The 56,394-nt window shown below is 63.6% G+C and carries 52 protein-coding genes, 2 tRNA genes and 3 pseudogenes (1 of these 57 running past the window's edge); 23 read left to right on the top strand and 34 right to left on the bottom strand.

All coding sequences use genetic code 11. The annotated features are described in order from the left end of the window. The 8 genes from ACH79_RS10020 to ACH79_RS10055 form a co-directional block, all read right to left on the bottom strand. Positions 1-1,503: the 5' portion of an alkaline phosphatase gene (locus tag ACH79_RS10020; protein WP_202639212.1), read on the bottom strand. 255 nt of this gene lie to the left of the window's left edge; only the first 1,503 of its 1,758 coding nucleotides appear in the window; it begins with the start codon at positions 1,501-1,503; its stop codon lies beyond the left edge, outside the window. Positions 1,504-1,630: 127 nt separating this feature from the next. Continuing rightward, on the bottom strand, positions 1,631-2,968 hold the full coding sequence (argG, locus tag ACH79_RS10025) for an argininosuccinate synthase (protein WP_161850880.1): 1,338 nt from the start codon (positions 2,966-2,968) through the stop codon (positions 1,631-1,633). Positions 2,969-3,176: 208 nt separating this feature from the next. Then, the gene (locus ACH79_RS10030; RefSeq protein WP_161850881.1) at positions 3,177-3,938 is read right to left on the bottom strand and encodes a phosphatase PAP2 family protein; all 762 of its coding nucleotides are present in this window, start codon (positions 3,936-3,938) and stop codon (positions 3,177-3,179) included. 78 nt (positions 3,939-4,016) lie between these two features. Continuing rightward, positions 4,017-4,508: a hypothetical protein gene (locus ACH79_RS10035; protein WP_161850882.1), complete on the bottom strand. Its 492-nt coding sequence runs from the start codon at positions 4,506-4,508 to the stop codon at positions 4,017-4,019. A 2-nt stretch (positions 4,509-4,510) separates the two neighbouring features. Further along, complete coding sequence (locus tag ACH79_RS10040) at positions 4,511-5,002, bottom strand: hypothetical protein (protein WP_161850883.1); 492 nt, start codon at positions 5,000-5,002, stop codon at positions 4,511-4,513. Between the two features lie 8 nt (positions 5,003-5,010). Beyond that, positions 5,011-6,210 (bottom strand): 23S rRNA (adenine(2503)-C(2))-methyltransferase RlmN, encoded by a 1,200-nt coding sequence (gene rlmN / locus ACH79_RS10045; protein ID WP_161850884.1) that lies wholly within the window; start codon positions 6,208-6,210, stop codon positions 5,011-5,013. Positions 6,211-6,406: 196 nt separating this feature from the next. After that, on the bottom strand, positions 6,407-7,051 hold the full coding sequence (locus ACH79_RS10050) for an invasion associated locus B family protein (RefSeq protein WP_161850885.1): 645 nt from the start codon (positions 7,049-7,051) through the stop codon (positions 6,407-6,409). 179 nt (positions 7,052-7,230) lie between these two features. Beyond that, positions 7,231-8,070: an SDR family oxidoreductase gene (locus tag ACH79_RS10055; RefSeq protein WP_161850886.1), complete on the bottom strand. Its 840-nt coding sequence runs from the start codon at positions 8,068-8,070 to the stop codon at positions 7,231-7,233. A gap of 111 nt (positions 8,071-8,181) precedes the next feature. On the opposite strand from ACH79_RS10055, the gene ACH79_RS10060 reads away from it, so the two are divergent. The 3 genes from ACH79_RS10060 to ACH79_RS10070 all read left to right on the top strand — a co-directional run bounded on the left by ACH79_RS10060 (position 8,182) and on the right by ACH79_RS10070 (position 11,800). After that, the gene (locus ACH79_RS10060) at positions 8,182-9,156 is read left to right on the top strand and encodes an NADPH:quinone oxidoreductase family protein (protein ID WP_161850887.1); all 975 of its coding nucleotides are present in this window, start codon (positions 8,182-8,184) and stop codon (positions 9,154-9,156) included. A 324-nt stretch (positions 9,157-9,480) separates the two neighbouring features. After that, positions 9,481-10,575: a sel1 repeat family protein gene (locus ACH79_RS10065; protein WP_161850888.1), complete on the top strand. Its 1,095-nt coding sequence runs from the start codon at positions 9,481-9,483 to the stop codon at positions 10,573-10,575. 46 nt (positions 10,576-10,621) lie between these two features. Continuing rightward, complete coding sequence (locus ACH79_RS10070; RefSeq protein WP_161850889.1) at positions 10,622-11,800, top strand: TAXI family TRAP transporter solute-binding subunit; 1,179 nt, start codon at positions 10,622-10,624, stop codon at positions 11,798-11,800. Between the two features lie 21 nt (positions 11,801-11,821). Here the strand turns inward: ACH79_RS10070 and ACH79_RS10075 are convergent, their stop codons facing one another. After that, entirely contained in the window at positions 11,822-12,208 is a 387-nt protein-coding gene (locus ACH79_RS10075; protein ID WP_161856299.1) for a YkvA family protein, read from the bottom strand. A 107-nt stretch (positions 12,209-12,315) separates the two neighbouring features. Then, a complete protein-coding gene (locus ACH79_RS10080) occupies positions 12,316-12,621 on the bottom strand; it encodes a 4a-hydroxytetrahydrobiopterin dehydratase (protein ID WP_161850890.1) in 306 nt (101 codons plus the stop codon). Between the two features lie 233 nt (positions 12,622-12,854). Here ACH79_RS10080 and ACH79_RS10085 point away from each other — a divergent pair, with 233 nt between their 5' ends. Both ACH79_RS10085 and ACH79_RS10090 read left to right on the top strand, forming a co-directional pair. After that, a complete protein-coding gene (locus ACH79_RS10085) occupies positions 12,855-14,249 on the top strand; it encodes a TAXI family TRAP transporter solute-binding subunit (RefSeq protein ID WP_246738658.1) in 1,395 nt (464 codons plus the stop codon). A 91-nt stretch (positions 14,250-14,340) separates the two neighbouring features. After that, on the top strand, positions 14,341-15,900 hold the full coding sequence (locus ACH79_RS10090; protein WP_161850892.1) for an alkaline phosphatase: 1,560 nt from the start codon (positions 14,341-14,343) through the stop codon (positions 15,898-15,900). A 13-nt stretch (positions 15,901-15,913) separates the two neighbouring features. On the opposite strand, the gene ACH79_RS10095 is transcribed toward ACH79_RS10090, so the two are convergent. Continuing rightward, a complete protein-coding gene (locus ACH79_RS10095; RefSeq protein WP_161850893.1) occupies positions 15,914-16,294 on the bottom strand; it encodes a response regulator in 381 nt (126 codons plus the stop codon). A 199-nt stretch (positions 16,295-16,493) separates the two neighbouring features. Here ACH79_RS10095 and ACH79_RS10100 point away from each other — a divergent pair, with 199 nt between their 5' ends. From ACH79_RS10100 to ACH79_RS10110, 3 genes are all read left to right on the top strand, one after another. Further along, on the top strand, positions 16,494-17,249 hold the full coding sequence (locus ACH79_RS10100) for a Crp/Fnr family transcriptional regulator (protein WP_161850894.1): 756 nt from the start codon (positions 16,494-16,496) through the stop codon (positions 17,247-17,249). 247 nt (positions 17,250-17,496) lie between these two features. After that, entirely contained in the window at positions 17,497-19,323 is a 1,827-nt protein-coding gene (gene typA / locus ACH79_RS10105) for a translational GTPase TypA (protein ID WP_161850895.1), read from the top strand. A gap of 153 nt (positions 19,324-19,476) precedes the next feature. Next, positions 19,477-20,733 carry an NAD(P)/FAD-dependent oxidoreductase gene (locus tag ACH79_RS10110; protein ID WP_161850896.1) on the top strand — a complete coding sequence of 419 codons (1,257 nt, stop codon included), beginning with the start codon at positions 19,477-19,479 and terminating at the stop codon, positions 20,731-20,733. A 108-nt stretch (positions 20,734-20,841) separates the two neighbouring features. Here the strand turns inward: ACH79_RS10110 and ACH79_RS10115 are convergent, their stop codons facing one another. The 4 genes and pseudogenes from ACH79_RS10115 to ACH79_RS10130 all read right to left on the bottom strand — a co-directional run bounded on the left by ACH79_RS10115 (position 20,842) and on the right by ACH79_RS10130 (position 23,643). Next, positions 20,842-21,249, bottom strand: a complete 408-nt coding sequence (locus ACH79_RS10115; protein ID WP_161850897.1) for a thiol-disulfide oxidoreductase DCC family protein — start codon at positions 21,247-21,249, stop codon at positions 20,842-20,844. Further along, positions 21,246-22,565: an SDR family oxidoreductase gene (locus tag ACH79_RS10120; protein WP_161850898.1), complete on the bottom strand. Its 1,320-nt coding sequence runs from the start codon at positions 22,563-22,565 to the stop codon at positions 21,246-21,248. The genes ACH79_RS10115 and ACH79_RS10120 overlap by 4 nt, the downstream gene beginning before the upstream one ends. A 6-nt stretch (positions 22,566-22,571) precedes the next feature. After that, a pseudogene (locus tag ACH79_RS10125) lies at positions 22,572-22,739 on the bottom strand (DUF2269 family protein); the annotation flags it as partial. Positions 22,740-22,743: 4 nt separating this feature from the next. Beyond that, positions 22,744-23,643: a S9 family peptidase gene (locus tag ACH79_RS10130; protein WP_161850900.1), complete on the bottom strand. Its 900-nt coding sequence runs from the start codon at positions 23,641-23,643 to the stop codon at positions 22,744-22,746. Positions 23,644-23,931: 288 nt separating this feature from the next. Here ACH79_RS10130 and ACH79_RS10135 point away from each other — a divergent pair, with 288 nt between their 5' ends. The 3 genes from ACH79_RS10135 (at position 23,932) to ACH79_RS10145 (ending at position 26,696) form a co-directional block, all read left to right on the top strand. Beyond that, complete coding sequence (locus tag ACH79_RS10135; RefSeq protein ID WP_057834892.1) at positions 23,932-24,441, top strand: GNAT family N-acetyltransferase; 510 nt, start codon at positions 23,932-23,934, stop codon at positions 24,439-24,441. Between the two features lie 98 nt (positions 24,442-24,539). Continuing rightward, positions 24,540-25,070 carry an inorganic diphosphatase gene (gene ppa / locus ACH79_RS10140; protein WP_161850901.1) on the top strand — a complete coding sequence of 177 codons (531 nt, stop codon included), beginning with the start codon at positions 24,540-24,542 and terminating at the stop codon, positions 25,068-25,070. A 144-nt stretch (positions 25,071-25,214) separates the two neighbouring features. Continuing rightward, positions 25,215-26,696, top strand: coding sequence for a M20 family peptidase (locus tag ACH79_RS10145; protein WP_161850902.1), 1,482 nt, complete (start codon positions 25,215-25,217; stop codon positions 26,694-26,696). 149 nt (positions 26,697-26,845) lie between these two features. Here ACH79_RS10145 and folD read toward each other — a convergent pair whose 3' ends face one another. From folD to ACH79_RS10155, 3 genes and pseudogenes are all read right to left on the bottom strand, one after another. Continuing rightward, a complete protein-coding gene (gene folD, locus ACH79_RS10150) occupies positions 26,846-27,730 on the bottom strand; it encodes a bifunctional methylenetetrahydrofolate dehydrogenase/methenyltetrahydrofolate cyclohydrolase FolD (protein ID WP_246738659.1) in 885 nt (294 codons plus the stop codon). Positions 27,731-27,811: 81 nt separating this feature from the next. After that, positions 27,812-28,060, bottom strand: a pseudogene (locus ACH79_RS43795) (DUF167 family protein); the annotation flags it as partial. 7 nt (positions 28,061-28,067) lie between these two features. Beyond that, entirely contained in the window at positions 28,068-28,358 is a 291-nt protein-coding gene (locus tag ACH79_RS10155) for a YggT family protein (protein WP_161850904.1), read from the bottom strand. A 183-nt stretch (positions 28,359-28,541) separates the two neighbouring features. Here ACH79_RS10155 and ACH79_RS10160 point away from each other — a divergent pair. Further along, positions 28,542-28,617 (top strand) — tRNA-Ala (locus ACH79_RS10160). 137 nt (positions 28,618-28,754) lie between these two features. Here the strand turns inward: ACH79_RS10160 and ACH79_RS10165 are convergent. The 4 genes from ACH79_RS10165 to ACH79_RS10180 form a co-directional block, all read right to left on the bottom strand. Beyond that, positions 28,755-29,567: an enoyl-CoA hydratase gene (locus ACH79_RS10165; protein WP_161850905.1), complete on the bottom strand. Its 813-nt coding sequence runs from the start codon at positions 29,565-29,567 to the stop codon at positions 28,755-28,757. A gap of 122 nt (positions 29,568-29,689) precedes the next feature. Then, the gene (locus ACH79_RS10170) at positions 29,690-30,490 is read right to left on the bottom strand and encodes a glutamine amidotransferase (RefSeq protein WP_161850906.1); all 801 of its coding nucleotides are present in this window, start codon (positions 30,488-30,490) and stop codon (positions 29,690-29,692) included. Between the two features lie 164 nt (positions 30,491-30,654). Continuing rightward, positions 30,655-31,434, bottom strand: a complete 780-nt coding sequence (locus tag ACH79_RS10175) for an SDR family oxidoreductase (protein WP_161850907.1) — start codon at positions 31,432-31,434, stop codon at positions 30,655-30,657. 233 nt (positions 31,435-31,667) lie between these two features. Then, positions 31,668-32,174 (bottom strand): TerB family tellurite resistance protein, encoded by a 507-nt coding sequence (locus tag ACH79_RS10180; RefSeq protein WP_161850908.1) that lies wholly within the window; start codon positions 32,172-32,174, stop codon positions 31,668-31,670. A gap of 380 nt (positions 32,175-32,554) precedes the next feature. Here ACH79_RS10180 and ACH79_RS10185 point away from each other — a divergent pair, with 380 nt between their 5' ends. Next, a complete protein-coding gene (locus ACH79_RS10185; RefSeq protein WP_161850909.1) occupies positions 32,555-33,031 on the top strand; it encodes a biphenyl 2,3-dioxygenase in 477 nt (158 codons plus the stop codon). A 143-nt stretch (positions 33,032-33,174) separates the two neighbouring features. Here ACH79_RS10185 and ACH79_RS10190 read toward each other — a convergent pair whose 3' ends face one another. The 4 genes and pseudogenes from ACH79_RS10190 to ACH79_RS10205 form a co-directional block, all read right to left on the bottom strand. Then, complete coding sequence (locus ACH79_RS10190) at positions 33,175-33,552, bottom strand: cupin domain-containing protein (protein ID WP_161850910.1); 378 nt, start codon at positions 33,550-33,552, stop codon at positions 33,175-33,177. A 98-nt stretch (positions 33,553-33,650) separates the two neighbouring features. Next, positions 33,651-35,060, bottom strand: a complete 1,410-nt coding sequence (locus tag ACH79_RS10195) for an adenylate/guanylate cyclase domain-containing protein (protein WP_161850911.1) — start codon at positions 35,058-35,060, stop codon at positions 33,651-33,653. 104 nt (positions 35,061-35,164) lie between these two features. Continuing rightward, entirely contained in the window at positions 35,165-36,550 is a 1,386-nt protein-coding gene (locus ACH79_RS10200; RefSeq protein ID WP_161850912.1) for a cytochrome P450, read from the bottom strand. Positions 36,551-36,690: 140 nt separating this feature from the next. Next, positions 36,691-38,075: pseudogene (locus ACH79_RS10205) on the bottom strand (hydrolase). Between the two features lie 151 nt (positions 38,076-38,226). Between ACH79_RS10205 and ACH79_RS10210 the strand changes: the two are divergent. From ACH79_RS10210 to ACH79_RS10235, 6 genes are all read left to right on the top strand, one after another. Continuing rightward, positions 38,227-39,906: an MFS transporter gene (locus ACH79_RS10210; RefSeq protein ID WP_161850913.1), complete on the top strand. Its 1,680-nt coding sequence runs from the start codon at positions 38,227-38,229 to the stop codon at positions 39,904-39,906. Positions 39,907-40,240: 334 nt separating this feature from the next. Continuing rightward, complete coding sequence (locus tag ACH79_RS10215; RefSeq protein WP_161850914.1) at positions 40,241-41,359, top strand: TRAP transporter substrate-binding protein; 1,119 nt, start codon at positions 40,241-40,243, stop codon at positions 41,357-41,359. Between the two features lie 113 nt (positions 41,360-41,472). Next, positions 41,473-42,075, top strand: a complete 603-nt coding sequence (locus ACH79_RS10220; RefSeq protein ID WP_161850915.1) for a TRAP transporter small permease subunit — start codon at positions 41,473-41,475, stop codon at positions 42,073-42,075. Beyond that, a complete protein-coding gene (locus ACH79_RS10225; protein WP_161850916.1) occupies positions 42,072-43,421 on the top strand; it encodes a TRAP transporter large permease subunit in 1,350 nt (449 codons plus the stop codon). The genes ACH79_RS10220 and ACH79_RS10225 overlap by 4 nt, the downstream gene beginning before the upstream one ends. Before the next feature lie 31 nt (positions 43,422-43,452). Continuing rightward, a complete protein-coding gene (locus ACH79_RS10230) occupies positions 43,453-44,826 on the top strand; it encodes an amidase (RefSeq protein ID WP_161850917.1) in 1,374 nt (457 codons plus the stop codon). Next, positions 44,823-44,996 carry a hypothetical protein gene (locus ACH79_RS10235; RefSeq protein ID WP_161850918.1) on the top strand — a complete coding sequence of 58 codons (174 nt, stop codon included), beginning with the start codon at positions 44,823-44,825 and terminating at the stop codon, positions 44,994-44,996. The genes ACH79_RS10230 and ACH79_RS10235 overlap by 4 nt, the downstream gene beginning before the upstream one ends. An 18-nt stretch (positions 44,997-45,014) precedes the next feature. Here ACH79_RS10235 and ACH79_RS10240 read toward each other — a convergent pair whose 3' ends face one another. Beyond that, complete coding sequence (locus tag ACH79_RS10240) at positions 45,015-45,242, bottom strand: hypothetical protein (RefSeq protein ID WP_161850919.1); 228 nt, start codon at positions 45,240-45,242, stop codon at positions 45,015-45,017. Between the two features lie 243 nt (positions 45,243-45,485). Then, the gene (locus tag ACH79_RS10245; RefSeq protein ID WP_161850920.1) at positions 45,486-45,764 is read right to left on the bottom strand and encodes a hypothetical protein; all 279 of its coding nucleotides are present in this window, start codon (positions 45,762-45,764) and stop codon (positions 45,486-45,488) included. A gap of 210 nt (positions 45,765-45,974) precedes the next feature. On the opposite strand from ACH79_RS10245, the gene ACH79_RS10250 reads away from it, so the two are divergent. Continuing rightward, on the top strand, positions 45,975-47,006 hold the full coding sequence (locus tag ACH79_RS10250; RefSeq protein WP_161850921.1) for a polysaccharide deacetylase family protein: 1,032 nt from the start codon (positions 45,975-45,977) through the stop codon (positions 47,004-47,006). A gap of 149 nt (positions 47,007-47,155) precedes the next feature. Here ACH79_RS10250 and ACH79_RS10255 read toward each other — a convergent pair whose 3' ends face one another. The 5 genes from ACH79_RS10255 to ACH79_RS10275 form a co-directional block, all read right to left on the bottom strand. After that, positions 47,156-47,623 carry a hypothetical protein gene (locus ACH79_RS10255; RefSeq protein ID WP_161850922.1) on the bottom strand — a complete coding sequence of 156 codons (468 nt, stop codon included), beginning with the start codon at positions 47,621-47,623 and terminating at the stop codon, positions 47,156-47,158. Positions 47,624-47,751: 128 nt separating this feature from the next. Further along, positions 47,752-47,827, bottom strand: a tRNA-Thr gene (locus tag ACH79_RS10260). A 96-nt stretch (positions 47,828-47,923) separates the two neighbouring features. After that, entirely contained in the window at positions 47,924-49,711 is a 1,788-nt protein-coding gene (locus ACH79_RS10265; RefSeq protein WP_161850923.1) for a heme biosynthesis protein HemY, read from the bottom strand. Between the two features lie 8 nt (positions 49,712-49,719). Further along, on the bottom strand, positions 49,720-50,952 hold the full coding sequence (locus tag ACH79_RS10270; RefSeq protein ID WP_161850924.1) for a COG4223 family protein: 1,233 nt from the start codon (positions 50,950-50,952) through the stop codon (positions 49,720-49,722). A 124-nt stretch (positions 50,953-51,076) separates the two neighbouring features. Beyond that, positions 51,077-51,832 carry a uroporphyrinogen-III synthase gene (locus ACH79_RS10275; RefSeq protein WP_161850925.1) on the bottom strand — a complete coding sequence of 252 codons (756 nt, stop codon included), beginning with the start codon at positions 51,830-51,832 and terminating at the stop codon, positions 51,077-51,079. A gap of 143 nt (positions 51,833-51,975) precedes the next feature. On the opposite strand from ACH79_RS10275, the gene tsaD reads away from it, so the two are divergent. The 3 genes from tsaD to ACH79_RS10290 all read left to right on the top strand — a co-directional run bounded on the left by tsaD (position 51,976) and on the right by ACH79_RS10290 (position 54,780). Beyond that, a complete protein-coding gene (gene tsaD, locus ACH79_RS10280; RefSeq protein ID WP_161856300.1) occupies positions 51,976-53,049 on the top strand; it encodes a tRNA (adenosine(37)-N6)-threonylcarbamoyltransferase complex transferase subunit TsaD in 1,074 nt (357 codons plus the stop codon). Positions 53,050-53,240: 191 nt separating this feature from the next. Continuing rightward, positions 53,241-54,221 (top strand): NAD(P)H-dependent glycerol-3-phosphate dehydrogenase, encoded by a 981-nt coding sequence (locus ACH79_RS10285; protein ID WP_161850926.1) that lies wholly within the window; start codon positions 53,241-53,243, stop codon positions 54,219-54,221. A 145-nt stretch (positions 54,222-54,366) separates the two neighbouring features. Next, positions 54,367-54,780 (top strand): EVE domain-containing protein, encoded by a 414-nt coding sequence (locus ACH79_RS10290; RefSeq protein ID WP_161856301.1) that lies wholly within the window; start codon positions 54,367-54,369, stop codon positions 54,778-54,780. A 115-nt stretch (positions 54,781-54,895) separates the two neighbouring features. Here the strand turns inward: ACH79_RS10290 and ACH79_RS10295 are convergent, their stop codons facing one another. Next, positions 54,896-56,065, bottom strand: coding sequence for a DNA topoisomerase IB (locus tag ACH79_RS10295; RefSeq protein ID WP_161850927.1), 1,170 nt, complete (start codon positions 56,063-56,065; stop codon positions 54,896-54,898). Positions 56,066-56,394 lie beyond the last annotated feature (329 nt).

The following is a 56,394-nucleotide window of genomic DNA, read 5'->3' on the forward strand; positions in this document are numbered from 1 at the left end:
GTCGAGCTTGGGACGGAAGGTCTCGTAGTGATCGGGAAGGCTGGCTGAGAAGATGGCAAGCCGCCGGCTGACGTCGACGCGCGAGGGATAGCCTTCCGCATCGGGCGGCGGATAGTTGGGGAAGCCGGCCTTGTCGTAGACGCCGACGCGTTCGCGGAACGGCATGTTTGGTGTCGAAGTCATGTCGTCATTGATGGTGCCGACAAGGCTGTTGGGATGGTTGTGGTCAGCCACAACCAGGATCAGGGTGTCGTCGCTGCGCTTGCTCGCCCAATCGCGGGTGAGGCGCACGGCGTTATCGAGCATGATGGTGTCATAGACCGCGCGCTCCATGTCGAGCAGATGCGCGTATTTGTCGATCATTCCGGACTCCACCATCAGGAAGAAGCCGGCCTCGTTCCTCGACAGCACGTTCAAGGCAGCTTGAACCTGTTCGGTCAGGTCGGGCTGCTCGGGGAATTTCTTGACGCCGCCACCCTTGAGGAACTTGCGGTCAAGCGCGCCGTCCATATTCCCGGCGGCGAACAGGCCGAGCAACTGGCGCGTCTCGGGCTTTGCCGCGAGCGCGTTCAGCTCGCCCGCGGTGGTCGCGTAGGGATACCCAGCCTCTTTGAAGCGGGCGATGTAATCGACATCATCCTTGCGCTTTCCGGACGCAGCCTTTGGCAGGAAATTGGCGCTGCCGCCACCGAGCAACACGTCGGGCCTGGCCGCGAAATATTGCTCGACGATCTGATCGTACTCGGCGCGGCGACGGGTATGCGCCACCATCGCCGCGGGGGTTGCATCCTGGATCTCGGTGTTGCTGACGATGCCGACGGCCATGTTGAGCCGGCGCTTGACGAGGCTTGCAATGGTTTCGACCTTGGGATCGTCGAGCGGGTCCTTGGTCCGATCCGCATAGACGCCCATCGCGTTGACGGCGCTCTTGTGACCGGTGGCATAGGCGCTGGCCGAGTTAGCGGAATCGGTGATGATCGAATCGGAACCGGCCGTCGCCACCAGCGCCATATGCGGCATGTCGTCGATCTCGAGCTTGCCGAGGCTCTTTCCTTCAGCGATGCCCTTGGAAAGCAACCGCGCCGCAATGCGATGCGAGGGCGACATTCCGTCGCCGATGAACAGAATCACGTTCTTCGCCTTGCGCGGCCCGGTATCGTAGACCGTCCACACGACGCTGCGGGTGCGGGTACCGTCGCTGACCTCGACCGTCACGCTGCCGGGCTTGGACAATGCGACATCGCGCAGGATCAACGACGACTGGTCCTTGCCGTCTTCGCGCTCGACAAAGGTTCCGCCCTGGCCGAACACGGCCGGATAGTCCGTCCCATTGACCGTCACTTTCAGTTTCGCCGGGTCGACGCGATCGGGAAACTCGACCTTGAGATCGAAACGGGCGCCGGCGAGGATTTCGGCGCGGTCGATCGGATAGATCGTTTGAGCCGATGCCGGCGATGCCGACAACAGCGCGGCAATGGCGGCTGCGGCGATTGGCTTGATCATGATTGACGCCCCGCGATCGTTGGTGGTGCCGCGGACGGCCGAATTCAACGCCGTACGCGCTGCGCGGCGAGCCTAGCCGCGCAAAATGACATCTCGGTAACACAGGGAGCCGAGACTCCCGCGCGGCTCACCCCTTGTCGCTCTCGAGCTTGAAGATCTCGGAGCCTTCCGCAGGCGACAGCAAACCGGTGTCGCCATAGACCTTCAGCTTGGCCCTGGTATCGGCGATGTCGAGGTTGCGCATGGTGAGCTGGCCGATGCGGTCGGCCGGCGTGAACGCGGCATCCTCGACCTTCTCCATGCTCAGCCGCTCCGGCTGGTAGGTCAGATTCGGGCTCTCGGTGTTCAGGATCGAGTAGTCGTTGCCGCGGCGCAGTTCGAGCGTCACCTCGCCGGTGACGGCGCGCGCCACCCAGCGCTGGGCGGTTTCGCGCAGCATCAGGGCCTGCGAATCGAACCACCGGCCCTGGTAGAGCAAGCGGCCGAGCCGCATGCCGCTGATCCGGTATTGCTCGATCGTGTCTTCGTTGTGGATGCCGGTGACCAGGCGCTCGTAGGCGATGTGCAGCAGCGCCATGCCGGGCGCTTCGTAGATGCCGCGGCTCTTCGCCTCGATGATCCGGTTCTCGATCTGGTCGCTCATGCCAAGGCCATGCCGGCCGCCGATGGCGTTGGCTTCGAGGAACAGCGCGACGGGATCGGTGAATGTCTGGCCGTTCAGCGCGACGGGCTGGCCCTCCTCAAAACGCACGGTGACCTGTTCGGCCTTGACGGCGCAGTCGTCGCGCCAGAACGGCACGCCCATGATCGGATTGACGATCTTGATGCCGCTGTCGAGGTTCTCGAGGTCCTTTGCCTCATGGGTGGCGCCGAGCAGATTGCTGTCGGTCGAGTACGCCTTTTCGGCGCTCATCTTGTAGGCGAATCCATTGGCGGTCATGAAATCAGACATTTCCGCGCGGCCGCCCAATTCGTCGATGAATTGCTGGTCGAGCCAGGGCTTGTAGATCCGCAAATTCGGATTGGTCAGCAGGCCGTAGCGATAAAACCGCTCGATATCGTTGCCCTTGAAGGTGGAGCCGTCACCCCAGATGTTGACGCCGTCCTCCTTCATGGCCGAGACCAGCATCGTGCCGGTGACGGCGCGGCCGAGCGGCGTGGTGTTGAAGTAAGTGATGCCGCCGGTCGAGACGTGGAAGGCGCCGGCCTGGATGGCCGCAATCCCTTCATGGACCAGTTGCGTGCGGCAATCGACGAGGCGAGCCTTCTCGCCGCCGAACTCCAGCGCTTTGCGCGGAATCTCGTCATAGTCGGCCTCGTCGGGCTGGCCGAGATTCGCAGTATAGGCAAAGACGCGCGCGCCTTTTTGCTTCATCCAGAGCAGCGCCGCGCTGGTATCGAGACCGCCGGAGAAAGCGATGCCGACTTTTTCCCCCTTGGGCAGGCTTTTCAGGATCGTACTCATGAAGCTTCCAATCGGTCGAAATGGCGGATGTCGTTATAGCGTTTTCAAGCGAAGTGGATACCGGTTCGCGTGAAGAAAACGCGTCAAAACAAGAATCTAGAGCTTCCGTTCTGATCCAATCAGAACCGCTAAGCTCTAGCGGCTTTGAGGGGCGATTATCAAATTTCGCGCTGACGGGCACGCCTTTAATGGCGCTCGCGGCTGGAGATTACCCCGCCTCGCGCCCGCGCCAGCGCTGCCACAAGCGATAGCCGGGCCAGCCCCAGCGCGCCAAGGCGGCCTCGATCTGCGCGTCCGTCAGCCTCGTCGATGGCCAGCGGTAAATAAAGGCATAGGCCAGCCAGATCACGAAAAAGCTGACGAGGCCCGCGGCGGCGACATCAGTAAAGAAATGCCCGCCGAACGCCATCCGCAGCAGGGAGGTCGCGACCCCGAACAGGGTCGCCGCCACATACGCCAACGGCCGCCACTGCGGCGGCGTCAGCGCCGCCGGTGCATAGGCCCAGAAGGCGGTAGCGCCCTCGCCGGAGAAGAACGAGCAGTTTTTCCCGCACTCGCCGCGCGGATCCCACCATGGCACGAATTTCCAGGGCCCGTTGAACTCGGTCACCACCACCGGCCGCGGCCTTCCCCAATAACTCTTGAAGGTGAGGTTGGTCAGCACGACCGCGGACAGCAGGATCGTGGACAGCAGGAACACCGCCGCGCGTCCCGGAACCAGCATCGGTCGATCCGGTCGCATTATCTTGGCGACGATGGCAATCAGCGCCGGCAACGCCAGCGCCCAGGCGATCCACATCGCGCCGTCGCGCGCGAACGCGGCGAGCCCGTTCTGCTTCAGCGGAAACGAGGTGCTCCCGGCATCGTAAAACAACGCCGCCAACTGCAGATCGAGTTCGGGAAAGATTCCAAACAGCAGTCCGATGACGAGCGACAGGCCCAACGCGATAACAAGTCCGGTACGGTTCATGGCGCGGGGTTTAGCCGAGGCGATTGGGGATGAAAAGGCACAAGCGCGCTTCCCGCCTGTGGAAGAGGGGGAGAAACATCAGGAGAATGGCCGTGACTGCGACGGCAGCGGCGGCGGGGGCCGCAAGGTAGGCGGCGGCTCGCGCCAGGCGCCGGCGGATCGCCCCGCGATCATCCAGTAAACCAGGCCGGCAACGATACCCGCCCCGGTCATGATTTCGAGGTGGCGGTGCACGATGCCGTCGAAGCTCAGCGATTCCGGATCGAATGGCGTAAGGCCAAGATAGCAGGCCGCACCGACGATGGCGCCGCCGACGGCGTAAGCGAGCAGGCTGCGGATATAGAAAGCTTCGGTAATCAGGACGATGACCAACGCCGGCAGCAGCGCAAAGCCGGACAGAAAAATGAAGCCGAAGCCGAGCACGACGTTGATCGCACCCTGGTCGATCGGTACACCGCCGAGATCGCTGAATTCCGGATACAACACCGCGCCGACCACGATCATACCGGCCACGAAGCAGGCGGCGAGGAAGCCGAACAGGATGACGAAGAGGCGGCCGATCAGCGCCATGGCTACACCGGCGTCAACTGAACTGTCGCTGCTCGGGCCCTCCACTCGCCCGAACGACGGCCGGCGATCCACCAGAAGACGAATCCCGCCGCGAGGCCTGCCATCATTACGACCGCCAGTTCGCTTATGCTCGGCGCATTGCAGATCGAACGTGCGCTAATCAACTTGTCGACACGGGTGCATGCGACGTCCAGCGAAGCCGATCCCAGGCCCGCCATCATCATGTAGAACCATCGACTTCGAATTCTTAGACTTTCTGTAAAGATCAAGACGATCAATGCAGGAACAAGGCTGAACACAAAGAACGTGACCGTCGCAAACAAAGTTAAGAGGAGGTAGCCAACGATTGGGCCGCCCCAATAGTCCCACCTTGAGTAGTAGTACAAATTTTCGACGTCAGTCAGAACCATACCGGCAAGTAAAATATTTGCTGCAACAAAGTTGCCTGCAATGAGCGCGGCAAGAATTACGAGCATCCTTCTGAACGCTGTCATGCGACGCATCAATCCGTCATCGCCATGGCGCGCAGCGCCTGGCGCTCGCGCGCGGACAGTTTTTCGGTCTCCGATTTCAACTGGCCGCAGGCGGCGAGGATGTCGCGACCGCGCGGGGTGCGCACCGGCGAGGAATAGCCGGCGTTGAAGATGTATTCGGAGAACTTTTCGATCTGCTCCCAGTCCGAGCACTCGTAACGCGTACCCGGCCACGGATTGAACGGGATCAGATTGATCTTGGCCGGGATGCCCTTGAGCAGCTTGACGAGCAGCTTGGCGTCGTCGAGGGAATCGTTGACGCCCTTGAGCATCACGTATTCGAAGGTGATGCGGCGCGCGTTCGACGAGCCCGGATAGTCGCGGCAGGCCTGCAGCAGTTCGGCAATCGGATATTTGCGGTTCAGTGGCACCAGCTCGTTGCGCAGCTCGTCGCGCACGGCATGCAGCGAGATCGCCAGCATGACGCCGATCTCCTCGCCGGTCCGGATGATGTTCGGCACCACGCCCGAGGTCGACAGCGTGATGCGGCGACGGGAAATGCCGATGCCTTCATTGTCGGCCGTGATCAGGAGCGCATCGCGCACCGCGTCGAAATTGTAGAGCGGCTCGCCCATGCCCATCATGACGATGTTGGTGACAAGGCGGCTGCCGGTCGGCGTCTCGCGATCGGCCCAGTCATTGAGACGATCGCGCGCCACCATGATCTGGCCGACGATTTCGCCCGCGGTGAGATTGCGCACCAGCCGCTGTGTGCCGGTGTGGCAGAACGAGCAGTTCAACGTGCAGCCGACCTGCGAGGAGACGCAGAGCGTGCCGCGATCGGTTTCGGGAATGTAGACGCACTCGACTTCATGCGCTTTCTGCAACGCATCGCCGCTCGGCAGGCGCAACAGCCATTTGCGGGTGCCATCATTGGAAATCTGCTCGGCCACGACTTCGGGACGATCGACGGTAAAATGCTGCTCGAGTTGCGCGCGCATATCCTTGGAGACGCTGGTCATCTCGGCAAAGGATTTGGCGCCGCGAAAATACATCCAGTGCCAGAGCTGCTGGGTGCGCATCTTGCGCTGGGCGGGGGCGACGCCGATCGCGCCGAGCCGATCGGCGATCTCGGCGCGCGACAGGCCGATCAGCGAGGGTTTCGCTGGCGGCACATAGGTTTCGAGCGGAACCTTCTCCAGCGGCGCCACGGAAGATGAAAGCGACATTTATTCACACGAGACGGTTGAAGTGAATGAGGCGGGCAAAGCGACCTTTCCGCCGTAGCTCACCGAGCGAAGGCGGAAGCGTGCCCACCACAAATATCAATGGTGGGCACGGCGCTGCGCGCCTTTGCCCACCCTACGCACCCAAATAGGCCTTCCAGGGCCCGCAAACAACGCAAATTTAGGCAAAAAAAGCGGTCTAGCGCTTGCAATCCTGCGCCAGCCGGTCGAGCGCCTGGGACAGCCCCTTCAGCGAGAAGGTGTCGGTGGTCTCGGTGCCCTTGGCAGAGACGCCCTTGACCGTGACTTCGGCGGACTTGCGCATGGCGCTGACCATCTGCTCTTCCTCCGCGGCGTTCTTGATCCAGAGCCCGTCGCCCTGGGTGTACATCGCGTAGGCAGCGCCGCCGACCTCGAGTGACGATTCCGAACCCGGCTTCAGCGCATAGCCCATCATGATCGAAACTTCGTTGACGACCTTTTCGGCGGGCCGCGTCGAGACGAAGGCGTAGGCGGGATCGCGCGGACGATTCGGCGGATTGGTTTTGGACGACGACGGTTTCGCCAGCGCGAAGCAAACCTTCCTGCCGTTCGGAGTCGCCGTGTAGGCGCCCCAGGTGCCGTACTGGCCGATCAGGGTCGGCTCCGCGCCGCCTGCGGCAGCGGCTGCGGCCGGTTCCTGCTTTGCAGGTTGTTTGGCCGCCGGTGCAGGCGCGGGCTTCGCCGCATCCTTAGCCGAATCCTTGGCGCCCTTCGAAGCAGTGCCCTGTGCCTGTGCGAGGGATGTCGCCCCGCCCAACACCGCAATCGCAACCAGAAATGTCAGTATTCGCAACACGGACAACTGGTTCCCTTATCATTGTGACTGGATGATGGCCCGAGGGCGCGTCGCGCCGCCGGGGATGGATAGCCGGGAAATGCTTTTTTGGGAAGGCGGTTACATTGTTGTCACCGCTGTGGCGACCCTTCGTCTCAGGTCGCCTTCAGCGAATCAGAGCACGGGCTTCGGTTTCAGCGCCTGACTTAACTCCTGGGGCCACGCTCGCGCTGTTTTTGCCACTGCGCATCGGTCCACTGCAGCAGATCCTCGGCGCCGGAACTGCGCAGATGCGAGCCGCCGTCCTGCACTACCATCTCACCATTGATGTAGCCGGCCTGATCCGAAATCAAAAAGCTCGCCAGGTTTGCAAGTTCGCCATGCTCGCCGGCCCGGCCGAGCGGATTGCGTTGCGCCCAGTTTTCATCGCGGCCCTCGGGACGAAGCTGACCCGAGGCGCCCGGCGTCGGAAACGCGCCGGGCGCGATCGCAACCGTGCGTACCCCCTTTGGCCCCCACTCCACCGCAAGGCTCCTGGTCATCGCGAGCACGGCGGATTTCGCCATCGCCGACGGCACCGTGAAGGCGCGGCCGGTGATGGTCGAGGTCGAGAGAATGCTCAGCACCACGCCTTTGCGTTTGCCGTCGATCCACCGCTTGCCCGCGGCGAGCGTGCAATACATCGCGCCGTGCAGTGTCGGCGCAAGGATCGCGTCCGCCGCGCGGAACGACAAATGTTCGGTCTGGGCAATGAAGGTCGCGGCAGCATTGTTGACCAGAACGTCGATCGGCGCCGCGCGCCAGATCTGGTCCATCATCGCATCGACCGCGGCGCCGTCGCGGATATCGCATTGTGCAACCGTAATCCTGCCGCCGAGCTCATCGCGCATCTGCGTTGCCGTCGCCTCCAGCAATTCGAGCCGGCGGCCGCAAATGATCAGTTCCGCGCCGAGCTCGACGAAGCGGCGCCCCATCGCAGCCCCGAGGCCGGAGCCGCCGCCGGTGACCAATATCCGCTTCCCCGCCAGCAAGCCCTTTTCAAACATCGTTTGAATCCTCTTCATCCGCCGTGAGCCATGCATCCGAATCGGATTGTAGCCCGGCTTCAAATCCGGCATGAAGCTGCAAGCCTTCCGGTCCGACAATCAGGTGCGTCCATGAAAGCCATTCTCTGCTCGCAATATTGCCAACCCGACGATCTCGTGCTGGCCGACGTGCCGGACCCGGTGGCCGAGCCGGGACAAGCCGTGATCGCGATCAAGGCGGCTGCGCTGAATTTCTTCGACATCCTGATGATCCAGGGCAAGTACCAGATCAAGCCGCCGTTCCCGTTTTCGCCGGCCGCCGAAGTTGCCGGGGTGATCGAAAGCGTCGGCGCCGGCGTCACCGATCTGAAGGTCGGCGACCGCGTGGTGGCCTCGTGCGGCCATAACGGCGCACGCGAAAAGATTGCACTTCCGGCAAGCTCGATCGTGAAGATTCCCGACAATCTGGATTTCGATCGCGCCGCCGGGATCATCATCATCTACGGCACCGCGCTGCATGCGCTGGAAGATCGTGCCAGCCCGAAGCCCGGTGAGACGCTGGCCGTGCTGGGCGCTGCCGGCGGCACCGGGCTTGCGGCTTGCGAACTCGGCAAGCTGATGGGATTGAAGGTGATCGCCTGCGCGTCGTCGGACGAGAAGCTCGAATTTGCCAAGGCGCATGGCGCCGAGCTGACCCTGAACTACAGCAAGGAAGACCTGAAGGAGGGCTTGCGCCGCCTCACGGGAGGCAAGGGCGTCGACATCATCTTCGATCCGGTCGGCGGCACTTATGCCGAAGCCGCCTTGCGCTCGATCGCCTGGGAGGGCCGCTTCCTGGTGATCGGCTTTGCCGCGGGCGACATTCCGAAGATGCCGCTCAACCTCGCGCTACTCAAAGGTTGCGACATCCGCGGCGTGTTCTGGGGCGCGTGGACCAGGGTCAATCCGGAAAAGAACCGCGCCAACCTGGAAAAGCTGGTGAAGTGGACAGCGGAAGGCAAGATCTCCTCGCATGTCGACCGCACCTTCCCGCTGGCGCAGACCGCCGAAGCGCTCAAGGTGCTGGCCGGCCGCAAGGCGATGGGCAAGGTGATCCTGCATCCGTGAGAGGGAACCGGGCCTCTATTGAATTGCCGCCAGCTGGAAAAAGTGAAAACGGCCCGTGACTTGCTCGGGCCGTTTTTGTTCCACGCTTTTATATCACTGATATAATTCGTCGGTAACAATGCGTGTTTTTGAACCGCGTTATGCCGCTTGTCCGCCTTAATCATACCAAAAAATTTCCTAATCCCCCCCGGCGATTGTCGTTTTTTGAACCCAATCCGTGTGCGAGTTTAGCCGCCGGATGAGGGGGCTCCTGTACGTCAACAAGAGCAAGAAGCAAGTGCAGGGGACGCCCGTAAGTTGCGTTCGGTAGTGGGGAGCATCACCATGGCGGAGAATACCAGGCCTGTTCAGGCGAGAGATCCGTTCGACAGGTTTGACGAAGCCATCAGCGATCCTAGGCTGTATGAGGCCGATCAACCTCGATACGAACAGCTCCGCTACGAACCTCGATACGACGAGCCTCAATACGAACAGTCTCAATACGACCAGCCGCAATATGCGCAGCCTTTTGCGCCGGCGTTTGATCGGACAGATGTACTGCCGGAAGATCTGCCGCCACACGAGGCGGTGCCGCTTTTCCTCTCCAACTACGAGGAGGAGTCGCATCAGCAGCTTTCCGAATATTCGTTCGGCAGCGGAAGGTTCGGCAGCGGCGGGCTGAAGAAGGCCCGCGCCGGGCGCATCGTGACCGGCGTCGCAGTGGTGTCGGCGATCGCGGCGGTTCTGGCGCTGTTCTCCATCGACTCGACGCGTGCCGTTATCTTCAACGCCTCGCTCGGTGGCGGCGGTGGCGGCAGTGCGCCGCCTCCCGCCCAGCTCGCCGCAGCGGTACCGGAGCCGGCACCGCAGCCGCAGCGTGTTGCCGCGCCGCCGCTGGCCGCAGAACCAGCCGGCGCGGAGATGGCAGCCGCTCGCCGCACGCCTGCCAACGCGATGGCATCGGCCTCGCCGACGCGCGACGAAATTGCCGCCGCCTATCAGAGCGCGCTCAAGGGCAAGGTCGCGGTGCCCGAGCCGGTGGCGCGCGAAGCCTCCCGCGAAGTGGTTGCTGCGATTAATCCGGTGGCGCCGGCTGCTGCGGCCGCGCCGGCGGTTCGTGAGCCGGCACCCGTCACGCAAGCGGCGCCTCCTCCGGCACGACGCATCGATCCAGACGAACTCGCGGCGCTACTGAAGCGGGCGAAGGGCCTGCTTGCGATCGGCGATATTACTTCCGCCCGACTATTGCTTGAGCGCGCGGCGGACGCGCAGGAGCCCGAGGCGGCATTGATGCTGGCCGGAACGTATGATCCGCAAGTGCTGGGCAGCCAGGATTTGCGGAGCGTCACGCCCGATCCGGCAGCGGCCCGGCTCTGGTACCAGAAGGCCGCCCAGCTCGGGTCGGCAGATGCGAAGCGGCGGCTCGGCCAGTTGCAGTAGGCAATTACTCAAGAGAATTACTCACGACCAGCGCATAGAGGAACCCATGCGACACTTACTGGGAATGGCATTGCTTGCCATGACGGTGGCATGCAGCAATACGGCGGCCAAGGCCGCTGACACGGAGTACGACCCGGCCAAGGTAAGCGAAAGTCTGAAGGCCATTTTCCAGTTCGGTTCGGTGGCCACCAAGCAGGCCCTGAACGCCAATACAGTTACACTGATCTCGGGAACGATCGGCGGCACCTATGTGCAATTCGGCGCCGATCTCGCTTCCGTGCTCGACGATGGAAACAAGTTGCGCGTACTCCCCATCGTCGGGCGCGGTTCTGTGCAGAGCGTGGCCGACATTCTGTTCCTGCAGGGTGTCGACCTCGGCATCGTGCGCGCCGACACGCTCGACTATCTCGAGAAGAAGGGCTTTGCGAAGGACATCAAGAAGCAGTTCACCTATGTGACCAAGCTCTACAATGAAGAGATGTACGTCCTCGCGTCGAAGTCGATAACGAGCATCAGCCAGCTCAACGGCAAGAAGGTCAGCGTCGATCTTCCCAACGGCGGCACCTTCGTGACCGCAGCGGTCGTGTTCGAGCGGCTCGGCATCAAGCCGAACTTCCTCTACCTCGAGCAGCGCATCGCGATGGAGAAAATGCGGGCGGGCGAGATCGACGCGGTAATTGCCGTCGGCGGCAAGCCGTACAAGTCCGTCAGCAACTTCAACGACAACCGCTTCCACCTCGTACCGGTCGACTATACGCGGCCGCTGCAAACCGACTATCTGCCCGCGGTGCTGACTTCGAAAGATTATCCCAACCTGATCGCGGAAGGGGCGAAGGTCGATACCATTGCCGTGCCTGCGGTGCTCGCGGCCTACAATTGGGCGCCCAACACCGAGCGTTACCGCAAGCTGGCCCAGTTCGTGGACGCCTTCTTCACCAAGTTCCCGACGTTCCAGAACCCGCCATTCCATCCGAAGTGGAAGGAAGTGTCGCTGGCGGCGCCGTTGCCGGATTGGCAGCGCCTTCCGGTTGCCGAGCAATGGCTCAAGACCCGCAATATCGAGGCCGTGTCGCGCGCCAGGTTCGATGAATTCCTGAAACAGAGCCCGACCACCGCAGCAGGCGTAAAGTCGGACGCGGACAAGGAAGCCCTGTTCAGGCAGTTCCAGGCCTGGGAAGCCGAGCGAAGCGCGCGAGCGCAGGCCCCCTCACCGGCACAGCGCTAGCTACGGCTAGCCAACTGCCGCCTATTCCGTCACATCGGCGGTGTCGATCCCGCGCTTGAGCGCCGCGCGGGCGGCATCGCGGTGCTCCTGTGTGATGTGGCTCGCGACCATGCGGATGGCGGTGGCGAGAATGGCGGCATCGTCGGTAAAGCCCAGTAATGGCAGCACGTCCGGCATGAAATCGAACGGCACGATGAAATAGGCGACGGCGCCGAGCAGCGCCGCCTGCACATGACGCGGCGTCTCTTTATCGAACGCACAGTAATAGGCCGCGAGCAGGTCTTCGGCGAAGGGAAGCTGCGCCACCACCTGCTTGAACTTGATCCAGAAGCGCCGGCGCACGCTCTCCTGATCCCGCGCCAGCCGGTCGGCGGGTTCGAAACCCATGCTGTGATCGGACGATGCCATCGCGGCGCTCCCCTCAAGGGTCCGGCGCGGCAGATCGCCGCCGCTACCGAACATAACGAAGAATTGGGGATGTCCGCGCCGCCCCGCAAGATCGCGGGCCGTCCAGCTCAGGTGACGCCCAATTGCCGCGCGATCGCGTTCATGGCCTTCGCCAGATCGATGTCGCGCCGGGTCACGCCACCGGCGTCATGGGTCGCGAGCACGACTTCCACCGTCTTGTAGACGTTCTTCCATTCCGGATGATGGTCGTTCTTCTCGGCCACCAGGGCCGCGCGGGACATGAATCCGAAAGCTTCGTTGAAGTCCCTGAAGGTGAAGGTCCGCTGGATCGCCTCGCGTCCTGATGTCTCGGACCAGCCGGAGAGTTCCGCCAGGGCTGATTTGCGCGCCTCCGCCGATAGTCGTTCCGCCATGATCGCCTCCCGTTTCAGACAGCCTCCACCCTAACACCGAAGGCCACATCGGGGATCCCCTGCCCCGAAATGGACCAATGCCGGCTTGGGGACGGCCGATAACCATGACGCAGATGTAACAATGGTTAGGCGCGGAAGTTTGCTAGGATGTCGGAGTAACCGTGCCGACGGCATAAAATTGTACCTCGAACGATTACCAGGGATTGATGACCGACAGCCCCCATTCCGAGGCAATGCCGGCCCCGCCCTCGCCCCGCTCCGCGAAACGACGGCTGACATTCGTCACGCTGGCCGGCGTACTGGCCATCGTCGGCGCGCTGGCGGCCGGCTACTACTTTGCCATGCGGCCGGTGACGCTGCGGATCGCCGTCGGTCCTGCCGCCAGCGACGACCTCAAGGTGGTTCAGAACCTGGCGCAGGCCTTCAACAACCAGCGCAACACGCTGGTCCGGTTGCGCCCGGTACAGACCGACGGCGCGCTTGCCAGCGCCAACCTGCTCGGAGAGGGCAAAGCCGATCTCGCCATCATCAGGGGCGATCTCGAAATACCGAAGAACGCGCAGGCGGTGGCGACGCTGCGCAAGAACGTCGTGGTGCTGTGGGTCGCGTCGGCCGGCAAGAGCAAGGGCAAGAAGGCTGCAGCTGGCATCACGAAAATCGGCCAGCTCGCCGGACGCCGCATCGCCGTCGTCGGCCGCACCCAGGCCAATGTCAATCTGCTCAAGGTGATCCTGCGGCAATACGGCGTGGATCCGGCCAACGTCGAGATCGTCCAGTTCCCCGCCAACGAGGCAGCGGAGGCCATTCGTAACCAGAAGGCCGATGCCTATCTCGCCGCCGGCCCGGTCAACAGCAAGATCACGGCGGACGCGATCGCCGCATCGGTGCGCGACGGCGGTACGCCGAAATTCCTCGCGATCGATTCCGCCGAGGCGATTGCGCAGAACTTTCCCGCCTACGAGGCCGCCGACATCCCGGCCGGAGCTTTTGGCAGCGCGCCGGGCCGGCCCGAGGAAGAGGTCAAGACCATCAGTTTTGCGCATCACATCGTGGCGCGCCGAGGCATTTCGGAATCGACCATCGCGATCTTTACGCGGCAGTTGTTTGCGATCCGCCAGAACCTGAAGAACGAATTCCCGCTCGCCGCCAAGATCGAGACGCCCGACACCGACAAGGACGCCACGATCCCCGTGCATCCCGGCGCCGCCGCCTTTGTCGACGGCGAGGAAAAAACCTTCCTCGACCGCTACAGCGACTACATCTGGTGGAGCCTGATGGCGCTATCGGCGATGGGCTCGGCCGGCGCCTGGTTCGCCGGATATCTCAAGAAGGACGAGCGCAACGTCAACACGCCGCAGCGCGACCGGCTGCTCGACATGCTCACCGCCGCCCGCCAATGCGATTCGATGGAGGAGCTCGACCAGATGCAGGCGGAAGCGGACGCCATTCTGCGCGATACGCTGCAATGCTATGAGCACGGCACGAACGAGGAAGGTACCTTGACCGCGTTCAACATCGCGATCGAGCAGTTCCACAACGCGGTGGCCGACCGCAAGACGCTGTTGATGAGCATGCCGCAAAACCTGCAGCGGGCGAGCGCGCAATTCCGCGCGGCCAGCAGCGCCTGATCTGCCAATCCGGTAATCGAACCGTCATCAATTCCGTCTAGCCCGGTCGCCACTTTCCGCGCATTCTGGCCGCGGAATAGCGGGGGCTTGTATGACGTTCAGGATTTCAAGCAGAATTTCCCGTCGACGCTTCCTCGCCACGACGGGCGTCGGCGCTGTTGCACTGGCAACGCCCTATCTCAGCCGCGCCGCCGACCGGCCGGTCGTAACCTCCGGTGTGCAGTCCGGCGATGTCGGCAGCGACGGCGGCGTAGTATGGGCGCGCGCCGACCGTCCCTCGCAAATGCTGGTCGAGGTCGCCACCTCGGATTCCTTTACCAATGAGCGGACGCTGCCGCCGATCGCAGCACTGCCCGAAAGCGACTTCGCCGCAAAGATGCTGCTGGAGAATCTGCCTGCCGGGCAGGAGGTTTTCTATCGTGTCCGGTTTCGCGATCTCGCGCATATCGGCGTCGAAAGCGAGCCGGTAGTCGGGCGCTTCCGCACCGCGCCGGCCGATCGCCGCGACGTCAGTTTCGTCTGGGGCGGCGACGTCGCCGGGCAGGGCTGGGGCATCAACCCGGATGACGGCGGCATGTTCACCTTCGCCACCATGCGCAAGCACCGCCCGGATTTCCTGCTGCACTCCGGCGACACCATCTATGCCGACGGACCGCTCAAGAGCGAGGTGACGCTTGCCGACGGCAAGATCTGGAAGAACGTGACGACGCCCGAGAAGTCGAAAGTCGCAGAAACGCTGGACGAATTCCGCGCCGCGCACAGGTACAATTTCATGGATGAGCATCTGCGCGCGTTCAACGCCGAGGTGCCCGTGTTCGTGCAGTGGGACGACCATGAAGTCGTCAACAACTGGTCGTCCTCCAAGGAACTGCCTGCCAGCTACAAGGAGCGCAACATCGCGCTGCTCGCCGCCCGCGCGGCGCGCGCCTTCCACGAAATGTATCCGATCCGCGAAAGCATCACGGAGCCGGGACGGGTCTACCGGACGCTCAATTACGGACCGCATCTCGACGTCTTCATGCTGGATGAGCGCAGCTATCGCGGTCCGAATGGTCCGAACCAGGAGACCGATTACGGTCCCGAAAGCTATTTCCTCGGGCCCGAGCAGCTCGCCTGGCTGAAACGGGGACTGTTGAATTCGCGCGCCACCTGGAAGGTGATCGCATCCGACATGCCGCTCAGCATCATCGTCTATGACGATGCGGCCAACAAGAAAGGCTCGGAGGCCGTAGCCCAGGGCGACGGCCCGCCGCGCGGCCGTGAGCTGGAGATTGCCGACCTCCTGCGGTTCATCAGGACGTCGGGCGTGGCCAACACCGTGTGGCTGACCGCGGACGTGCACTACGCCGCCGCGCACTACTACAATCCCGACAAGGCGCAGTTTCAAGAGTTCGACCCGTTCTGGGAATTCGTCGCCGGCCCCCTGCACGCCGGCACGTTCGGCCCGAACGACCTCGACAATACCTTCGGCCCCGAAGTGAAGTTCATCAAGGCACCGGGACCCGGCAATCAAAACCTGCCGCCGTCCGCCGGCATGCAGTTCTTCGGCCATGTCAGGATCGACGGCCGCAGCGGCCAGATGACGGTGACGCTGCGCGACCGCGCCGATGTTGTGCTGTGGTCGACGACGCTCGATCCCAAGCCGGTCTAGCGGCCGCGATCCGTCAAGACTTCGCGCCGCGGTACCTCAGCATCGTCTGCAGCGCATCCGTCGAGCAGGGCTTGGGCAGCCGCGGCTTGGTCGCGAATGCTTCCGGCAGCCCAGCGTCGGCGCCATAGCCGGTGACGAAGGCAAACGGAATTTTCAGCGCTTCGAGCCGTTCGGCCACCGCAAAGCTCTTCTCGCGGATCAGGCTGACATCGAGCAGCGCAAAATCCGGTGGCCGATGCGCGATCAGTTCAAGCGCCTTGGCCACGTTCGCGGCGATCCGCACCGTCTTCACGCCGAACCCCAGAATCGTGTCTTCGAAATCGAGCGCGATGATCGGATCATCTTCGACGACCAGCACGTCGCCGGGCATGCCGTCATGGGGGGCGCGGTCCATGTTCTCGCCAGTTCAACCTTGAAATTTTGACAGGACCGGGCCGAAGCCCCGGAAGCGATTGTTCCGGCCGGCGCCCAGGAGCACGCCCGCCGGTTCCGGAACTGAAACCACCACATGTCCGTTCTAGCGTCTGTCCACTTGTGCACACATCGATGGCGTCAAACAGATTATTGTCTTTGGAGGGGAACGAGGAATTTTCATGCTTACGCGACGAACCGGGACGGCCGGTGAGCGGCCGTTCAACAACCTGCTGCGCCGTTTGAACGACGCCGATTTTGCGTTGATCGAACCGCATCTCGTCGCGGCCGACGCCAATCCGAACGACCTGCTCTACAGTCCCGGCGACAATGTCGAGACGGTGCATTTCCCATGCGGCCCCAGCCTCGTCTCCTACATGGTCGCCAGCGAGGATGGCCGCGACGTCGAAACCATCCTGATCGGCCGCGAGGGCGCGGTCGGCGGCATCGTCAGCCAGGGCCATCTGCCGGCCTATACCCGCATCACGGTCAAGTTCGCCGGACCGTTCGTGCGGCTTCCGGTTGGAAAGCTCGATGCGGCAAAAACGAAATCGCGCACGCTGAGCAACATCTTCGCGCGCTATGCGGATTGCATGCTGGCGCAAATCTTCCAGTCCACCGCCTGCAATGCGATTCATTCGATCGAGCAGCGCACAGCGAAATGGATCATTTCGGCGATGGAACGCACCGATGGCGAGGACGCCGTGCCGCTGACGCACGAGCAACTGGCGACCTTGCTCGGTGTCGGCCGCTCCTACACCAGCCGGGTGATCCAGACCTTCAAGGCGGAAGGCACGCTGGAGACCCGGCGCGGTTCGATCGTCATCCGCAACCCGGATGCGCTGCGGAACCGGTCCTGCCGCTGCAATGAGGCCGTGAAAGGCCATTTTGACGAGGTTTTGCGGGGGGTCTACCCCGACCCCAAGCAGGATAATTAGGGCCGGTGCCCGGCCAAAATCGGCTAACCAAATGCCAAACAAACCATTGTTTTTTGGCGTTTTCTGAATATATTGCGCCGCAACGCGTAAGGTGTGCCCGGTCCTTTTGGCCGGGCTTCCTTTTTGGGCCCGGGTTTGAGGCCAGGGCCCCGTTCGCATCCCAGGTTTCGAGCGCGATCCGGAAAAGTGGGTCCCGGTTTTCCGGCGAGATCGCGCTTCCACCATTTGCACGACCAGAAGAAGAGCCATGAACCTTCGTAACGTCGCCATCATCGCCCACGTCGACCACGGCAAGACCACCCTCGTCGACCGCCTGCTGCAGCAATCCGGCACCTATCGCGAGAACCAGAAGGTGACCGAGCGCGCGATGGACTCCAACGATCTGGAGCGCGAGCGCGGCATCACCATTCTGGCCAAGGCGGCTTCCGTGCAGTGGAAGGACACCCGCATCAACATCGTCGACACCCCCGGCCACGCCGATTTCGGCGGCGAGGTCGAGCGCATCCTGAACATGGTCGATGGCGCGCTGGTGCTGGTGGACGCCGCCGAAGGCCCGCTGCCGCAGACCAAGTTCGTGGTCTCCAAGGCGCTCAAGGTCGGGCTGAAGCCGATCGTCGTCATCAACAAGGTCGACCGCCCCGACGCGCGCCCGACCGAAGTCATCAACGAAGTGTTCGACCTGTTCGCCGCGCTCGACGCCAGCGAGGAGCAGCTCGATTTCCCGATCCTCTACGGGTCTGCCAAGCAGGGCTGGATGGCCGACAGCCCGGACGGCTCCCACGACGCCGGCATGCAGCCGCTATTCGACCTGATCGTGCGCCACGTCGCGCCGCCGAGCGTCGAAGAAGGTCCGTTCCGGATGATCGGCACCATTCTCGAAGCCAACCCCTATCTCGGCCGCATCATCACCGGCCGCATCACCTCGGGCGCGATCAAGCCGAACCAGCAGGTGAAGGTGCTGGGCGCCGACGGCAAGACCATCGAGCAGGGACGTATCACCAAGATACTCGCCTTCCGCGGCATCGAGCGTAACCCGCTGGATGAAGCCGAAGCCGGCGACATCGTCGCCATCGCCGGCCTCACCAAGGGCACCGTGGCCGACACCTTCTGCGATCCCACGGTCGAAACCCCGCTGGTGGCGCAGCCGATCGATCCGCCGACCGTGTCGATGTCGTTCATCGTCAACAACTCGCCGCTCGCCGGCACCGAGGGCGATAAGGTGACCTCCCGCATGATCCGCGACCGCCTGCTGCGCGAAGCCGAAGGCAATGTCGCGCTGCGCGTGGTGGAAGCCGCCGACAAGGATTCCATGGAAGTCTCGGGCCGCGGCGAATTGCAGCTCGCAATCCTGATCGAGACCATGCGCCGCGAAGGCTTTGAGCTCTCGGTGTCGCGGCCGCGCGTCGTGCTGCAGAAGGAAGAAGCCACCGGCCAGTGGCAGGAGCCGATCGAGGAAGTCGTGATCGACGTCGACGAGGAGCATTCCGGCGTCGTCGTGCAGAAGATGAGCGAGCGCAAGGCCGAGATGATCGAGATGCGCCCCTCCGGCGGCAACCGCCTGCGGCTGGTGTTCTACGCGCCGACCCGCGGCCTGATCGGCTATCAGGGCGAATTGCTCACCGACACCCGCGGCACCGCGATCATGAACCGCCTGTTCCACGGCTACGCCAACTACAAGGGCGACATCCAGGGCCGCCGCAACGGCGTCCTGATCTCCAACGATCAGGGCGAGGCGGTAGCTTACGCGATGTTCAAGCTGGAAGACCGCGGCCCGATGATGATCGAGCCGGGCTGGAAGGTCTACAAGGGCATGATCGTCGGCGAGCACACCCGCGACAACGACCTCGAGATCAACGTGCTCAAGGGCAAGCAGCTCACCAACATCCGCACCACCTCGAAGGACGAAGCGGTGCGCCTGACGCCGCCGATCCGGATGACGTTGGAAAAGGCGCTGGCCTATATCGAGGACGACGAGCTGGTCGAGGTGACCCCGAAGTCGATCCGCCTGCGCAAGAAGTTCTTGGACGCCAACGACCGCAAGCGCGCGGAAAAGGCCAAGGAAGCGGTGGCGTAAGGCGCTGTCCGCCGAACAAACCGTCATGGCCGGGCTTGTCCCGGCCATCTACGTCTTCGATACTGCTACACAAGAACGTGGATGCCCGGGACATCCAGCGCGAAGACGCGCTACGCGCTTTAGCCCGGGCACAATGATGAAGCAGACGGCGTAATGTCCCTCCCCTCCTCAGTCGATGTCGCCATCATCGGCGCCGGCGCCGCCGGCCTCGGCGCCGCGAATACGCTGAAGAACTCCGGCCTTTCCGTCCTCGTGCTGGAAGCGCGCGAGCGGGTCGGCGGCCGCGCCCACACCATCATGGCCTCGCCCGACGTCACCTTCGACGTCGGTTGCGGCTGGCTGCATTCGGCGGATGTGAACTCTTTCGTCAACATCGCCGAACAGCTCGGCTTCGAGATCAACAGGTCACTGCCGCCCTGGCGCGAGCGCGCCCATGGCAAGGCGTTTCCGCAGGAAGACCGCGACGATTTTATCCGCGCGCTAAATGCGTTCTATGATCGCGCCGAGCAAGCGGCTGCTGAAGCCGGGAAGAGTGGCCGCGACGCCGTCGCCAGCCTTTATCTGGAGCCCGGCAATCGCTGGAATCCGATGATCGACGCGATCTCGACCTATGTGAACGGCTGCGAGCTCGATCAGGTTTCCATTCTCGACATGGACGCCTATGAGGATACCGATATCAACTGGCGTGTCCGCCGCGGCTACGGCGCTCTCGTTGCTGCCTATGGCGCAACATGTCAGCTCGCGCTCAATTGCGTGGTGACGCTGATCGATCACTCGGGAAAGCGTGTCCGCATCGAGACTTCGCAGGGCACGCTGATTGCGGACAAGGTGATCGTCACCGTTCCAACCAATCTGATCGCCGACGAGGCGATCCGCTTTCATCCGCCTTTGCCGGCCAAGGTCGATGCCGCGCGCGGCCTGCCGCTCGGCCTCGCCGACAAGGTGACGCTGGCGCTGGATGAGCCGGAGGCGCTGCCGATAGAGGGCAATCTGCGCGGCGCCACCATGCGCACTGCGATGGGCACCTATCACATCCGCCCGTTCGGCCAGCCCTGCATCGAAGGCTTTTTCGGCGGCCGTTACGCGCAATCGCTGGAAGATGCCGGCGATGGCGCGCTTGCGGCAGCAAGCATCGACGAGATCGTCTCATTCCTCGGCAACGGTTTCCGTCGCAAGCTAAAGCCGCTCGCCGAATCGCGCTGGGCGCATGATCCGTTCGCCCGTGGCTCGTACTCGCATGCGCTGCCGGGACATGCCGGCGACCGCGCGGTGCTGGCGGCGCCGGTCGATGGCCGGCTGTTCTTTGCGGGGGAGGCAACCTCGCCGGAGTTTTTCACGACCGCGCATGGGGCAAGGGACAGCGGAGAGAGGGCGGCGGGGGAAATTTTGGCGTCGTTGACGAAGCGTTGATTGTTGCCGTCATTGCGAGCAAAGCGAAGCAATCCATCGCGCAGCATAACGGATGGATGGATTGCTTCGTCGCTTTGCTCCTCGCAATGACGTTGAGGCGTTCTCTGCCTACTCCATCACCCTCGCCCGCGTATCCGCGTCAGGCACGAAGCACTCCTCATACTTCCCGAAAATCCGATAGCGATTCTTCGCGACCAGACTGTACACCGCATCACGCAACGGTTTCGGCACCGTAAACAGCACGTGCGTCCATCGCCATCCCGGCAGCGCGCCGAGCACCGTCAGCGCCGCATCCGATTTGAAATACGCGACTCCTCCATGCACCACCGCGTTGGTGTCGGGATCACCGGGGTCAATTCCAAACGCCTGCGCCAGCCTTGTGCCATACGCCGACTGGATCGCCGTAAAGCGAAACCTGCGCTCGACGTCGCGCGTGGCGACGAAGCGGACCCAGCGCGAGCAGAAGACGCAGACGCCGTCGTAGAGAATCACGTCATCGTCAGGCCATTTCGTCATCGGTTATCCAGCGTCACCAGCGCCACCAGAATCAGCACGATCGCAGGCCCGGTCTTCACCAGCGCGCCGAGCGGCTCGATCCAGAGGTCCGGCGTCAGGATTGCGGCGCCGATCATATAGCCGAACGATGCAATTATACCCGCAATCAGGCCAAACGCCGCCGTGCGGCGAAATGCGATCAGCACGCCGATGCTCATGTCCATCAGGCTGGTGCCGACGGTGATGGGGTCGACAAGCCATGGCGGAAAGCCGTGGCTGCGCAGGATTCCGGCGGCCGCGTCGTAGGAAATCACCAGCGCAATGAAGCCCGAGACGACCCAGAACAGCACGAGGCTTGCGATCATCAACGCCTTGATCGGGAACAGCCGGGCAAACCATTTGTCCTGAATGGTCGCCACGCGTCGTCCCGCCATCTGCGCGATCGTCTTCGGTATGATGCCGGTGGCGGTGATCCAGTCCGCGGGGCTGCCGCTGACGCCGCGGCGCAACTCCGCGATCGCCGTGGTGCGCATCGGCGGCACCCAGCCGAGCAGGCTCGAGAGATCGCCGAGCCTGGCGCCGAGGTCGAGCAGGAACACCGGCATCGCCATGCGCCGCCATCTGATGGTGCCGAACACCTCGCGGAATTGATCGATCACGTCGCCGAGCGTGACCGGATGCTCCTGCATCAGGTCCCATGTCACGGCGTTCACCTCGCCGGGATCGCGCTCGGCCAGCCAGGCAACCGTCGCGGCGATGTCCTCCATGGCGACCGGCTGAAACGGCGTGAGCCGCTCGGCGGGCGGAAGATCGATCGGGAGCGCCGCGAGCGAGCGCAGCATGGCACTGCCGCCATAGGCCGCCAGTGCCACCACGAAGCCCGGCCGCAGGATCGCGTACGGGATGCCGGATTCGGTGATCAACCGTTCGCCCTCGCGCTTGGTGGTGCTGAAGGCGGTGGGATCGGTGCTGGCGGTGCCGGGAATCGAGATATGCACCAGGCGGATCGCGTGGCGGCATTCGCGGATCGCCTGCAACAGCCGCGCCACGAATTCGCGATGCACCGCGGCCGTGTCGCTGCCGGGGCCGTCCTGCAGCACGCCGAGGCAATTGACGACGACACCGATGTCATGGTTGCGCAGCACCCGCGTCAGCGCGGCGGCATCCAGCGTCATGATGGGCAGTTCGAGATCGAGCGCGTCGTTCTTCTGCGAAGCTGACAGTTTGCGGGCGACGCCGACGACGCGAAATCCCCGCCCACGCAGATCGTCGGTAACGAAGCGGCCGATCAGGCCGGAGGCGCCGAGCACCAGGATTTTTCGGATGTCGGCGTTCATGCTTGTCTAGAGCGGTTTGGCGACCATCAGCCAGAGAATAGCCATGACCGAGCCAAATCCGGGAATCCCGAACCAAAACCAGCGGTGGAAAAGTGCGAAATAGCGCGACGGCAACCCTAGGTTTTGCTCCACCGCCTTGCGCGCGAGATCGCGCATTTCGGTCTGCATGAAGACAGCGTCACGGCTTGTTCGCCGCAGTTGGAGACCGCGCCTTCAAGGCGCGATCGAGTTCGCCTGCGGCGAGCTTGACGCCGCCCTCGCTCTCCACAAGCCAGTGGCCCTCGCTGCCGTGGGCCGCCAGCACGTGAAAGTCGGCCTTGCCGCCGGCGCCACGAAACGCATCGGCCAGTTGGCGGGACAGCGCAGGCGAGAAATAGCTGTCATTGGCGGCCACCAGCCAGGTCACTTTCACGCGCGCAGCCCTGCCGAACTCGCCCGCCGCCGCGGTCAGCGTATGCGGCGCGCAGACCCGGTTGGGAAGATCACTGGCATGCCCGCCGCGCCCCGGCGCGAACGCGATGATGGCGGCAATGTTCTTTGAATCTTCGCGCGTGAGCGCCAGCGCGCCCCAGGCGCCGGCCGAATGGCCGATCACGACCATGCCCTCGGGGCGGATGAAGGCTTGCCTGCGCATGAAATCCGCCGCAGCGCTGATCGCCTCCGCGGTGGCGCGGCCGGAGCGCGCATAATCGGCCTCGTCGCAGCCGCCCTGATCCTCGAGATATTTTCCGCCCGTCGCGCCATGCCCTGGACGTTCGGGGACCAGGACCGCAAAGCCACGCGCCACCAGCCAGGCGGCGAGCGCACGGTATTCTGGTTGCGGCATTTGCGCCCGCCGCAACACGTTCTGGGTGGAGGCGTGCGCGATCACGGCCAGCGGAAACGGCCCCTCGCCTGATGGCCTGAACAGCACCGCATGCGCGGCCGCGACGGGATCGGGAGCAGGCACCAGCCATTGCTGCCGGCGATGCGGTTCGCCTTCCGTGCCTTGTGCGCCAAGGCCGGGCTGCGCCGCCGCGGCTTCCACACCGAGCGCGGCAACAAAAACCAGCGTGAAAAGCAGGTTTAGCGGATGCATGAACTGGCCTGATGCAGCCAAGGGAGGGCGTATTGCGAGTCACCAACAGAATACCGCCGCCGAATCAAATCCAGCGCATTTTTCCGTGAACGGAAGTCGCGGAGGCGCCTGGCTGGATAATTCTGACAACCGTTTCGCCTCCGTTGCATCAGGGAGTACCGGTTGGGACAGCACCCTTGTCCTCTTTCGATACATACGAACATCAAAACTGATGCACAAAATCCACAGGTTAACCCATAATTAACGATGGACCTTGAAGCCGGCCCGCTGACTTGCTTTGATTAGCTCATGAGCACAACCCTGATCGAGGTTCGACCGGCCAAGGCTGCGGACGCAGCCGCGGTGGCGGCTACCCATGATGAAGCCTGGCGGTCCGCCTATCAGGGCATCATTCCGGGCGCCGAGCTCGAAAAACTCATTAACCGCCGCGGCCCGCAATGGTGGGACAGCGCGATCCGCAAGGGCAGCCGCGTCAGCGTGCTGGTGTTCGGCGACAAGGTCGCGGGCTACGCCAATTACGGCCGCAACCGCGCCCGCAGCCTGCATTTCGAAGGCGAGATTTACGAGCTCTATCTGCGGCCGGAATTCCAGGGCCTCGGCTTCGGCCGCCGCCTGTTCACCGCCGCCCGGCGCGATCTGATGCAGAGCGGGCTGAAGAGCATGGTGATCTGGGCGCTGTCGGACAACGATCCGGCGACGGAATTTTACCGCGCGCTCGGCGGCCGCATGGTGGCCCGCTCCTCGGAGAAATTCGGGCCCAAGTCGCTCGATAAAGTCGCCTTCGCCTGGACCAACTGAAGCTATTTCAGGCTTTTCCCTGCTCCGCTGCGGGTCTAAAGGGACCCTGACGCGCGCCTGATTCCAGGCGCCATTTTTAACGCCAAGCGGAGTTCCTAATGCGCATTGACGCCATCCCGATCGGAGTAAATCCGCCACACGACGTCAACGTCATCATCGAGGTGCCGGTTGGCGGCGAGCCGATCAAGTATGAAATGGACAAGGAAGCCGGCACGCTGGTGGTCGATCGCTTCCTCTATACGGCGATGCGCTATCCCGGCAATTACGGCTTCATCCCGCATACGCTGTCGGGCGACGGCGACCCCTGCGACGTGCTGGTTGCCAATACCCGCGCGATCGCGCCGGGCGCGGTGATGAGCGTGCGGCCGGTCGGCGTGTTGCTGATGGAGGACGAGGCCGGCGGCGACGAGAAGATCATCGCGGTGCCGTCGTCGAAACTGACCCAGCGCTACGACAAGGTCAGAAACTACAGCGACCTCCCCGACATCACGCTGCAGCAGATCCAGCATTTCTTCGAGCACTACAAGGATCTCGAAAAGGGCAAGTGGGTGAAGGTGCTGCGCTGGTGCGGCGCCGACGACGCCCACCGGCTGATCCTGGAAGGCATCGAGCGCGCGAAGAAGAAGTAGGGCGGCGCTCGCAGGTTACCGTCATTGCCTGCGACAAACGCGGAGCGTTTGCGGAAGGGAGCGCTAGCGACGAAGCAATCCATTTGACCGCTTGCGGCGCTATGGATTGCTTCGCTTTGCTCGCAATGACGAGGAAACAACACCATGCGCCGGTCGCTTCGTATTATCCGCAACATCCTGCTGCTCGCGATCGCGGCAGTCTTGATCCTCGCCGGCGTCCTCGCATTCAACACCCTCACCCACGGCTCGCGCCAGCTTCAGATAACAGCCGTGCCGCGCGCCGAAGTCGATGCACAGGCAGCGGCCAAGCGCCTGGCCGAAGCGATCCGCTTCCGCACCATTTCGAGCTACGAAAAGCCTGACCAGCACGCCGAAGCGCTGCGCGGCATGCACGCGCATATCGAAAAGAGCTTTCCGGCCTTTCATGCCGCGGCGAAGCGCGAAATCGTCGGCAATTACAGCCTGCTCTACACGTGGCAGGGCTCGGACCCGAAGGCGCAGCCGGTCGCATTCCTCGCCCATCAGGACGTCGTGCCGGTCGCACCGGGCACCGAGAAGGACTGGCAACAGCCGCCCTTTGACGGCGTCATCGCTGATGGATTCATCTGGGGCCGCGGCTCCTGGGACGACAAGGGCAACCTCTATTCCATGCTGGAAGCGGCCGAAGCCATGGCCAAGGCCGGCTTCCGCCCCAAGCGAACGATCTATTTCGCCTTCGGCCATGACGAAGAGACCGCGGGGACCGCCGGCGCCAAATCGATCGCAGCGCTACTTGCCTCGCGCGGCGTCCGCCTCGACTTCGTGATCGACGAGGGCCTCTTGATCACCGAAGGCATCATGAAGGGGCTCGACAAGCCGGCCGCACTGATCGGTGTTGCGGAAAAAGGCTATGTCACGCTGGTGCTGAACGCGCATGCGACACCCGGCCACTCGTCGATGCCGCCGCGCGATACCGCGATCGGCATGATGAGCGCGGCGCTGGCGCGGCTCGAAGACCACCGCCTGCCGATGCAGATCCGCGGCACGGTCGCGGAAATGTTCGACACGCTGGCGCCCGAGATGTCCGGCTTCAACCGCGTGGTGCTGTCGAACCTCTGGCTGTTCCGGCCGCTGCTGCTGCGCGAATTCGAAAAGAGCGGGCCCACCGAGGCGACGGTGCGCACCACCACCGCGCTGACGATCTTCCACGCCGGCGACAAGGACAATGTGTTGCCCGGCCATGCCGAGGCCACCGTCAACTTCCGCCTGATCCCCGGCGACACGCAAGGGAGCGTGACCGAGCATGTCCGCAGCGCCATCGCCAACGACCGGATTTCCATCAAGCCGTTTCCCGGCAACACCGACCCGCCGCCGGTGACGCCGACCGCAAGCCCGTCGTTCCAGATGCTCAACCGCACCATCCGCGAAATCTATCCGGACGTGATCGTCGCGCCCGGCCTGATGGTCGCCGCCACCGACTCGCGCCACTACACGGGAATTACCGACAAGATTTTCCGCTTCTCGCCGGTGCGCGCAAACTCGGACGATTTGAAGCGCTTTCACGGCACGAATGAGCGCCTTCCCGTCGAAGGCTATGCCGATATGATTAGGTTCTATCGGCGGTTGATCGAGAACAGTGCGGGGTGAGGTGCTAAATTAGCGCTCCCTCGCCCCGCCCTTGCGGGGAGAGGGTTGGGGTGACGGGTCTATCCGCGATTCCGAACGACGAGGCGAGTCCGTGGAGAAAGCCCCTCACCCCGACCCTCTCCCCGCGAAGGGCGGGGAGAGGGAGAGTCTCACACCCCAGGCTTCGCCAGCCCTTTAATCGCGCACGCCGCGCGCAGCGTGTTCACCAGCAGGCAGGCCACCGTCATCTGCCCGACGCCGCCGGGCACCGGCGTGATCGCGCCAGCGACTTCGGCGACTTCCTTGAACGCGACGTCGCCGACCAGCCGGGTCTTGCCGTCGGCTAGCGGCGTGCGGTTGATGCCGACATCGATCACGGTGGCGCCCGGCTTGATCCAGTCGGCGCGCACCATTTCGGGCCGGCCGACCGCGGCATAGACCAGATCGGCGCGGGCGCAGAGTTGCGGCAGATCCTTTGAGCGCGAGTGCGCGATCGTCACCGTCGCGTTTTCATTCAGCAGCAATTGCACCAGCGGGCGACCGACAAGATTGGAACGGCCGATGACGATCGCGTTCATGCCTTCCAGCGAGGCATGCACGCTTTTGGTCAAAATGATGCAACCAAGCGGCGTGCAGGGCGACAGCGCGGCAAAGCCACCGGCCAGCCGGCCGGCATTGTTGGGATGCAGGCCGTCAACGTCCTTGGCCGGATCGATCGCATTGATGACGGTTTCGGTATGGATCGATTTCGGCAGCGGCAGTTGCACGAGAATGCCGTGCACCGCGGGATCGCGGTTGAGCTTTGCGATCAGCGCCAGCAGATCGGCCTGCGCGACATCGGCGGGCAGCTTGTGCTCGAACGAGGCCATGCCGGCGGCCTGCGTCTGCGTGTGCTTGCTGCGGACATACACTTCGCTGGCGGGATCATTGCCGACCAGGACCACCGCAAGGCCCGGTGTCAGCTGATGCTCGCGCTTGACCCGCGCGACCTCTTCCGCGACGCGGGCGCGGAGCTCCGCTGCAATGACCTTTCCGTCGATAATGCGTGCCGTCATCTCAATCCTTCGTCTTCGATTTTCGCCGGCCACCTTTCGGAGCGTTTCGCCGAGAATTTTGGGATCGCCGTCGACGGCGACCTGCTTCAGCCGCGAGGTGACGCCTGACAGAATCTTCACTCTCGCCTTCGGCACCCCGAGCGCCTTCGCCAGCAATTCGGTCACCGCCCGGTTGGCCTCCCCGCCCTCGGCAACGGCACGGACGCGCACCTTGACCACGCTGCGCCCGTTGGCAAGCGTCTCGATGCCGTCGATGTCGTCACGGCCGCCGCGCGGGGTCACCCGCAGCGCGATGCTGATGCCCTCGCTGGAATAGCGCCAGGGATCCATCAGCGCGCTAAACGAAATAGGGCATCACGTTGTAGGCGACCAGTTTCTGAACGAGGATGATGACCAGGATCAGGATGATCGGCGAGATGTCGAGCCCGCCCAGATTGGGCATGAATCTGCGGATCGGCGCCAATGCCGGCTCGGTGATCCGGTACAGGAACTCGGCCACCGCCGCCACGAACTGGTTGCGGGTGTTGACGACATTGAAAGCGATCAACCACGACAGGATCGCCGAGGCGATCAGCAGCCAGATGTAGAGATCCAACACAATAAGGATGACTTCCAAGATAGCGCGCATGTGGAGGGGGCTCACGAGGAGGGGTAGTCAGCTAGATATCGGTTCATCCCCCCGCAAACAAGGGAAGTTCCCGGCAAAAGGACGCCAAAATCGGCGCTTTCACCGTTCTTGACTTGGCCTTGGGCCGGACTGTAAATGACGCCGATTGTCGGCTGCTTCGGGTCATCTCAAAGCGGTCGCGACGGGGCCATAGCTCAGCTGGGAGAGCGCGTCGTTCGCAATGACGAGGTCGGCGGTTCGATCCCGCCTGGCTCCACCAGCCTTCGCTTGCTTCGCAAGCTACGGCTCGGCAAGCCTACCCGGGCCCTATCGTAGCGAAGCAAGCGAAGGTTGCCGCGGCGTAGCCCAAAGGGCGAAGCCGGGCCTCGGCAACCGCCGTAGGCCTTCCCCACCCCCTCACTTCCCCGTAAACCTTGGCGGCCGTTTCTCCACAAAGCTCGCCACGCCTTCCCGGAAATCACTCCCCTTCAGCGCGATCTGCATTTCGCGGTTGGCGTCGATGGTGGCTTCCGCCAGCGTCTGGAACGGCACCTCGTAGAGCTGGTGCTTGATCACAGCAATCGCGCTTGGCGAGACGAAATCGGCGAGATCGCGCGCGTAGGCATAGGTCTGCTCGCGCAACTGCTCCGGCGGATACAGCCGGTTGACCAGCCCGATCCGCAGCGCCTCCTCGCTTCCCACCCGTCGCGCGGACATCAACAGATCCAGCGCGTTGGCGTGGCCGACGATGCGCGGAAGCATCCAGCTGATGCCGTGTTCGGCGATCAGCCCGCGGCGCGCGAACGAGGTGGTGAAGACAGTATTGTCGGCGGCAAAGCGCAGGTCGCAATAGAGCGCGTGGACCAGGCCGATGCCGGCGGTGGCGCCGTTCAGCATGCCGATCACGGGTTTCGGGATCGCCGGGTAATAGGCATAGCGCGTCTGCCAGTCCGCCCGGCGGTTCATGTCGAACGGCGGCGTGTTCTCGCCGCGCCTGATTTCGCTGGGGTCGATGGCCTTCAGGGCCTCCATGTCCGCGCCTGCGCAAAACGCGCGGCCGGCGCCGGTGAGGATGATGATACGGACATTGTCATCGCCGGCTGCCGCCTCCATCGCATGGCGCACATCGCGCTCCATGGTCGCGGTCCACGCATTCATCCGGTCGGGCCGGTTGAGCGTGATGGTCGCGATCTTGTCGCTCACCTCGTAGAGAATATCCTGATAGGTCACGGCGATCTCCCTGTGGTTTTCTTATTGGCGTTTGGCGCGCGAGCCTTTCGGCCGCGCCAACACTATCACATCAGCTATTTCTAGAAGACGTTCGAAACGCGCGGGCAAATTCCGCGTGGCGGCTATTCGGCTGCGTCCAGCATGACAGCGTGCGGTGCGCGCGCGATCCAACCCGCGATGAAATTCTTCAACCACGCCCGTTCGGCCACGTCATGCACGGCGCGGCCTTCGAAGTGGAGATGACGCGGTTGCGCACCTGGCGACTCCATGCGCACGCAGCCGCGCGTGGTCCAGCGATGCATCATGGCGTAGGTGACGTCGGGATGAAACTGCAGGCCGAACGCATGACCATGCTGAAAGGCCTGCACCGGGAAGTCGTCACCTTCGGCAAGCAGCTCAGTGCCGCGTGGCAACTGAAATCCTTCGCCGTGCCAATGATAGACCAGCGCGGGCCAGTCGGGGCAGAGCGCATGCCCGGCCGCGGTGGGCCGGATCGGATAGTAGCCGACCTCGACCCGCCCCTCATGATGCGGCGCGACCTGTGCGCCCAATTGTTTGGCGAACATCTGCGCGCCCAGGCAGATGCCGAGAAACGGCCGCTGCTCACGCAGGGGAATTTCGATCCAGTCGATTTCTCGGCGGACATAATCGTCGGAATCGTTGGCGCTCATCGGGCCGCCGAAGATGACCGCGCCGGCATGCAGCTCCAGCGTTTCCGGCAAGGGATCGCCGAACCGCGGACGCCTGATGTCGAGGGGGTAACCAAGGGCGCGCAGGGCATTGCCGACACGGCCCGGCGTCGAGGTCTCCTGGTGCAGGACGATCAAGACCGGCTTGAGCGGCGCGGCGTCAGGCGTAATCAGCGCCCGTCGGCCCGGAAAGGGCACGATGCTGTCGCCATTTTTGCTCGACCGGAACGACATCGACGTTGCTCAGGTGCCTCGAATCGAAACCATACCTAAGTGAGTCTTAATTTCGCGTGAGTTCACGCACACAGCAAAAATGTAAGCAAACCGCGGGCCAGACGCGCTCAGGCGCCCGATCGCGGCGCGAGCGGGCCGGGACACCGGGAAAACCCGGGATTTCTTCAGCGCTGGCGAAGCTGGAAGCGGCCGACTGCCCCAAGAATGAAGGAGCGCGGGAATAGCCGGAGCAGGAATGGCACGATCTTGATGCCGAGGCCGGGCATCACTGCACGTTTGTTAGCCATCAATCCGCGATAGGCCTGCTGTGCGACCTCGGCGGGCAAGACTTTTAGAACCGCCGTATCGAATCCGGGCCGGAAGCCGGCGCGCGCCTGGAATTCCGACGGCACGGGGCCGGGACACAGCACCGTCACACGCACGCCATGCGGCGCCAGTTCGGCGCGCATCGCTTCCGTGAACGACAGCACATAGGCCTTGGTGGCGTAATAGACCGCCATGCCCGGGCCCGGCAGAAAGCCGGCGATCGAGCCCACATTGAGCAGGCCGCCACGGTTGCGGATCAACTGGTCCGAAAACCGCAGCGACAGATCGGTCAGCGCGCGGATGTTGACGGCGATCATGTCGAGCTGGTCGGCGCGGTCGCGCTGCACCGCCTTGCCGAACAGTCCGAAACCCGCATTGTTGACGACGTATTCGACCTCCACACCGGAGGCCGCCAGCGCTTCGGCAATCTTGTCGCCGCAGTCAGGCTGCACGAGATCACAGGGAATGACGATCGGAGCCTTGCCACCGGCCGCCGTGATCTCAGCGGCCAGCGCCGTCAGGCGATCGGCGCGCCGTGCCACCAGCGCCAGACGATGGCCATGGGATGCAAAAACGCGCGCCAGCTCGGTGCCTATTCCGGCCGATGCACCGGTAATCAGCGTCACACGCTCGGTCACGATGGAATGCTCTTGAAATCAATTGCAGGTGGTAGTGATAGCGATGGAACGAGAGCATAGGCGCGCGGTGCGGCGCAAGCCACGTGCATGGCATATGCCCATGCACGGCTCTGTGCCTCAGCAATTGAACTTCAATAATTTCAGACGCATCGCGCATCTTCGCGACTGATCGCGAGGCACATTAAAGTTTCGTCATCTGAGTAATCGGGCGCGAGCGATGACGCGGTTGCTCGTCACGTTGCGATGTCGGCGATTTTCGAAACGCTGTCCGACGAGGCCACCTGGCGCTGCTCTGCCACCTTGCGCTTCAGATCGATCCGATCGCGCGATGAAATACCGAGCAGATCGGCCGCGCGCCAGACGACGTTGTCCTCGAATTCGCTGACCTGGCCGTCGGCATACACCAGCTCCCACATCATCTCGATGATGCGGAGCCGGCCCTCCTCATTGACCGAGCGCATGATGACGCTGGTGAAACGATAGAGATCGACCGCCTCGCCTTCGGCTCGCGTTGCCGACGCGATCAGATGATCCGCCTTGCCTGGATCGAGCTTGAAGCGGCTCTCGATCAGAGAGTGCAGTTTGCGCTTCTCGGCCGCGCTCGGCTCGCCGTCGAGCGAGACGACGTGAACCAACAGCGCGGTCGCCGCGAGCAGATAGCCGGTGTCGTCGAACGCGAGATCCGTATCCGCGCTGGGCGCAACGATGTCGGCAATGAATTGGCGCAGTCCGTCGAGCATCACTCTACCTTGCAAAGTTCGAAGAAGCCGTTCGGCGAATATGGGTTGAAGCTTTGGCCTTCGCAATCCGCGCGATGCGCGACTGGTAACGTATGCAGATTAAATCGGCGTCACATTGAAGGTACCGGAAAACTTCTGCGCGAAACCTGGGCAGCAACCCGTCACAGCGAACCGCGAGCTTGTTGTTTAGGTCGAAGCGCGCAGACGCCGGTTCAAAGCACGCAACCCGCGCCGCTTCGGAACGGAACGGCCGGTCGGCCAAGGGCCGACCGCGCGATTCGCCGCAGGGGTCGAGGCCGATATCCAATTGCAAGTCATTCGCATTTGCATTAGGGATGAACCTGTTGTTTCGACAAGCGATTCTTCATGAGGAAACGATCATGGCTTCCTTCCGCTTCGCCGTTGGTGCCGCCGTTGTGCTGGGAGTTGCTTCGGGAGCCGCGCTAGCGGCTGGTGACCTGTCGCGGCAGACGCCGATCGAGGTGACGGTCGATCTCGGCTCGCCCGGCAAACACGAGTTCGGGCCGAAGCAACTGAAATTTGAAACCGGCAAGCTCTACAAGCTGATCCTGCGCAACACGAGCAACGATCCGCATTACTTCACCTCGCATGCGTTCTCGCAGATGGTGTTCACGCGCAAGGTGCAGGTGACGCAGCAGCAGAACGGCAAGGCCGTGACGCTCGCCGAATTCAAGGGCGCGATCCGCGAGATCGAGGTCTATCCGGGACAATCCGCCGAATGGTGGCTGGTGCCGATCGCCGCCGGCCGCGCCAACGACCTGCGCTGCGACATCAAGACCAGCGACGGCAAGACGCACGCCGAACTCGGCATGACCGGTGAGATCGTGATCGAGTAGCGCTCTACGGCGTCTTCAACCGGCGGGCATCGAATCTCTGGCGTTTCAGGTGCTTCGACCGGCTGTCGGGATTTTACTCATATCCGCAAAATGGGGAATCCGAACAAGTCGTTCGGACTCCCCAATTTTCGACTGCTTTCCTCTCATTTTACGAACTCGGTCATTGGCTTGCCCTTATCAACGATATGGACGTTCAGCATCTTTAGAGAAGTGTCACCCCCAACCTTGAAACCGGCGTGGGGCACTTCACGTGCATTAATTATCGCAGCGCCCGTGGGAAGTGGTCTTTGCGTGCCATCAGGCAGTTCAAGCGTAGCTCCTTGAAGTACATAGACGACCTCTTCGCCGGGATGGATATGTCTGGCAATTGCCTCACCTGGTGGTACTTCGAGAACGGTGACAACAACATCCATGTCCTTCCCGATTAGGTCGCCTCTTTTGAGTTCAGTCCTGATCGTGCTTTGAGCGTTCGCGGACCCGATCATCAGTACGAAGACGACTAAGGAAATCACCTTGGTCATTGCAACCTCCAAACATTGTCAGTTGGTCACAATGTGTACATTACACCTGTTCTGATTAGTGAGTCAGCGGCAGGCGTGCAAATGAACTAACACTCTGGCTAGGGTATCTCGTACACCACCATCTTGTCGGCGATGCCGCGTAACGCGGCTTCCTTCTGAATCGGACGGATCGCCTCTCTCTGAAGAATGGTGGCGACCGCCGGCGATTCGATCACCGGCCCCGTAATGTGGATCTCCTGCGAGGTCGACAGGCTCTGCACGCGCGACGCAATGTTGACGGTCTGGCCGAAATAATCCTGCCGCTCGTTCAACATCACCGCCAGGCACGGGCCTTCGTGGATACCGATCTTGACGATCAGATCCTCCCGGCCGCGCTCCGCATTGAGCGCCGCCATCGCCGCCCGCATGCGCAGGCCCGCCACGATCGCATGTTCCGGCCTGATGAAGGTCGCCATCACCGCATCGCCGATCGTTTTCACGACAGCGCCCTTCTCGGACGCAATGATTTCGAGCAGCGCATGGAAATGCGCCCGCACCAGATCGAAGGCAGCGAGATCGCCGACCCGTTCATAGAGCGCGGTGGAGCCCTTGAGGTCGGTGAACAGGAAGGTCAGCGAGGTGATCTTCAGCCGCTGATCGACGTTGAGGTTATCAGCCTTGAACACGTCGCGGAACGTCTGGTTGGACAGCATCCGCTTCGCGGTCAGGATCGGCTTGCGCTTGCCGAGCAGTTCGTGGAGCGTATCGTTGGCGATCCAGACCGCAGGCAGCACGCGCGTGTCGGTCTGGTTCTCCAGCGACAGCCGCAGCGGTCCCGGACGCATCACCGTCGAGCCCGTCGGCGCTTGCAGCTTGTTGAAGACGATCGAAAATTGCTGCCGCTCGCGGGTCGGCTCGCCCTGGATATCGAAGAAGTGCGCCGAATGCGTCACCGGCTCGAACACGATCACGAACTGGTTGGGCAAGTGCAGCGACAGCACCGCCTTTTCGCCGGCCGGCAGCTCGATAGCTTCGAGCGACACCTCGTCGATCAGTCGCTTGATCGATTCCTCGCTCAGGTCCATTCCCGAGCTCCAGAACATCTGCCGGTTATATTCCCAGATCGGCAGCGTGTTGGGATCATGCGCGGCAATCCGCCTGACGCGCGGGCTGACGGTGAATGCGACCTCGACGCGGTCGTCGACGGAGGCCTCATAGCCTTGCGCGCACAGCGCGCAATTATAATCGTCGTGGCGCAGCGATTTCAGCGTGTTGTGCGCGCCGAGCACGCCGCCGCAGCCGGGGCAGAGCACATTCCAGGTGAGATCGAACAGGCCGAGCCGCGCCGCATGCAAAAAGGCCGAAATGACCTTTTCCTCGTCGAGCCCGTAGCGCGCGGAAAAATCCAAGAGGTTGATACGGTTGAGATCGCGGTCCTCGCCCTTGGCGATCAATTGCGAGATGGCGTCGACGACCGCGGGATCGGCGGTCTGCTTCAGGACTGAGAACTGGGCCTGGGTATCGCTCATGCTGACAACCTAGATGACGCTACGGGAGCAACTCCGCAAGGTGCTCTATCCGGCCCGGCGCGTTTTCATGGCGCAAACCGGCAATCCGCTCGATCAAAAAAATACTACCGCGGCGTGATGGCAAACATCGGCGAACGGTTGGGCTGTGTCGTCACCACGCCGATCGGCATCACCGGATCCTTGTCGACGAGCGTGATGCGGAACGCGCCGATCATCTTCGCCAGCGCCAGCGTAGCTTCGACCAGCGCGAAATGCGCGCCGATGCAGACGCGCGCGCCGACGCCGAACGGCAGATAGGCGAAGCGATCGGGCGGCGTCCCGGTCATGAAGCGAGACGGGATGAAGGCGTTCGGATCGCGCCACAGTTTTTCGTGCCGGTGCAATATCCACGGCGCGATCAGGATCACGTCCTTCTTCTTGACCGGCAGGCCCGCGATCGTGTCCGGCGCGATCGCCGCGCGTGCGATCACGAATGCCGGCGGATAGAGCCGCATGGTCTCGTCGATCACGGCGCGGGTGAATTTCAGTCTATCGATATCGAGCGCGCCGTTGGCGGTTGCGTCCTGCACTTCCGTGGCGACCTGCTCCTGCGTGGCCGGATCGAGCGCCAGCAGATAGAGCGCCCAGAATAGTGCGGTCGCCGTCGTCTCGTGGCCGGCCAGAATCATGGTGGCGACCTGGTCGCCGAGTTGTTCGTCGGTGAAGGCCTGGCCGGTCTCCGGATCGCGGGCGTCGCCCATCAGGTCGAACAGGTCGCGCGCCGACGCGCCCGCGGTCTTGCCGGCGGCGCGACGCTCGGCCATCAGCATGCCGACGAAGGCGGTCCAGCGCTTGCGGAAGCGGGCGCGCGAAATGTCCTGCGGACTCGGCCAGCTCAGCGGCAGCAGCATATCGAGGAAGTGCGGCCGCGCCAGCCGCTCGCCATATTCCATCACGAAATCGCGCAAGGCGGCGCCGTGGCGATCCATGGCGAACGAGAACATGGTGCGGCCGGCGATCTCGAGCGCCATCCGCTGCATCGCCTCGCGCAAATCGACGGGTGCGTTGCTGGCGGCGCGCAGCTTGGCAACCGTCTCGTCGGTCGCTGCCAGCATATGCGGAACGAGCGGCGTCACCGCGCGCGGTGTGAAGGCCGGCGCCAGCGTGCGGCGCTGGTGTTTCCACGCCCGTCCTTCCGCAATCAGAAGGCCATTGCCGAGGATCGGCCGCAGCACCCGGATGCCAACCGGCGTGCGCGAATAGTTTTCGTAATTGTCGACCAGCACATGCCGGATCGCATCCGGCGTGTTGAGGATGAAGGTGCCGCGTCCGAAGAACCGACCCTGGACGATATCGTCCTCATAGGCCCGCTGACCCCAGCTGCCGATCGGACTTTCGCGGATCGCCTTGATCCGCCCGAACACTGTCATGTCGTCGGGCGCCCGTGGCGGGCTCGGCGGCACCAGCGGCCCTCGCGCCACCGGCATGTCGTAGACTCCGGCCATGCTCATGAGCGCCACTCCCGTAGCCCGGATGAGCAAAGCGATATCCGGGATTGTCCAAAGCCCCGCATATCGCTGCGCTCATGCGGGCTACGATCGTATCTATGTCTCCAATCCGGGCGCCGCAAAGGCGCACCGGTCGGGAACAGCTAATAAGTCAGTTCGGCAACCGCAATCCGGTTTTCCCCGGCCGGCCAGGCCCGCGCCACGATTCGCTCTGTATTGAATATCGCTACCACGGAGCGGCCAACCTCCTCGGCCGGAAGCCGTAACGTCGTCACCGAATCGGTCGGCACGCCGGATTTCACATCCCTGGGCTCCTTGCCGTCGATCAGCACCACGTCGCGCGGCAGGCCGAAATAGCCGCGCGGACGCGACATCAGCACCACGGCGCCCGCGCCGGCATCGGCCGGACCGAGCGGTCGCGCGGCGCGTAGATTGACGACGTCGGAGGAGCGCGGAAACGGCGAGCGGTAAAGATGCGTCGTCGGCGAACCGGCCGACGTCAACACGATTTCGAGATACCAGGCCGGCTCGACCTGCGCCGGACCCCAACGGCCGCGGCGCCGGTTTGCGACGAATGGATCGGACCGCCGCTCCGTTCGCCGGTATCGGGAGAGACGCGATAGATTTCGACCGTCGCGCCCGAGACGGGACGATTGGTGACAACGCCGCCCGGCGTATCAGTCACAAGCCCGCTCAGTCTGACTTCCGCTTCCGGCACGATCTCGATGCGCGACGGCTCTCTGCCCGCGATGAATTTATAGATCTCGCGAAACGCGCGCGGATGAAACGCGACCTCGCGATGATCGAGCGCGCCGAGCACGAGGTTGGTCGCGCCCTTCAGCGCAGGACCTTCTGACGTCACGCCGGTCGGCATGCCGGGCTTGCCGACAAAGCGACCGTCGGCTTGCGCAAATTTATCGTTGCCGTCGCTGCGCAAGGTGAGGAACGCGGTGCCCGGCGTGACCTCGCTCTCGCCTTCGTTCAGGCTGCGCAGGAACGGGCCGCGGCCGTTGAACTCGCCGCCTAATCCCTCATCCCAATCGTAGATGCCGTGATTGGGAACGCCGCACAGCACGGCGTGGCTGACATCGGCGCCGCCGCCGTTCCTGATATAATTGCGGATCGAATAGCCGCCGCGCGAATTGCCGACCAGCGCAATGCGCGACGCACCGGTGCGCTGTTTGAATTCCTTGACGGCCTCAGTGAGCTCGCGGCGTTGGTCTTCGGTCGAGGAACGGTTCGGCTGCTCCACTTTGTCATCGGTGCGCGCGAGAGGATCGGTGAAACTGATCGCCATCATCCGCTCGCGCGGCACGCCATTCGATTCCATCCGCCATAACGTCGTAATCCAGAGCGCTGCGTGATCGCCGTTGCCGTGCACGAACAGGATTGGCGGAACCGCGCCCGCAACCGAAGGCGTCGAGGCGGTCTCTGCCAACGCGGAAAAGCTGAGATTGCCGGCAAGATTGCCCGCCAGCAAAGGTAGCGCGCCTGCGCCCCTGAGCATGGTTCGCCGCGTCAGGCTCATTTGGGCTCCTCTCGTCATTTTTCAGTACCCTAGCTGTGCTCTAGCAGTCCCCATAGCGGCCTAACTACTGGACAGAGCAAGGTTTTCGCAGGCATCTGTGAGGGCCGCAGGAATCATCGTCTCCCCTTTAGCAGCCCAACCGGAACCGGATATGACCGAACCGCCGAAGCGCTCCGATAGTATCTTCGCACCGCTGCGGCATTCGGTGTTCCGGCGAATCTGGCTGGCGAGCCTTCTGTCCAACCTCGGGCTCCTGATCCATGGCGTTGGCGCGGCCTGGGCGATGACGCAGATGACGTCGTCCGCCGACAAGGTGGCGCTGGTGCAGACCGCGCTGATGCTGCCGATCATGCTGATCTCGATGCCGGCAGGCGCCATCGCCGACATGCACGACCGCCGCGTCGTGGCGATGGTGTCGCTATTGATCGCGCTGACCGGCGCGAGCGCGCTGACCGTACTGGCCTGGCTCAATTTGGTGACGCCGAACATCCTCTTGCTGTTCTGCTTCATTGTCGGCACCGGCATGGCGCTGATGGGACCGGCCTGGCAGTCTTCGGTCAGCGAGCAGGTGCCGCCCGAGACCCTGCCGGCTGCGGTCGCACTCAACGGCATCAGCTACAACATCGCGCGCAGCTTCGGCCCCGCGATCGGCGGCATCGTGGTCGCGACCGCCGGCGCTGTTGCTGCCTTTGCGGCGAACGCGCTGCTCTATCTGCCGCTGTTGATCGTGCTGTTTCTCTGGAACCGGATCCACGAACCGTCGCGGCTGCCGCGCGAGCGTCTCAACCGCGCGATGGTCTCAGGCGTCCGCTACATCACCAACTCTCCCTCGATCAAGATCGTCCTGACGCGCACGCTCGTCACGGGCATCATCGGCGGCTCGGTGTCGGCGCTGATGCCGCTGATTGCGCGCGATCTCTTGCATGGCGGCGCGCAGACCTATGGCGTCATGCTGGGAGCCTTCGGCATGGGCGCCGTGATCGGCGCGTTGAACATCGGCTCCGTCCGCAAGCAATTGAGCGGCGAGGGCGCGGTGCGCGCCTGCACGATATCGTTGGCCGGTGCAATCGCAGCCGTCGCGCTCAGCACCAGCGCCATCCTGACGGCGATCGCGCTGGTGCTGGCGGGCGCAGTGTGGATGCTGGCGGTCGCGCTGTTCAATATCGGTGTGCAGCTTTCGGCGCCGCGCTGGGTCGCCGGCCGCTCGCTGGCGGCGTTCCAGGCCGCGATTGCCGGTGGCATCGCGATCGGAAGCTGGGGCTGGGGTCACCTCACCGATATGTACGGCGTCGAGATCGCGCTGCTGGTCTCCGCCGGACTGATGCTGCTGTCCCCGCTGCTCGGCATCTGGCTGCGCATGCCGCCGGTCGGCGCCCGCTATGAGCCGCCAGCCGAGGCGCTGGCCGATCCCGAGGTACGGCTGTCGTTGACGGGACGCAGCGGGCCGCTGGTGGTCGAGATCGAATATCGCGTCGCGCAGGACAACGCCCGCGCCTTCCACAATGTGATGCAGGAGGTGCAGCTCAGCCGGCAGCGCAACGGCGCCTATGGCTGGTCGATCGCGCGCGATATCGGCGATCCCGAACTATGGACCGAGCGCTACCACTGCCCGACCTGGCTCGATTACCTGCGCCAGCGTAACCGCGCGACGCAGTCCGAGCGCGCCTTGCATCAGCGCGCGATCGACTTCCATCTCGGGCCCGAACCGATCCGCGTTCGCCGCATGCTGGAGCGGCCGTTCGGCTCGGTCCGCTGGAAGGAAGACACCCCCGACCGTGCCGCCAACGAGGTCTTGCCGGTGGTCGCGACGGCCGCGGGCAGCAGCACCTAGCACCTCGATAGCAGACGCGACTTTTGGGCGCAGAATGGCGCGGGAATAATTCCGCCAACCGTATCCAAACGGCCGCCGACACCGCTCCCGCGATTTCTCGCGGCTGATTTCTTGCGACTAAAGTGTAAGAATTCTGCGCGCTTTCGCTCCGCTGAGCGGGAAGCGAGGGCCGTTTCGCGTCTGCGAAACGACAGCGCCGTTTACCCCGTGCGCGATTAGAAAGATCGCCGCGCACTTCCCACTTGCCAAAGTGCCGCGCAAGCCTTTGACTTGTCGTCAAGACAAACACACCCGCGCTAATGACGGGTGATGACAACTTAACCGGGAGGAACTCATGAGCAAGCGTAGCGATAAAACGACGCGCCGCCGTTTCCTGACGGCCGCGGCCGCCGGCGGTGCGGTGATTGCGATGCCGCAAGTCAGCCGGGCGCAGACGGCGGTCCTGAAGATGCAGGGCTCGTGGGGCAAGGCCGACGTCTTCAACGAGATGGCCGAAGACTATGTGAAGCGCGTCAATGACATGGCCGGGGGCCGGCTACGCATCGACTATCTTGTGGGCGGCTCCGTCGTGCATCCGTTCCAGGTATTCGACGGCGTGCATGGCGGCCAGATCGATGCTGCTCACACGGTGACGGTCTACTGGTACGGCAAGCACAAGGCGGCGTCGCTGTTCGGTACCGGACCGGTGTTCGGCTTCAACGCCAACGAAGGTCTTGGCTGGATTCACAACGGCGGTGGCAAGGAGCTGTTCGAAGAACTCCAGACCCAGATCATGAAGGTCAACATCAAGAGCTTCTTCGCGATGCCGATGCCGACCCAGCCGCTCGGCTGGTTCAAGAAGCCGATCACCAGCGATGCCGACCTGAAAGGGCTCAAGTACCGCACCGTGGGTCTGGCCGCCGACTTGTTCCAGGTAATGGGGGCCTCTGTCGCGCAGCTTCCGGGCGGCGAAATCGTGCCGGCCATGGAGCGCGGCGTGATCGATGGATTCGAGTTCAACAACCCGACATCGGACAGGCGCTTTGGCGCGCAGGACGTCGCCAAGAACTACATGTTGGGTAGCCACCATCAGGCGACGGAATACTTCGAGATCATGTTCAACCGCACGAAGTATAATGCGCTGGCGGCCGAGCAGAAGGCGATCCTACAGTATGCTGCGGAGGCAGTCTCTTCCGCCAATGAATGGAAGGGGATGGACTATTACTCCAAGGACCTGCAGGAACTGATCAATAAGGACAAGGTCAACGTTCAGCGGACGCCGAAGTCCGTATTCGATGCGCAGATTAAGGCATGGGACGGCTTAATCGCCCAGCTTGGGTCGGATCCGTTCATGAAGAAAGTGATGGACTCGCAGAAGGCATGGGTGCGCCGCGTGGTTTACTACAACATGACTAACGCAACAGATTACCGTGGCGCCTTCGAGCACCACTTCCCGGGCGTGCTCAAGGTCTGACAGGCTCGCGGCGCTTGATCGGCGGTACGAGTAATGGGCGGCGCGGTTGACGCGCCGCTCACCAGCAATTGGGGGACAATTCGGATGTGCGATTTGCCGCGAGTTCAACTCGCATGAGGAAGTTTCTATTTTTCATCGATGAACTCAGCACATGGGTGGGCAAGGCGTTCGCCTGGCTGATTCTCGTCCTCACGCTCGGTGTCAGCTACGAGGTGTTCATGCGCTACGTGCTGCGTGCGCCGACCACCTGGGCATTCGACATCAGCTACATCACCTACGGCGCGATGTTCCTGATGGCCGGCGCGTATACGCTCTCGCGCAACGGTCATGTGCGCGCCGACGTGGTCTACCGCCTCTGGTCGCCGCGCACCCAGGCGTCGATGGACCTCGTTCTCTACATTTTGTTCTTCCTGCCGGCGATCGCGGCGCTGATGTATTCGGGCTGGAATTATGCCGACATGTCGGTGCGCTTCCGCGAAGTCAGCATCTTCAGTCCGGCCGGCGTGCCGGTGTTTCCGCTGAAAGCGCTGATCCCGGCCACCGGTGTCCTCCTGTTTCTGCAAGGGCTCGCTGAGGTCATCCGCTGTGTGCTGTGCATCCGCACCGGCCGATGGCCGCAACGCCTGCACGACGTGGAGGAGACCGAGAGCCTCGTCATTCGCGAGCATCAGCAGGCGGCCGCCGCGCAGCAGGACGAGAAAGGAGCAGGCGCATGACCGATCCTCAACTCGGCATGCTGATGCTGGGCCTATTCATCTTCATCATCATGCTCGGCTTCCCGATCGCCTTCACGCTGATGGCGATGGGCGTCGCGTTCGGCTACTACGCCTACTATACGGCCGGCCAGGACTTCTTCGAGAATCGCATCTTCACGCTTCTGGTGCAGAAGACGTTCGAGGTCACGTCCAGCGATGTGCTGGTCGCGGTTCCGCTGTTCCTCTTCATGGGCTATCTGGTCGAGCGCGCAAACATTCTCGATCGCCTGTTCTACTCGCTGCAACTGTCGATGAAGAACGTGCCGGGCGCGCTGGCGGTAGCAACGCTGATCACCTGCGCGATGTTCGCGACCGCCACCGGCATCGTCGGCGCCGTTGTCACGCTAATGGGCCTGCTGGCCTTGCCGGCGATGCTGCGGGCAGGTTACGACACCAAGCTGTCCGCAGGCGTCGTCTGCGCCGGCGGTTGCCTCGGCATCCTGATTCCGCCGAGCATTCTCCTGATCGTCTATGCGGCGACCGCCGGCGTTTCGGCGGTCAAGCTCTATGCGGCCGCTTTCTTTCCAGGGTTCCTGCTGGCCGGGCTCTACGTCCTCTATGCAATAGCGCGCGCGATCATCAATCCCGCGCTCGCGCCGAAGCTGCCGCCCGAGCAGACCAACGTGCCGCTCAGCACGGTAGTCTGGGCGCTCGCAACCTCGTTCCTGCCGCTGGCGCTGCTCATCGTTTCGGTGCTCGGCGCGATCCTGTTTGGCCTGGCAACGCCGTCCGAAGCGGCCGCGGTAGGCGCCCTCATGAGCATCGTTCTGGCGGCCGCCTATCGTTCGCTCAACTTCACGATGATGCGCGAGTCGGTGTATCTGACCGTGCGCGCCACCGCGATGGTCTGTTACCTGTTCATCGGGTCGTGGACGTTCTCCGCGGTGTTTGCCGTCCTTGGCGGACAATCGGTGGTCGAGCAGTTCTTCACCTCGATGAACCTGTCGCCGATCGGGTTCCTGCTGTTGACCCAGGTGATCATTTTCCTGCTCGGCTGGCCGTTGGAATGGACCGAGATCATCATCATCTTCGTGCCGATCTTTCTGCCGCTGCTTCCCCAATACGGCATTGATCCGATCTTCTTCGGCATCCTGGTTGCACTGAACACGCAGACGGCGTTCAACACACCGCCGGTGGCGATGGCCGCGTTCTATCTGAAGGGCGTGGCGCCGCCGCAGGTGAAGCTCACTGACATCTTCTCGGGCGCGCTTCCCTTTGTCTTCCTGGTCTTCTTCACCATGGCGCTGGTCTATATCTTCCCCGCCATTGCGTTGTGGTTGCCCAGCTACCTCTATGGATCGCGGTGACCAGCTTGGGTAAGACGCCGAAAGGGTGCGCATGAGCCTCAATGCGCTCAGCCTCACGGAAGCCGCGGCGGGCATTCGCGACGGCCGGTTCAGCTCTGTCGACCTCGTCGGCGACTGCCTCAAGCGCATCGACGAGGCCGATCGCGATATCGATGCGTGGGCGTTCCTCGATCGCGACCACGCGATGCGGCAGGCCGAGGTTGCTGATGATCGTCGCAAGCAGGGCAAGCCCACAGGCCCGCTGCATGGCGTGCCCATCGGCATCAAGGACATCTTCGATACCGGCGACATGCCGACCGAGTTCGGCTCAAAACTTTGGGTGGGGCGTACGCCGCGACGTGACGCCGCTGCCGTGGCGCGCCTGCGCGCGGCGGGTGCGGTGATCCTTGGCAAGACGGTGACCACCGAATACGCCTACTTCAATCCGGGCAAAACCAGGAACCCGCACAACCCTGACCACACGCCGGGCGGTTCATCCTCGGGCTCGGCTGCGGCGGTGGCGGCCTTGATGGTGCCGGGCGCGATTGGTTCGCAGACCAACGGAAGCGTGATCCGACCGGCCGCATTCTGCGGTGTGGTCGGCTTCAAGCCGACACACGGCCTGATTCCGCGGAGCGGCGCGCTTCTCTTGTCGCGGGCGCTCGATCACGTCGGCGTATTTGCGCGTTCGGTCGACGATGCGGCGCTGCTCGCACAGGCGCTTGCAGGCTTCGACGAAGAGGATCCGGATACGCGCGCCCTCGCCAGCCCCCCCTTTGTTGACGTGGCGGCAAGCGAGCCGCCATTGCCGCCGCGCTTCGCCTTCATACGCTCGCCGGCCTGGAAGCATGCGGAGCAGGTGACCACGGAGGCGTTTGCCGAGTTGGTCGAAACTTTGGGCAAACACATTTCCGAGGTCGAGATCAGCCCGGGATTCGATCGCGCGGTCGACATGCACCGCACCGTCATGGAAGTGGAAATGGCGCATAATCTGCATCGCGATTTCGAGCAGGGGGCTGAGTCCTTGAGCGAGATGCTGCGCGCACTGATTGAGCGTGGCCGCAAGGTCCTGGCCGTCGACTATGCGCGGGCGCTGTCCGGCAGCGCGGCGCTCAACGCGGCGCTTGACGGCGTGTTCGACGAATACGACGCCATACTGACCCCTGCCGCGCCGGGACCGGCGCCGCGCGGTCTCGACAGTACCGGAAACCCGGTGTTCTGTTCGACGTGGACCTATCTCGGCACGCCTGCGGTAACGCTGCCGCTGCTGCAATCGGAAAGCGGCCTGCCCATCGGCGTGCAACTGGTCGGGCGCCGCGGCAACGATGCGCGGCTGCTCCGGACCGCTAACTGGCTGGTCAATACTCTCGGAAAAAGCGGCCGCGGCAGGGCCGGCTCGGCGAAGAAGACAAGGAGCGGCAGATGACGAACTTGATCACCGGCCTGATTGGCATTGGCGGCGTCCTGACGTTTCTCGGCATCCTGCTCTGGTGGATCAAGGCGGTGCCCTTGATCGTCATCTGCGTGCTCGTGATGGCGCTGCTGATCTACGACTTCTATCAATCGCTGCGCGCCAACGGGAACGGCGCGGGATAGACCGCGGCTCCCGGCGGCCTACTGCCCGTGGCTCGCCAGCATCTGCTGGCAGCCTTTGCTGATCTTGGCGCGGTTCTGTTTCAGGCAGGCCAGCACGATCTGGTCACCGTCCTGCATGTGCGCCCGGCAGTAGCGCGAGACGTCGCGCGAGCAGGCGTCATGCCCCTTCTGCCGGTCCTGCTGGGACTGGGCCGCGGCGGCTGACGTGATCAGAACCAGGGGAATGACGAGAAGAATCTTGCTCATTTGCTATGCCTTTGTACCGGTAAAACGCAATCGGCGCGTTCTATCGTGTTTTCGAGCGGAGGGAACACCGTTTCGCGTGAGGAAAACGCCTCAAAACGGGAATCGAGCGCCGAAATCCGGGCTGGCAACGCATTTGTGATGAACGAAATCGCGCGAAACGCTCCGCTTGAAGATCCCGAAACCTCAAGAAAACGCCTGCGTCGCATCGCCGCAAGCGTTTTCGGGAGCCGGACGGAGAGCCGATCACTGCGCTGCGAGCTTGCCCTTCTTCGCCGCAAGATCGCGATCCATCACGGTGCGGCAGCCTGCGCTCAGGTCAGAGCGGTGCTTGATCATGCAGGCGGTGATCTTCGGGATATTCGGGATTTCCGAGCTGCAGAGACGGAACGCGTCGCCGGTGCACATCTGCTGCGCCTCAGAGCTGAAGGCGAAGCTCGCAGTCGATGAGGCGGCGGCGAAGGAGGCGGTCAAGGCCAGCACCAAACTGACCTTGCGAACGGTATTGAAGAACACTGCGGTCATTGTCGGCTCCTGTTGGCCCGCCATAGCGGACCCCGTTGTTGATGGCAGGAACCATGCGCCTGGAACCGCTGTCACGACTGTGACTGACGTCACTCGCGTATAAACCCCTCATCCGCTTCGCCTAACCGGCGCTTGTTCGCGAGACGTTAAGACATTGTTGGCATTAATGGCCCGTTGCGTGTGTATCCCGAGTATCTGGAAAGATTAGCGATGCGTAATGCGTTGGGCCTGATGCTGGCCAGTGTAGTGACGGCGGTTCTCATCACCGGCGTTTGGTTCTGGACCTCCTCGCCGCGTGCCGACGCGGCTCCCCCTCAAACCGTCGCCGCCCGCATGGAGCCGCTGCTGGCCCCCGCCGCAGCGAGACCTGCGCTGAGGGACGACGTCGAGGTGACCGCCTCGCTGTCGAAGCCGGCCCCTGCTCCCGCGCCGGTTCCGGCGCCGCAGCCGGTGCGATCGGCCTGCGCCAATCCGGACGCGCTCGGCGTCAGCCGCACCGTCGTGATCGACACCACGGGCGGTCCCGGCTTTGGCTTCCTGCAATACAAGCAGTTCGACTTCCTGACCGACAAGGAAGTGGTGCTGACCTTCGACGACGGCCCATGGCCGACCACGCCCGCTGTGCTCAAGGCGCTCGCGGATGAATGCACCAAGGCGCTGTTCTTCCCGGTCGGCAAGCACACCACCTATCATCCGGAGATTCTCAAGCAGGTGGCGGTTGCCGGCCACACCATCGGCTCGCACACCTGGTCGCACGCCCATCTCGACAGCAAGAAGCTGACCGAGGCGCAGATGCGGGAAGAGATCGAGAAGGGCTTTAGCGCCGTGAAGATGGCGCTGGGGACCGCGCCCGCGCCGTTCTTCCGCTTCCCTGGGCTCGCACACACGCAAGTAGCCCTCGGCTATCTCGCCTCGCGCAACATTTCGATGTTTTCAGTTGATGTCGATTCCAACGACTTCAAATCGTCGGGTCCCGACCAGGTCATCCAGAACGTCATGACCAAGCTCGACAAGCAGGGCAAGGGCGTGATCCTGATGCACGATTTGCAGAAGAGCACGGCGCAGGCGTTGCCGACGCTGCTTCGCCGCCTCAAGGCCGGCGGCTACAAGGTCGTGCAGATGAAGGCCAAGGAGCAGCTCGAAACCCTGCCCGAATATGACGCGATGCTGGTGAAAGACCAGAAGGTGCCGGCGGTAGCCAGCCGTCCGATCAGCAGCGTGGTGCAAACGGTTTCGCAGTAGGGATTGGCGACGCCTTTAGATAGCTCGCCTCTAACCGAGACGCCATGCCCGGGCTTGTCCCGGGCATCCACGTTTTTGGGGATACGTCAGCGAAGGAAGACGTGAATAGCCGGGCCACGGTCATGACGTTCGTGAATTGAGTGCTCGGCTTACCAGTAGATGCCGTGCTGATGCAGCGCGCGAACGATGCGCGCTTGGATCGCGTAGCGGATGCGGTGCGGCCTTGCGAGTCTCGCCGCCGACGCCGTTCTCCGGGCCATCGGCCTTGCGGGCCCGTCGTTCATGGCCGCCGCCGCGGGCCGATATGCCCTGGCCGCCTTGAGTCTGGCCGGCGCTTGCCTGCTGGTCTGCACCTTGTTCGCGTCAGCCTTGGCTGTCTCGACCTTCGGTGTCTCGGCCTTCGGTGTCTCAGTCTTGGGCTCGATCGCCGGCCGCTCGACATATTTCGGCGGTTCCGGCTGCTGCGGCACTTCAGCGGTTTTCGGTGCATCGACGACGGTCTTCGCGGGCGTCGGCGCACGCGGCGACTCGATGCCGCCCAGCGACAGGCTCCGATCCCCAGCCTGAGCCGCGGCGGATACAAAAACGAATCCTGCAATGAGAATGAATTTACGCATGTTTGTATCTCCCCTTGAAGTTGACCGGGAGATTACGGGTGGCGACCGGATTGTTATGTGAGGCAGGTCACGCCAACACACTCGTGACCCACGTGCACTGAACTCTTCAGGGAATTTTTTATAAAGCGTGGTGCCGCAAACAGGACTCGAACCTGTGACCCCGTCATTACGAATGACGTGCTCTACCAACTGAGCTATTGCGGCGGACCGAAGCGGCGGCGCTCGGGGGTTACCCGCGAACGCCCGCACCTGATATCGGGGACGGCCCCGATTGGCAAGAAAAACGCGGCGCGTGAAATTCTAGTTGCCGCCCCAGCGTGACAAAAATCCTCGCCAGCCGCCAGCCTGCGCCTTGGGCGTTCCGATTTGTTCCGCGAATTCGTCCGCCGGGCCGTCCTCGTCGACCCCGGGATCGTCAGGCGCCCGGACCAGCGGGATTACAGCCGGAATCGGTGCCGGGACGGCCTTTGGGATGTCCTTGCGCGACCGGAACAGGGGGGCCGGCTGCGGCGGGGTTGATTCGGCCGGCTTTTGCGGGGCGGGGGTTGGTTCAGCGGCCGGTTCCGGGCGGCTTGCCTCGGCCGGGGCGGGCTCGGCGGCGACAGACGCTGGCGGCGTATTGTCCTGCGCGGCTGATGGCTCCGGTGCGACCGGGGCGGCTGATGGCTCCGGCTTGTTGGGAGCGACGGGCTCGGCCACCGGCTCGTTCGCCGCCTCGGGCGGCGCAATCACTACGGCGCGGCGCGGGGTCGCCAGCATCGCTTCCTCGAACGGGGAGGACTCGATCGCAGGTCCCTTGTCGGAAGGTAGCGCTGCGACCGGCGTCTGCCACTGGAAGGCGTCGAGCCGCCCGGTAACCGGCGAGACCGGCCGCCAGCGATCACTGACATAGCCGTCCGCGGTCCAGGCCGGATCGTGCAGCGCGCGCACCGCGCGCAAGGTCCACGCGCGCGCCCGGCCACTATCCCCGTGTTCGGTGCGTTCGAGCTCCGCCATCAGCAGCGCGACGCGCTGCGTCGGCTGATTAATGAAGGGCGCCAGCGCCTCGCGCGCTTTCCCAAATTCGGAGGCGTCGATAGCCGCGCGCGCAATCGCCAGCGCCCCCTCGATATGGCCCGGCGCTTTCGCAGCGAGCGTCTCGACCCGTACCAGCCGCTGGCGTGCGGAATCGCCAAGCTTCACATGAGAATAGGCGTCGGCCAGATCGGGATGCGGCTGCGCCAGCCACGCCGCCTCGACGAGGCGCATCGAACGCCGCACCTGATGCGCTTCGCTCTCGAACTTGCTCGCCAGCACCGCGGCAGGCACCAGCGTCGGCGCCAGCTTGACCGCTTCCATCACGCTCTCGCGCGCCATGTCGCGATCGACCTTTTCGAGTTCGAGCGCGCGCGCCGTCAGCAGCACGCCGCGCTGCCTTCGATAGGTCGCCTTGTCGATCAGCCCGGCCGATTGGTTGTTGTCGAGGATCTTCAGCGCGCCGGCCCAGTCGCCCTTGGCGCAGCAGAAGCCGAGCACGGCGTGCGAGGCCCAGGACGACGACGGCGACAATTTCAGCGCTTCCTCGGCGAGCATGACGGCGGCGACGGGATCGTCGGCGCGCTGCGCCTCGATGAAGAGGCCGCGCAGGCCCAACAGGCGCGTGTCCTCACGTTCGGCCATGGCGCGGAAGGCGCGCTGCGCGCCCTCGCGGTCGCCGTCGAGCTGCGCCGATTGCGCGTGCAGCAATAGCGCCAGCGGATCGTGCGCGGCATGCTTGCGGGCGGCATCGGCGTGCATGCGGGCGGCGGAGGAATCGCCGTGCCCGATCGCCAGCAGGCCTTGCGTGATCGCATGCCGGCCGCGGGCCTGGCGGCGTTCGCGCCGGTTGCGGCGGAGACGCTGCGGCGTGCGCCACACGCCGCGCAGGATCGCCCACATCATCATCGCCGCGACGATGACGATGCCGAGCGCCAGCACGAACACCGGCAGCGTCATCTGCGCGCGATAGCCGCCCCAGGACAATGCGACATCGCCGGTCTGCTCGGCAATCCAGGCCGCGCCGGCCGCACCGAGCGCAATCAACAATAGAAACAGAATGATCCGGATCATTGAAATCCTTATTCCGACGGTTTGGCCAGCACAGCCATGGCCTCGGCCGCAAATTGACGGGATGCGGCCAGCGCGGCGTCGCGCGCGTCGGCCCGCTCGATCCAGGATTGCGCCGCGGCGCGATCAGCCGGCTCCAGCGTTTTCAATTCCCGCCGCGCCTCGTTGAAATCGTTGCGCAGCGCAGCCGCCGTGATCCGCGCCACCACGGCGCCGCGATCCGTGCCGGCGGTATCGGTGCGTTCGATCTTGACCAGCTTGGCGGCGCCCGCCTGCAGACGATCGACGATGCCGGTGCCGGTCGTGGCGGTATTCTGCTGCGAGGCAGGCATAAGCTTCGGCACCACCGCCAGCAGTTCCGTGCTCAGCTTGCCGGCGTTCGGCACGCCTTTCTCCGCGAACTGGTCGAGCGGCTTCAGCGCATCGGGATCGGGCGCCAGCGCTTTGGCTGTCGAGAGCGCCACGGGATAGGGATCGCCGACCCGGACGAGCACGTCGAGCAGTGCGGCAGCCAGCACCCGCCGCCACGGCATATCATTGGCCGCCTTGGCGTCGGCTGATCTGGTATCGGCGATCTTGCTGCCTTGTTGCGCGATCTCGGCGCCCTGCGCCCGCATCTGGTTCTCGACCCTGGCGATGCGTTCGGCAAAAGCGGTGAGATCAGGCGACACCGCGCCGTCGGCGCGCGGAGCTGACCTCGCCTCGTTGACGGCGGATGCCAGCTTCTCACCTTGCGCGCGCGTCGTGGCCAGTTCGCCGCGCAACGTCGCGACTGATTTTTCCAGCGCGTCGGCGCGGGCCGCGGCGGCGGGATCAGCCACCGGCTTGCCCGCTCTCGCTTCGAGACCGGCAACACGCGTGGTCAAACCGTCGATCGCGGAGGCGTTGAGCTGCGCGGTCTGCAATACCGAGGCGGGCTGTATCGCCGGCCAGCCCAGCATCCAGCCGACACCGATCACCAGCGCGGCCGCGACCGCGCCGGAAACCGGCGCGACGACCCAAGGCGAGACGGAAGGTGAGACGGGCTGCGAGACAGGCCGCGCCGGCGGCTCGGCGGCGTCAGGAGATTCCTCAACCGGCGCTTGGGCGATCTCTGGAGCGGGCTCAGTCACCGGCTCGGGCGCCGCCTCGGCCGCGCTCTTGGTTTCGCTAGATACTGCCTCGAGATCGATGGTCGGGGGCTCTCGCTTCGGCCGGCCCGAATCGGGCAGCGATCCAGTGTCTTCGGGCCTGTTATCGACCATCACACGGTTCCCTTGAATGGTTAGGTGCCGGAACTTTAGCAGAGTCGGGACGTCTTAGAGCATGATCCGGCGGTGGCGGCACCGGTTTTCCGATAAGACCATGCTCAGACTTAAAGATTAGGCATCAAGAGGAGGGTTTCGCCCGGGGCTGCAACGCCCGGGCAAGCGCCTCGAACAGGGCATTTTCATCCGGCGACGTCGCCGCCGTCACCTGGCTCGCGCCGGCCTCCCGCAACACCGCGGCCACCGCCGCCGAAATGCAGCATTGCGGCAGCGCCAATGCCGAGATTTCGACGCCGCCGGCGCGCGCCGCCTCCAGGAATGCACGCGCGCTGCGCCGCGAGTAATGCAGCACGGCCTCGACCTCATGCGCCACGAAAGCGTCACATACCTCGCGTGGCAGGCTGGGCGCGGGCACCATCCGGTAGGTGGTCTGCGTCACGACCGTAAATCCGTTTTCGCCGAGTTCGCCGGCAAGGTCGCTCGCCAGATCGGCGCCGGCAAGGTACAGGATGGGGCTACTCTTCTTCAGTTGCTTCGATTTTGCGCCCGCCAGCACCAGATCGCGCAGCGCGCCCGCGTCGCCTTTCGACGCGATCACCTCGGCAAAGCCGGCCTCGCGCGCCGCGGCCGCGGTATTTTCTCCGACCGCAAACAGCGGCAGCCTGAGCAGCCGGCTGTCTGCCAGATGCGACGCGAGGGCGCGCAGGGCGTTGGCGCTGGTGACGATGACGGCGCCGTAGGTTGCATCCGCATCGTCCTGGAACGACACAGGCTCGAACCGCAGCATTGGCGCGCGCAAGACGTCGAATCCCCGGGCGCGAAGCGCCTTCGCCGTGGTCTCATCGTCAGGACTTGGACGCGTGACGAGAACGGCCATATTTCATATCTCCGCCAACACGATTTCGGCATTCCCAGGCGATTGCACCTTGCGACCTCGTAATGCTACGCGGTTACCGAAGCGTTGTTTTTGGCGACAGCGCAAGAATTCATCAAGGGTTCAATTTGGACAACGACAAGCCGATGCTGGTGCTGGGTATCGAGACCACCTGCGATGAAACCGCAGCCGCCGTGGTCGAGCGCCAGCGCGACGGCAGCGCCAGGATTCTGTCCAATATCGTACGCTCGCAAACATCGGAACATGCCCGTTTCGGCGGCGTGGTGCCGGAGATCGCGGCGCGCGCCCATGTCGACCTGCTCGATGGCATCGTCGGCCAGGCCATGAAGGACGCCAATGTCGGCTTTGCGCAATTGTCGGCGGTGGCGGCGGCCGCCGGCCCCGGCCTGATCGGCGGGGTGATCGTCGGCCTGACCACCGCCAAGGCGATTGCGATGGTTCATGATACGCCGCTGATTGCGGTCAATCATCTCGAGGCGCATGCGCTGACGCCACGGCTCACCTGCGCACTCGCATTTCCCTATTGCCTGTTCCTCGCCTCCGGCGGCCACACCCAGATCGTGGCTGTCGTCGGCGTCGGTCAATATGTGCGACTCGGCACCACCGTCGATGATGCGATGGGCGAAGCCTTCGACAAGGTCGCGAAGATGATGTCGCTGCCCTATCCGGGCGGGCCAGAGGTTGAGCGCGCGGCGGCACGCGGCGATGCCAAACGTTTTGCCTTTCCGCGGCCGATGCTCGGACGTCCCGATGCAAATTTCTCGCTGTCGGGATTGAAGACCGCTGTTCGTAACGAGGCCAGCCGCCTGATGCCGCTGGAGCCGCAGGACGTCGACGATCTCTGCGCCGGTTTTCAGGCCGCGGTGCTGGAATCGACCGCGGACCGGCTGAGCGTGGGCTTAAGGCTGTTTCACGAACGGTTTGGTCAGCCGCGCGCGCTGGTTGCGGCCGGCGGCGTCGCCGCCAATCATGCCATCCGCGGCGCGTTACAGAACGTTGCTGCGAAAGCGCAGACCACGCTGATCATTCCGCCGCCCGCGTTGTGCACGGATAACGGCGCGATGATCGCCTGGGCCGGCGCGGAACGGATGGCGCTCGGATTGACCGATACGCTGGATGCGCCGCCACGCGCGCGCTGGCTGCTGGATGCCAACGCGAAAGCGCCGGCCGGCTTCACCAATACCCGCGCAGGATTTTAGGTTTTCGCATGGAATGGAGACACAAAACGAGCTCTCTCTTACCTCGCCCCGCTTGCGGGGAGAGGTCGGATTGCGCAGCAATCCGGGTAAGGGGGTACCGCGCTCACCTCGTACTCGCCCGCGGAAGCAGCCCCTCACCCCAACCCTCTCCCCGCAAGCGCGGGGCGAGGGAGCAGAGCTGAGGCCGTTCGATGTCATCGTTCAATTCAGTCGCGGTGATCGGTGCCGGCGCCTATGGCACGGCGCTCGCCAGCGCCGCCAGACGCGCCGGCCGCGACGTCACGCTCTATGCGCGGAGCGCCGACAGCGCCGCGCAGATGAAGGCGACGCGGCAAAATCCAAGGCTGCCCGGCGTCAGCCTCGACGGCAGCATCAACATCACCGCCGACATGGCCGCGGCAGCGCGCGCCGAGATCGTCCTGATCGCAACACCTGCACAAAGCTTGCGCCAGGCTGCAATCACGCTTGCGCCGCTCCTCAAGCCGACGACACCCGTCGTCGCCTGCGCCAAGGGCATCGAACGCGGCACGCATCGGTTCATGACCGAGGTGATTGCCGAGGCCACACCAAATGCAATCCCTGCCATCCTGTCGGGACCAAACTTCGCCGACGATGTCGCGCGCGGCCTTCCGACCGCCGTCACGTTGGCCGCAAAGGATGAGGCGCTGGCGAGCCGTCTTGTGCAGGCGCTCGGCTCATCGACCTTCCGGCCCTATCACACCACGGATGTTCGTGGTGTCGAGATCGGTGGCGCGGCCAAGAATGTGCTGGCGATCGCCGCCGGCATCGTCGTGGGCCGGCAACTCGGCGCCTCCGCGCTGGCTGCGCTGACCACGCGCGGCTTCAGCGAACTCGCGCGCCTCGGCCGCGCCTGCGGCGCGCGCAGCGAAACGCTGGCGGGCCTGTCGGGTCTCGGCGATCTGATCCTGAGCTGCTCCAGCCCGCAGTCGCGCAATTTCGCCTTCGGTATCGCGCTTGGGCGCGGCGAACAGCCGGACCGTGACAAGCTCGCCGAGGGCGAGTTCACCGCGCCGGTCCTGATCGAGCTGGCGGCTTCGCAGAATGTCGATATGCCGGTATCAAAGGCGGTAGCGGCGATCCTGGGCGGCAAGGTGACGATCGACGCCGCGATCGAAGGCCTGCTGACGCGGCCGTTCAAGGCGGAGGAATGATTTCTCCTCGTCATGCCCGCGCAAGAGCGCGAAGCGCGTCTTCGATACGTCCTTGTCGCGGGCATCCACGTCTTGGATAATAGTGTCAAAGGAAGACGTGGATGGCCGGAACAAGTCCGGCCATGACGAACAGGTGGTGGGCGTCATGAATTACTGGCTGGTGAAATCCGAACCCTCGGTCTGGTCGTGGGACCAGCAGGTCGCGAAAGGCGCAAAGGGCGAAGCCTGGACCGGCGTGCGCAACTTCACCGCCCGCCAGAACCTCGTGAACATGAAGAAGGGCGACAAGGCCTTCTTCTATCATTCCAACGAGGGCAAGGAGATCGTCGGCATCGCGGAAGTTATCAAGGAAGCCTATCCTGATCCGTCCGACAAAACCGGAAAATTCGTCTGCGTCGACATCAAGGCCGACAGGCCCTTGAAGACGCCGGTGACGATGGCCGCGATCAAGGCCGACAAGAAACTCGCCGACATGGCACTGGTGAAATATTCGCGGCTGTCGGTGCAGCCGGTGACCGCGGACGAGTGGAAGATGGTCTGCAAGATGGGCGGGCTGTAAGTAGCCCCATCCATCGCGCACTTCCGTAGGGTGGGCAAAGCGAAGCGTGCCCACCGTTCAGTATCCCGATGTCGGTAGATGGTGGGCACGCTGCACTTTGCCCACGGCTTCGGCGTCAAGCCGCCGCGGCCGTCACTACCTGCGCCAGCAGCGCTTCGCGCTTGGCTTGCGTGCGGTAGCCCTTCATCGTCGCGGCGAAGCGTTCGAGGATGCCGTCTTCGAAAGCAGTGACGATGGTGTCGTGGACGTAGCTCTTGCGGCAGATCGCAGGCGTGTTCGACAGCTCGTCGGCCGCGGCGCGCACCGCATCCAGCACCTGCTTCTTGCGGCCGCGGGCGCTTGCCGCCGGTGAAATCCGCGACAGTGATTCCAGCACCACGGCCGAGGCCATCAGGGTGCGAAAATCCTTCAGCGAAATCTTGATGCCGGCGATCTCGCGCAGGAACGCATTCACCGTCGTGGTCGAGACGGTGCGGACGGTGCCGGAATTGTCGCGGTACTGGAACATGCGCTTGCCCGGCACGGTGCGCAAAATGCCGATGGCGCGCACGAGTTTCGCGGCGTCGCATTCCTTGCGCACGGCCTTGCCGCCCTTGGCCTTGAAGGTCAGGACGAAGCAGTCGTCTTCCAGCGTGACGTTGGATTTCAGCATCGTGGTGGCGCCGCGGGTGCCGTTGAGGCGGGCGTAGGATTCGTTGCCCGGGCGGATCGCGGTGCGCGCGATCAGCTCGATCACCGCGGAGAGCGCGAATTCGCGTGTCGGCTCGTCGCCGGACAGGAACGCCGAGACTTTTCGACGGATCTTCGGCAACGCCGCCACCAGCCGCGCCAGCCGGTGCGCCTTGCGCTGCTCGCGGACCTTTTCCCAATCGGCGTGATAACGATACTGCAGCCGTCCTGCCGCATCGATGCCGACGGCCTGCAGATGCGAAGACGGATCAGCCGAATAGCGGACGTCGCGATAGGCCGGCGGCACCGCCATCGAATGTAGGCGGCGGATGGTGCCGGCGTGACGGATCTGCGTGCCGTTGGCGCGATGGAATGAATAGCCCTTGCCGCGCTTGACGCGGCGGATGGTCAGCCCGTTCTGATCGCCGAGTTTGAGGCCGAGCTCCTGGGCCAGCTCTTCGACGGAGGTCTTGGCGACGATGTGCGGCTTTGCCGCGGATGACTTGGCAGTTTCCCTGTCCGGTTCCTTCGGCAGTTGCCCAAGCGCTTGCGCCAGTGCGACGGCGGGATCGGCGGAAACGGGCCGCGTAGCCTCGAAACTCTGCTGATCCATCATGTCCGTTGTCGCCTTGCTCCGCCTGTTTCGCCGGTAATGCCTGTTGTTGTGGCTTGGTTCCGGGGAGCCATCCGGCCCCGGGGTGGCCATTTAGGGGGTAACGAACCACTTTGCGAGTCCCGATTCCGTCATTGACGGTTTTCAGATACCTTTCATGGGAGCCATTCCGGCGATAACGTTGATTTCGCCCTGCGCGGGCGCGTGAAAAATTTAGCGATTTTGATCCGCGGCAAGGCAGGGAACCGGCTGACCGACCAAGGTCGCAGACGTTCCGCCTTGTCCGGGCATCGCCCCGCGACGCATAATCGCTGCAACAATTCAGGACGATT

The sequence above is a fragment of the Bradyrhizobium sp. CCBAU 051011 genome (assembly GCF_009930815.1).
Classification (GTDB): Bacteria; Pseudomonadota; Alphaproteobacteria; order Rhizobiales; family Xanthobacteraceae; genus Bradyrhizobium.

Bases quoted from the DNA above. Each gene is read 5' to 3' on its own strand.
- ACH79_RS10210 (WP_161850913.1), top strand. From the start codon at position 38,227: ATGACCGAACCGCCGAAGCGCTCCGATAGTATCTTCGCACCGCTGCGG.
- ACH79_RS10255 (WP_161850922.1), bottom strand. From the start codon at position 47,623: ATGCGTAAATTCATTCTCATTGCAGGATTCGTTTTTGTATCCGCCGCG.
- ACH79_RS10290 (WP_161856301.1), top strand. From the start codon at position 54,367: ATGAATTACTGGCTGGTGAAATCCGAACCCTCGGTCTGGTCGTGGGAC.
- ACH79_RS10080 (WP_161850890.1), bottom strand. From the start codon at position 12,621: ATGGCGGAACGACTATCGGCGGAGGCGCGCAAATCAGCCCTGGCGGAA.
- ACH79_RS10130 (WP_161850900.1), bottom strand. From the start codon at position 23,643: ATGCATCCGCTAAACCTGCTTTTCACGCTGGTTTTTGTTGCCGCGCTC.
- ACH79_RS10070 (WP_161850889.1), top strand. From the start codon at position 10,622: ATGCGACACTTACTGGGAATGGCATTGCTTGCCATGACGGTGGCATGC.
- ACH79_RS10250 (WP_161850921.1), top strand. From the start codon at position 45,975: ATGCGTAATGCGTTGGGCCTGATGCTGGCCAGTGTAGTGACGGCGGTT.
- ACH79_RS10085 (WP_246738658.1), top strand. From the start codon at position 12,855: ATGCCGGCCCCGCCCTCGCCCCGCTCCGCGAAACGACGGCTGACATTC.
- ACH79_RS10145 (WP_161850902.1), top strand. From the start codon at position 25,215: ATGCGCCGGTCGCTTCGTATTATCCGCAACATCCTGCTGCTCGCGATC.
- ACH79_RS10235 (WP_161850918.1), top strand. From the start codon at position 44,823: ATGACGAACTTGATCACCGGCCTGATTGGCATTGGCGGCGTCCTGACG.
- ACH79_RS10180 (WP_161850908.1), bottom strand. From the start codon at position 32,174: ATGCTCGACGGACTGCGCCAATTCATTGCCGACATCGTTGCGCCCAGC.
- ACH79_RS10275 (WP_161850925.1), bottom strand. From the start codon at position 51,832: ATGGCCGTTCTCGTCACGCGTCCAAGTCCTGACGATGAGACCACGGCG.
- ACH79_RS10120 (WP_161850898.1), bottom strand. From the start codon at position 22,565: ATGAACGCCGACATCCGAAAAATCCTGGTGCTCGGCGCCTCCGGCCTG.
- ACH79_RS10185 (WP_161850909.1), top strand. From the start codon at position 32,555: ATGGCTTCCTTCCGCTTCGCCGTTGGTGCCGCCGTTGTGCTGGGAGTT.
- ACH79_RS10190 (WP_161850910.1), bottom strand. From the start codon at position 33,552: ATGACCAAGGTGATTTCCTTAGTCGTCTTCGTACTGATGATCGGGTCC.
- ACH79_RS10075 (WP_161856299.1), bottom strand. From the start codon at position 12,208: ATGGCATCGTCCGATCACAGCATGGGTTTCGAACCCGCCGACCGGCTG.
- ACH79_RS10135 (WP_057834892.1), top strand. From the start codon at position 23,932: ATGAGCACAACCCTGATCGAGGTTCGACCGGCCAAGGCTGCGGACGCA.
- ACH79_RS10055 (WP_161850886.1), bottom strand. From the start codon at position 8,070: ATGTTTGAAAAGGGCTTGCTGGCGGGGAAGCGGATATTGGTCACCGGC.
- ACH79_RS10225 (WP_161850916.1), top strand. From the start codon at position 42,072: ATGACCGATCCTCAACTCGGCATGCTGATGCTGGGCCTATTCATCTTC.
- ppa (WP_161850901.1), top strand. From the start codon at position 24,540: ATGCGCATTGACGCCATCCCGATCGGAGTAAATCCGCCACACGACGTC.
- ACH79_RS10035 (WP_161850882.1), bottom strand. From the start codon at position 4,508: ATGGCGCTGATCGGCCGCCTCTTCGTCATCCTGTTCGGCTTCCTCGCC.
- ACH79_RS10095 (WP_161850893.1), bottom strand. From the start codon at position 16,294: ATGGACCGCGCCCCCCATGACGGCATGCCCGGCGACGTGCTGGTCGTC.
- ACH79_RS10245 (WP_161850920.1), bottom strand. From the start codon at position 45,764: ATGACCGCAGTGTTCTTCAATACCGTTCGCAAGGTCAGTTTGGTGCTG.
- ACH79_RS10230 (WP_161850917.1), top strand. From the start codon at position 43,453: ATGAGCCTCAATGCGCTCAGCCTCACGGAAGCCGCGGCGGGCATTCGC.
- ACH79_RS10090 (WP_161850892.1), top strand. From the start codon at position 14,341: ATGACGTTCAGGATTTCAAGCAGAATTTCCCGTCGACGCTTCCTCGCC.
- ACH79_RS10295 (WP_161850927.1), bottom strand. From the start codon at position 56,065: ATGATGGATCAGCAGAGTTTCGAGGCTACGCGGCCCGTTTCCGCCGAT.
- ACH79_RS10200 (WP_161850912.1), bottom strand. From the start codon at position 36,550: ATGAGCATGGCCGGAGTCTACGACATGCCGGTGGCGCGAGGGCCGCTG.
- ACH79_RS10170 (WP_161850906.1), bottom strand. From the start codon at position 30,490: ATGTCGTTCCGGTCGAGCAAAAATGGCGACAGCATCGTGCCCTTTCCG.
- ACH79_RS10215 (WP_161850914.1), top strand. From the start codon at position 40,241: ATGAGCAAGCGTAGCGATAAAACGACGCGCCGCCGTTTCCTGACGGCC.
- ACH79_RS10270 (WP_161850924.1), bottom strand. From the start codon at position 50,952: ATGGTCGATAACAGGCCCGAAGACACTGGATCGCTGCCCGATTCGGGC.
- tsaD (WP_161856300.1), top strand. From the start codon at position 51,976: ATGCTGGTGCTGGGTATCGAGACCACCTGCGATGAAACCGCAGCCGCC.
- ACH79_RS10265 (WP_161850923.1), bottom strand. From the start codon at position 49,711: ATGATCCGGATCATTCTGTTTCTATTGTTGATTGCGCTCGGTGCGGCC.
- ACH79_RS10195 (WP_161850911.1), bottom strand. From the start codon at position 35,060: ATGAGCGATACCCAGGCCCAGTTCTCAGTCCTGAAGCAGACCGCCGAT.
- ACH79_RS10040 (WP_161850883.1), bottom strand. From the start codon at position 5,002: ATGACAGCGTTCAGAAGGATGCTCGTAATTCTTGCCGCGCTCATTGCA.
- typA (WP_161850895.1), top strand. From the start codon at position 17,497: ATGAACCTTCGTAACGTCGCCATCATCGCCCACGTCGACCACGGCAAG.
- ACH79_RS10065 (WP_161850888.1), top strand. From the start codon at position 9,481: ATGGCGGAGAATACCAGGCCTGTTCAGGCGAGAGATCCGTTCGACAGG.
- ACH79_RS10220 (WP_161850915.1), top strand. From the start codon at position 41,473: ATGAGGAAGTTTCTATTTTTCATCGATGAACTCAGCACATGGGTGGGC.
- rlmN (WP_161850884.1), bottom strand. From the start codon at position 6,210: ATGTCGCTTTCATCTTCCGTGGCGCCGCTGGAGAAGGTTCCGCTCGAA.
- ACH79_RS10240 (WP_161850919.1), bottom strand. From the start codon at position 45,242: ATGAGCAAGATTCTTCTCGTCATTCCCCTGGTTCTGATCACGTCAGCC.
- ACH79_RS10155 (WP_161850904.1), bottom strand. From the start codon at position 28,358: ATGCGCGCTATCTTGGAAGTCATCCTTATTGTGTTGGATCTCTACATC.
- argG (WP_161850880.1), bottom strand. From the start codon at position 2,968: ATGAGTACGATCCTGAAAAGCCTGCCCAAGGGGGAAAAAGTCGGCATC.
- folD (WP_246738659.1), bottom strand. From the start codon at position 27,730: ATGACGGCACGCATTATCGACGGAAAGGTCATTGCAGCGGAGCTCCGC.
- ACH79_RS10060 (WP_161850887.1), top strand. From the start codon at position 8,182: ATGAAAGCCATTCTCTGCTCGCAATATTGCCAACCCGACGATCTCGTG.
- ACH79_RS10115 (WP_161850897.1), bottom strand. From the start codon at position 21,249: ATGACGAAATGGCCTGACGATGACGTGATTCTCTACGACGGCGTCTGC.
- ACH79_RS10285 (WP_161850926.1), top strand. From the start codon at position 53,241: ATGTCATCGTTCAATTCAGTCGCGGTGATCGGTGCCGGCGCCTATGGC.
- ACH79_RS10030 (WP_161850881.1), bottom strand. From the start codon at position 3,938: ATGAACCGTACCGGACTTGTTATCGCGTTGGGCCTGTCGCTCGTCATC.
- ACH79_RS10100 (WP_161850894.1), top strand. From the start codon at position 16,494: ATGCTTACGCGACGAACCGGGACGGCCGGTGAGCGGCCGTTCAACAAC.
- ACH79_RS10110 (WP_161850896.1), top strand. From the start codon at position 19,477: ATGTCCCTCCCCTCCTCAGTCGATGTCGCCATCATCGGCGCCGGCGCC.